Source organism: Streptomyces sp. NPDC051211 (assembly GCF_040689505.1).
Classification (GTDB): Bacteria; Actinomycetota; Actinomycetes; order Streptomycetales; family Streptomycetaceae; genus Streptomyces.
This window is the reverse complement of sequence record NZ_JBFBAV010000025.1, coordinates 55,658-101,698: the sequence shown is the minus strand read 5'-3', so window position 1 is coordinate 101,698 and position 46,041 is coordinate 55,658. Positions and strand designations below refer to the sequence as shown.

The 46,041-nt window shown below is 71.8% G+C and carries 48 protein-coding genes, 1 tRNA gene and 1 pseudogene (1 of these 50 running past the window's edge); 20 read left to right on the top strand and 30 right to left on the bottom strand.

Annotation, left to right across the window (positions count from 1 at the left end; translation table 11 throughout):
- Nucleotides 1-147: 147 nt before the first annotated feature.
- The gene (locus AB0447_RS23475) at nucleotides 148-537 is read left to right on the top strand and encodes an IS5 family transposase (RefSeq protein WP_366478681.1); all 390 of its coding nucleotides are present in this window, start codon (nucleotides 148-150) and stop codon (nucleotides 535-537) included.
- A complete protein-coding gene (locus AB0447_RS23470; RefSeq protein ID WP_366478685.1) occupies nucleotides 534-1,109 on the top strand; it encodes a transposase in 576 nt (191 codons plus the stop codon). The genes AB0447_RS23475 and AB0447_RS23470 overlap by 4 nt, the downstream gene beginning before the upstream one ends.
- Before the next feature lie 117 nt (nucleotides 1,110-1,226).
- Here AB0447_RS23470 and AB0447_RS23465 read toward each other — a convergent pair whose 3' ends face one another.
- The 3 genes from AB0447_RS23465 to AB0447_RS23455 all read right to left on the bottom strand — a co-directional run bounded on the left by AB0447_RS23465 (nucleotide 1,227) and on the right by AB0447_RS23455 (nucleotide 4,132).
- Nucleotides 1,227-1,754 carry a hypothetical protein gene (locus AB0447_RS23465; protein ID WP_366478680.1) on the bottom strand — a complete coding sequence of 176 codons (528 nt, stop codon included), beginning with the start codon at nucleotides 1,752-1,754 and terminating at the stop codon, nucleotides 1,227-1,229.
- A gap of 325 nt (nucleotides 1,755-2,079) precedes the next feature.
- Nucleotides 2,080-3,441: a M1 family metallopeptidase gene (locus tag AB0447_RS23460; protein ID WP_366478684.1), complete on the bottom strand. Its 1,362-nt coding sequence runs from the start codon at nucleotides 3,439-3,441 to the stop codon at nucleotides 2,080-2,082.
- 142 nt (nucleotides 3,442-3,583) lie between these two features.
- Nucleotides 3,584-4,132, bottom strand: a complete 549-nt coding sequence (locus AB0447_RS23455) for a heme-binding protein (RefSeq protein WP_366478679.1) — start codon at nucleotides 4,130-4,132, stop codon at nucleotides 3,584-3,586.
- Nucleotides 4,133-4,796: 664 nt separating this feature from the next.
- Between AB0447_RS23455 and AB0447_RS23450 the strand changes: the two genes are divergently transcribed.
- From AB0447_RS23450 to AB0447_RS23440, 3 genes are all read left to right on the top strand, one after another.
- Entirely contained in the window at nucleotides 4,797-5,930 is a 1,134-nt protein-coding gene (locus AB0447_RS23450; RefSeq protein ID WP_366478683.1) for a sensor histidine kinase, read from the top strand.
- Entirely contained in the window at nucleotides 5,927-6,547 is a 621-nt protein-coding gene (locus AB0447_RS23445) for a response regulator transcription factor (RefSeq protein WP_366478678.1), read from the top strand. Before AB0447_RS23450 ends, AB0447_RS23445 begins: the two co-directional genes overlap by 4 nt.
- 500 nt (nucleotides 6,548-7,047) lie before the next feature.
- On the top strand, nucleotides 7,048-7,551 hold the full coding sequence (locus tag AB0447_RS23440) for a hypothetical protein (protein ID WP_366478677.1): 504 nt from the start codon (nucleotides 7,048-7,050) through the stop codon (nucleotides 7,549-7,551).
- Between the two features lie 102 nt (nucleotides 7,552-7,653).
- On the opposite strand, the gene AB0447_RS23435 is transcribed toward AB0447_RS23440, so the two are convergent.
- A complete protein-coding gene (locus tag AB0447_RS23435) occupies nucleotides 7,654-8,334 on the bottom strand; it encodes a pentapeptide repeat-containing protein (RefSeq protein WP_366478676.1) in 681 nt (226 codons plus the stop codon).
- Between the two features lie 65 nt (nucleotides 8,335-8,399).
- The gene (locus AB0447_RS23430) at nucleotides 8,400-8,876 is read right to left on the bottom strand and encodes a GNAT family N-acetyltransferase (protein WP_366478675.1); all 477 of its coding nucleotides are present in this window, start codon (nucleotides 8,874-8,876) and stop codon (nucleotides 8,400-8,402) included.
- Nucleotides 8,877-9,013: 137 nt separating this feature from the next.
- Here AB0447_RS23430 and AB0447_RS23425 point away from each other — a divergent pair, with 137 nt between their 5' ends.
- Nucleotides 9,014-10,411: an FAD-dependent oxidoreductase gene (locus tag AB0447_RS23425; RefSeq protein ID WP_366478674.1), complete on the top strand. Its 1,398-nt coding sequence runs from the start codon at nucleotides 9,014-9,016 to the stop codon at nucleotides 10,409-10,411.
- Nucleotides 10,412-10,451: 40 nt separating this feature from the next.
- Here AB0447_RS23425 and AB0447_RS23420 read toward each other — a convergent pair whose 3' ends face one another.
- Together AB0447_RS23420 and AB0447_RS23415 are read right to left on the bottom strand one after the other, a co-directional pair.
- Nucleotides 10,452-11,909 carry a multicopper oxidase domain-containing protein gene (locus AB0447_RS23420; RefSeq protein WP_366478673.1) on the bottom strand — a complete coding sequence of 486 codons (1,458 nt, stop codon included), beginning with the start codon at nucleotides 11,907-11,909 and terminating at the stop codon, nucleotides 10,452-10,454.
- A 231-nt stretch (nucleotides 11,910-12,140) separates the two neighbouring features.
- Nucleotides 12,141-12,213, bottom strand: a tRNA-Thr gene (locus AB0447_RS23415).
- A 283-nt stretch (nucleotides 12,214-12,496) separates the two neighbouring features.
- Between AB0447_RS23415 and AB0447_RS23410 the strand changes: the two genes are divergently transcribed.
- The 5 genes from AB0447_RS23410 (at nucleotide 12,497) to AB0447_RS23390 (ending at nucleotide 17,045) form a co-directional block, all read left to right on the top strand.
- Complete coding sequence (locus AB0447_RS23410) at nucleotides 12,497-12,787, top strand: transposase (RefSeq protein ID WP_366478672.1); 291 nt, start codon at nucleotides 12,497-12,499, stop codon at nucleotides 12,785-12,787.
- Between the two features lie 210 nt (nucleotides 12,788-12,997).
- A complete protein-coding gene (ugpC, locus tag AB0447_RS23405) occupies nucleotides 12,998-14,086 on the top strand; it encodes a sn-glycerol-3-phosphate ABC transporter ATP-binding protein UgpC (protein ID WP_366478671.1) in 1,089 nt (362 codons plus the stop codon).
- Between the two features lie 139 nt (nucleotides 14,087-14,225).
- Nucleotides 14,226-15,725 (top strand): hypothetical protein, encoded by a 1,500-nt coding sequence (locus tag AB0447_RS23400; protein ID WP_366478670.1) that lies wholly within the window; start codon nucleotides 14,226-14,228, stop codon nucleotides 15,723-15,725.
- 42 nt (nucleotides 15,726-15,767) lie between these two features.
- Nucleotides 15,768-16,181, top strand: coding sequence for a hypothetical protein (locus AB0447_RS23395; protein ID WP_366478669.1), 414 nt, complete (start codon nucleotides 15,768-15,770; stop codon nucleotides 16,179-16,181).
- A gap of 72 nt (nucleotides 16,182-16,253) precedes the next feature.
- A complete protein-coding gene (locus AB0447_RS23390) occupies nucleotides 16,254-17,045 on the top strand; it encodes a nucleotidyltransferase family protein (RefSeq protein WP_366478668.1) in 792 nt (263 codons plus the stop codon).
- 171 nt (nucleotides 17,046-17,216) lie between these two features.
- On the opposite strand, the gene AB0447_RS23385 is transcribed toward AB0447_RS23390, so the two are convergent.
- From AB0447_RS23385 to AB0447_RS23360, 6 genes are all read right to left on the bottom strand, one after another.
- Nucleotides 17,217-18,812, bottom strand: a complete 1,596-nt coding sequence (locus AB0447_RS23385) for a DoxX family protein (protein WP_366478667.1) — start codon at nucleotides 18,810-18,812, stop codon at nucleotides 17,217-17,219.
- 127 nt (nucleotides 18,813-18,939) lie between these two features.
- Nucleotides 18,940-19,896: a 23S rRNA (guanosine(2251)-2'-O)-methyltransferase RlmB gene (gene rlmB / locus AB0447_RS23380; RefSeq protein WP_366478666.1), complete on the bottom strand. Its 957-nt coding sequence runs from the start codon at nucleotides 19,894-19,896 to the stop codon at nucleotides 18,940-18,942.
- 98 nt (nucleotides 19,897-19,994) lie between these two features.
- On the bottom strand, nucleotides 19,995-21,395 hold the full coding sequence (cysS, locus tag AB0447_RS23375) for a cysteine--tRNA ligase (protein WP_366478665.1): 1,401 nt from the start codon (nucleotides 21,393-21,395) through the stop codon (nucleotides 19,995-19,997).
- Nucleotides 21,396-21,514: 119 nt separating this feature from the next.
- Entirely contained in the window at nucleotides 21,515-22,012 is a 498-nt protein-coding gene (ispF, locus tag AB0447_RS23370) for a 2-C-methyl-D-erythritol 2,4-cyclodiphosphate synthase (RefSeq protein ID WP_366478664.1), read from the bottom strand.
- Complete coding sequence (gene ispD / locus AB0447_RS23365; protein ID WP_366478663.1) at nucleotides 22,002-22,760, bottom strand: 2-C-methyl-D-erythritol 4-phosphate cytidylyltransferase; 759 nt, start codon at nucleotides 22,758-22,760, stop codon at nucleotides 22,002-22,004. The genes ispF and ispD overlap by 11 nt, the downstream gene beginning before the upstream one ends.
- Before the next feature lie 316 nt (nucleotides 22,761-23,076).
- The gene (locus AB0447_RS23360) at nucleotides 23,077-23,559 is read right to left on the bottom strand and encodes a CarD family transcriptional regulator (protein ID WP_003953493.1); all 483 of its coding nucleotides are present in this window, start codon (nucleotides 23,557-23,559) and stop codon (nucleotides 23,077-23,079) included.
- Nucleotides 23,560-24,185: 626 nt separating this feature from the next.
- On the opposite strand from AB0447_RS23360, the gene AB0447_RS23355 reads away from it, so the two are divergent.
- Nucleotides 24,186-24,890, top strand: coding sequence for a DUF461 domain-containing protein (locus tag AB0447_RS23355; RefSeq protein WP_366478662.1), 705 nt, complete (start codon nucleotides 24,186-24,188; stop codon nucleotides 24,888-24,890).
- An 83-nt stretch (nucleotides 24,891-24,973) separates the two neighbouring features.
- Here the strand turns inward: AB0447_RS23355 and AB0447_RS23350 are convergent.
- The 3 genes and pseudogenes from AB0447_RS23350 to AB0447_RS23340 all read right to left on the bottom strand — a co-directional run.
- Nucleotides 24,974-25,045, bottom strand: a pseudogene (locus AB0447_RS23350) (DNA-binding response regulator); the annotation flags it as partial.
- 102 nt (nucleotides 25,046-25,147) lie between these two features.
- Nucleotides 25,148-25,828 (bottom strand): response regulator transcription factor, encoded by a 681-nt coding sequence (locus AB0447_RS23345; RefSeq protein ID WP_030387286.1) that lies wholly within the window; start codon nucleotides 25,826-25,828, stop codon nucleotides 25,148-25,150.
- Entirely contained in the window at nucleotides 25,825-27,039 is a 1,215-nt protein-coding gene (locus tag AB0447_RS23340; RefSeq protein ID WP_366478661.1) for an ATP-binding protein, read from the bottom strand. Before AB0447_RS23340 ends, AB0447_RS23345 begins: the two co-directional genes overlap by 4 nt.
- A gap of 208 nt (nucleotides 27,040-27,247) precedes the next feature.
- Here AB0447_RS23340 and phoU point away from each other — a divergent pair, with 208 nt between their 5' ends.
- Nucleotides 27,248-27,925, top strand: a complete 678-nt coding sequence (phoU, locus tag AB0447_RS23335; RefSeq protein ID WP_366478660.1) for a phosphate signaling complex protein PhoU — start codon at nucleotides 27,248-27,250, stop codon at nucleotides 27,923-27,925.
- A gap of 193 nt (nucleotides 27,926-28,118) precedes the next feature.
- Complete coding sequence (locus AB0447_RS23330; RefSeq protein WP_366478659.1) at nucleotides 28,119-28,268, top strand: hypothetical protein; 150 nt, start codon at nucleotides 28,119-28,121, stop codon at nucleotides 28,266-28,268.
- Nucleotides 28,269-28,395: 127 nt separating this feature from the next.
- Here AB0447_RS23330 and AB0447_RS23325 read toward each other — a convergent pair whose 3' ends face one another.
- From AB0447_RS23325 to AB0447_RS23315, 3 genes are all read right to left on the bottom strand, one after another.
- The gene (locus AB0447_RS23325; protein ID WP_366478658.1) at nucleotides 28,396-28,818 is read right to left on the bottom strand and encodes a hypothetical protein; all 423 of its coding nucleotides are present in this window, start codon (nucleotides 28,816-28,818) and stop codon (nucleotides 28,396-28,398) included.
- Nucleotides 28,811-29,278, bottom strand: coding sequence for a GNAT family N-acetyltransferase (locus tag AB0447_RS23320; protein ID WP_366478657.1), 468 nt, complete (start codon nucleotides 29,276-29,278; stop codon nucleotides 28,811-28,813). The genes AB0447_RS23325 and AB0447_RS23320 overlap by 8 nt, the downstream gene beginning before the upstream one ends.
- A gap of 141 nt (nucleotides 29,279-29,419) precedes the next feature.
- A complete protein-coding gene (locus AB0447_RS23315; RefSeq protein WP_366478656.1) occupies nucleotides 29,420-30,178 on the bottom strand; it encodes a phosphoglyceromutase in 759 nt (252 codons plus the stop codon).
- Nucleotides 30,179-30,330: 152 nt separating this feature from the next.
- On the opposite strand from AB0447_RS23315, the gene AB0447_RS23310 reads away from it, so the two are divergent.
- Nucleotides 30,331-31,602, top strand: coding sequence for an MFS transporter (locus AB0447_RS23310; protein WP_366478655.1), 1,272 nt, complete (start codon nucleotides 30,331-30,333; stop codon nucleotides 31,600-31,602).
- A 280-nt stretch (nucleotides 31,603-31,882) separates the two neighbouring features.
- Here the strand turns inward: AB0447_RS23310 and AB0447_RS23305 are convergent, their stop codons facing one another.
- Both AB0447_RS23305 and mshA read right to left on the bottom strand, forming a co-directional pair.
- Entirely contained in the window at nucleotides 31,883-32,374 is a 492-nt protein-coding gene (locus tag AB0447_RS23305) for a YbjN domain-containing protein (RefSeq protein WP_366478654.1), read from the bottom strand.
- On the bottom strand, nucleotides 32,367-33,737 hold the full coding sequence (mshA, locus tag AB0447_RS23300) for a D-inositol-3-phosphate glycosyltransferase (protein ID WP_366478653.1): 1,371 nt from the start codon (nucleotides 33,735-33,737) through the stop codon (nucleotides 32,367-32,369). Before mshA ends, AB0447_RS23305 begins: the two co-directional genes overlap by 8 nt.
- A 310-nt stretch (nucleotides 33,738-34,047) precedes the next feature.
- Between mshA and AB0447_RS23295 the strand changes: the two genes are divergently transcribed.
- The 3 genes from AB0447_RS23295 (at nucleotide 34,048) to AB0447_RS23285 (ending at nucleotide 37,752) form a co-directional block, all read left to right on the top strand.
- On the top strand, nucleotides 34,048-34,869 hold the full coding sequence (locus AB0447_RS23295) for a class I SAM-dependent methyltransferase (RefSeq protein ID WP_366478652.1): 822 nt from the start codon (nucleotides 34,048-34,050) through the stop codon (nucleotides 34,867-34,869).
- A gap of 273 nt (nucleotides 34,870-35,142) precedes the next feature.
- Entirely contained in the window at nucleotides 35,143-36,192 is a 1,050-nt protein-coding gene (locus AB0447_RS23290) for an NlpC/P60 family protein (protein ID WP_366478651.1), read from the top strand.
- A 246-nt stretch (nucleotides 36,193-36,438) separates the two neighbouring features.
- The gene (locus AB0447_RS23285) at nucleotides 36,439-37,752 is read left to right on the top strand and encodes a fused response regulator/phosphatase (protein WP_366478650.1); all 1,314 of its coding nucleotides are present in this window, start codon (nucleotides 36,439-36,441) and stop codon (nucleotides 37,750-37,752) included.
- Nucleotides 37,753-37,756: 4 nt separating this feature from the next.
- On the opposite strand, the gene AB0447_RS23280 is transcribed toward AB0447_RS23285, so the two are convergent.
- The 3 genes from AB0447_RS23280 to AB0447_RS23270 form a co-directional block, all read right to left on the bottom strand.
- Nucleotides 37,757-38,086 (bottom strand): DUF2516 family protein, encoded by a 330-nt coding sequence (locus AB0447_RS23280; RefSeq protein ID WP_366478649.1) that lies wholly within the window; start codon nucleotides 38,084-38,086, stop codon nucleotides 37,757-37,759.
- 190 nt (nucleotides 38,087-38,276) lie between these two features.
- The gene (locus AB0447_RS23275) at nucleotides 38,277-38,846 is read right to left on the bottom strand and encodes a hypothetical protein (RefSeq protein WP_366478648.1); all 570 of its coding nucleotides are present in this window, start codon (nucleotides 38,844-38,846) and stop codon (nucleotides 38,277-38,279) included.
- 34 nt (nucleotides 38,847-38,880) lie between these two features.
- On the bottom strand, nucleotides 38,881-39,270 hold the full coding sequence (locus tag AB0447_RS23270; protein WP_366478647.1) for a helix-turn-helix transcriptional regulator: 390 nt from the start codon (nucleotides 39,268-39,270) through the stop codon (nucleotides 38,881-38,883).
- Nucleotides 39,271-39,579: 309 nt separating this feature from the next.
- Between AB0447_RS23270 and AB0447_RS23265 the strand changes: the two genes are divergently transcribed.
- Entirely contained in the window at nucleotides 39,580-40,104 is a 525-nt protein-coding gene (locus AB0447_RS23265; RefSeq protein ID WP_366478646.1) for a hypothetical protein, read from the top strand.
- 17 nt (nucleotides 40,105-40,121) lie between these two features.
- On the opposite strand, the gene AB0447_RS23260 is transcribed toward AB0447_RS23265, so the two are convergent.
- From AB0447_RS23260 to AB0447_RS23240, 5 genes are all read right to left on the bottom strand, one after another.
- Entirely contained in the window at nucleotides 40,122-41,003 is an 882-nt protein-coding gene (locus AB0447_RS23260; RefSeq protein ID WP_366478645.1) for a sigma-70 family RNA polymerase sigma factor, read from the bottom strand.
- A 139-nt stretch (nucleotides 41,004-41,142) separates the two neighbouring features.
- Entirely contained in the window at nucleotides 41,143-41,931 is a 789-nt protein-coding gene (locus AB0447_RS23255; RefSeq protein WP_366478644.1) for a putative protein N(5)-glutamine methyltransferase, read from the bottom strand.
- On the bottom strand, nucleotides 41,932-42,849 hold the full coding sequence (gene sigJ / locus AB0447_RS23250; RefSeq protein WP_366478643.1) for an RNA polymerase sigma factor SigJ: 918 nt from the start codon (nucleotides 42,847-42,849) through the stop codon (nucleotides 41,932-41,934).
- Nucleotides 42,850-42,942: 93 nt separating this feature from the next.
- Nucleotides 42,943-44,187 (bottom strand): GNAT family N-acetyltransferase, encoded by a 1,245-nt coding sequence (locus AB0447_RS23245; RefSeq protein ID WP_366478642.1) that lies wholly within the window; start codon nucleotides 44,185-44,187, stop codon nucleotides 42,943-42,945.
- Between the two features lie 74 nt (nucleotides 44,188-44,261).
- Nucleotides 44,262-44,843 (bottom strand): AmfC protein, encoded by a 582-nt coding sequence (locus tag AB0447_RS23240; protein ID WP_366478641.1) that lies wholly within the window; start codon nucleotides 44,841-44,843, stop codon nucleotides 44,262-44,264.
- A 132-nt stretch (nucleotides 44,844-44,975) separates the two neighbouring features.
- Here AB0447_RS23240 and dtd point away from each other — a divergent pair, with 132 nt between their 5' ends.
- Complete coding sequence (dtd, locus tag AB0447_RS23235) at nucleotides 44,976-45,401, top strand: D-aminoacyl-tRNA deacylase (RefSeq protein ID WP_366478640.1); 426 nt, start codon at nucleotides 44,976-44,978, stop codon at nucleotides 45,399-45,401.
- A 43-nt stretch (nucleotides 45,402-45,444) separates the two neighbouring features.
- Here dtd and AB0447_RS23230 read toward each other — a convergent pair whose 3' ends face one another.
- Nucleotides 45,445-46,041 carry the 3' portion of a folate-binding protein gene (locus tag AB0447_RS23230; protein ID WP_366478639.1) on the bottom strand. Its footprint extends 369 nt past the window's final position, so the window shows 597 of its 966 coding nt (coding positions 370-966); the start codon falls outside the window, past its right edge; the stop codon is at nucleotides 45,445-45,447.

Genomic DNA, 46,041 nt, shown 5'->3' with positions numbered 1-46,041 from the left:
CCGACCCGAAGCCCTACGTCTGGACCAAGACCGCCGACGAGATCCTCGAACGCCTCGCCTCATATCTGAACAGAATTCCTGACTCAGAAGACTAGCGCGTGTCTCTTTGGTGGGTTGGTCAGTTGATCGGATGTGTCTGTCCGATGGGTGATCACTGATGCGATGTGGGCTCGGATCGAGCCGCTGATGCCGCCCGATCCGGTTCGCGGGCGGCGGTGGGCTGATCACCGCCGCACCCTTGAGGCCATCGCGTGGAAGTACCGCACCAACTCGCCCTGGCGGGATCTGCCCGCAGAGCTCGGCCCGTTTCAGACCGCGCACAAGCGGCTGGTCGGATGGGCTGTCGACGGGACTTGGCAGAAGGTCCTGACCGCCGTTCTGGCGGCGGCGGACGCCGATGACGACATCGGCTGGACGGTCTCGGTCGATTCCACCGTCATCAGGGCCCATCAGCATGCTGCCGGAGCACGCAAAAGGGGGCCGAAGGCCGCAACGAGCCCGCCGATCACGCCCTCGGACGCTCACGCGGCGGCCTGAGCACCAAGGTCCACCTGGCCGCCGACGGTCGTGCACGGCCTCTGGCTCTGACGGTCACCGCGGGCCAGGCCGGCGACGCACCCGCCTTCGAGGCCGTCATGGCCGGCATCCGCGTGCCACGAGGCGGGCCCGGCAGGCCGCGCACCCGGCCGTTGGCCGTGCTCGCGGACCGGGCCTATTCCTCCCGCGCCATCCGGTCCCACCTGCGACGACGTGGGATCCGCGCGGTCATCCCGCAGCCGTCCGACCAGGTTGGCAACCGCCTGCGGCGAGGCCACCGAGGCGGCAGCGCAAGCTGGCTGATCGCCCAGTGGCCCGAAGGCCACGACGAGCCGGTGAGGTACTGGATTTCGAACCTGCCCGCCGACATCCCCACCAAGGACCTGGTCCGACTGGCCAAGGCCCGCTGGCGGATCGAGCACGACTACCGGGAGCTGAAGGCCGCCCTGGGGCTGGACCACTTCGAAGGCCGTTCGTTCACCGGCTGGCACCGGCACGTCACCCTCGTCACCGCCGCCCACCTGTTCCTGACCGAACAGCGGAGGAACCCAAAAGCCCCTGCCAGGGCCTGACCCTCTACCAGGCCCTGGACCTCCTCCAACACCTCCTGGCCACCCTCATCGGCACCTGCCCTACCTGCCGGCAGACCATCCCATGGCAGCCCTACGACACCACCTAACAAAGCACTACTAGCTGTCGACATTGACGCAAATGACCGACGCCCACCAATCGATGGAGCCATCGGGTGAGGGGTTGTTGACGCTGAGCACCCACCTGACCGGGTCGTCCGTCCCCTGCGGGAAGGGACCGTTCGCCCTCGTCGACGGTGGGGGAGTCGAGATGTTGTCGTACGTGATGCCTCCGCCGGTGGCCTTCTTACCCGGTGGGCATTCCAGGATGACAAAGCACTCACCGGTTGTGTTCGGCCCGCAGTTGTGCCTCTCCGTGATGACCTCGTATCCCGGCACACCGGAAGAGGGCGTCGTGCCCGTACTGGTGGACGTGGCACTCTGACTGCAGTTGACGTTCTGGGTTCCGGTGAAGGTGTTGCCTTGCCCCACCTGCCCGGAAGGGAAGCAGGCAAGGGTGATTGACGGCGTGCCGAGGAGCGACAGGAGAGAGCCCTCAGTATCGGCGTGGGCACCACCGGCGCCGAAGACAAGCGCTGCCGCCGCGACGGCCGTACAAGCCGCGGTCATCCTCTTAGTGAGCTTCACCGGCTGCCTTTCCATGTAGGCGTTCTCGAACGTGACATCACGTCGTAGAGGATGCCGCAGAAAACACGCCACGGAAGGACGTGATCTTTCCAACATGAAGGTATTCCCTCAGACAGCCGAGTTCGCCTGCGTATACCCACCAATTCTCATGACTGCCGAGGGATCGCCGACCCTTTGGCGAGATTGTTCCAGAGGCGCCACACGTCTGCGATCTGGACTTGGCTCTATTACGGGTTGTGGCTCTGGTCCACTCCCACATCGCATCAGTGATCACTAATCGGACAGTCGTATCCGATCAACTGACCAGCCCATCAAGGAGACACGCTCAGGTGGAGGGACGCCCCTTCCCGTACAGCCACACCTCCCAGACCTCGTCCAGGTCGTGACCGGTCTTCGCCTGCGCGTAGGCGGTGAAGTCGGCGGTGTTCGCATTCCCGTGCCGGTGCTCGGCGGCCCAGCCCCGGACCAGGGCGAAGAACTTCTCGTCCCCGACCTCCTGCCGGATCCGGTGCAGCACCATCGCACCCCGGTAGTAGACCGGATCGGCCGAAATCCGCTCGGGGCCGGGCGGGGAGGCCGGCGGGAACTCGGCCCAGTCGGAGTCGGCCGCCGGGTCCACGTCCGTGTCCCCCTCCTCGAACGCGGTGAACCGCTCCTGGGCGGTGGGCCCGCCGTGGTCCTCGGACCACAGCCACTCGGCGTAGGTCGCGAAGCCCTCGTTGAGCCACATGTCCTTCCAGGACTTCGGCGACACCGAGTTGCCGAACCACTGGTGCGCCATCTCGTGCAGCACCAGGTCCACCGTCGGCGCCCCCGGATAGACCGGGCGGGTCTGGGTCTCCAGCGCGTACCCGAGCGTCCCCTCGTCCTCCACGATCGCGCCCGCCGCGGCGAACGGGTACGGCCCGAACCGGCCGCTGCCCCACTCCACGATCTCCGGGATCCGGGCGAGCGCGTCCGCGCTCTTCGCCGCCTGCCCCGGCACCACCGCGTTGTACACGGGGATCCCGGAGGCGGTGGTCCCGGTCGAGATCTTGTACGGGCCGACGGCCGCGGTCGCCAGATAACTGGCCATCGGCTCGGCCGAGTGCCACCGGAACACGGTCTGCCCGTCCCGGTCGGCACGCGAGGCCAACAGCCCGTTGGAGACGGCCTCGTACCCCTTCGGAACGCTCAGGGTGATGTCGTAGGCGGCCTTGTCACTGGGGTGGTGGTTGCCGGGGAACCAGGCCATCGACCCGGTCGGCTCGCCGACCCCGACCGCCCCGTCCCCGGTCCGGATCCACCCCTCCTCGGACCCGTCCGGATCCTCCACGGCCTTGGGCTTCCCGGAATACCGCACGACCGTACGGAACTCCTCGCCCTTCTTAAGGTCTTCGGCCGGACGGACCGTCAACTCCTGCCCGGTCCGGTTGTACCGGGCTCCCTCGCCCTGCACCGTCACGTCCTCGACGTCGAGCCCGACGAGATCGAGGTTGAAGGAACTCAGGCCCTGCCCGGCCCGGGCGGTGATCACGGCGGTGCCGTCCAGCCGCCCGCTGTCCGGCCGGTAGACCAGGTCCAGGCCGTAGTGCCGGACGTCGTAACCCGCATTGCCGGCCTTGGGGAAGAAGGGATCACGCAGCCCGGACGCACCGGGCCGCCCCTGCACCGTGCCACCCGTACACGCCGTGGTGAAGGCGAGCAGGGCGGCAGCGGAGGGGGCGGCGAACCGGAAGAGCGCACGGTGATCCACACGCCGATCCTAGATCCTGCGGGCACTCACTCCCCGCGAGCACTCACTCCCCGCGGGCACTCACTCCCTGCGGGCACTCACTCCCTGCGGATACTCACTCCCCCAGGGCGTCGACACCGGCCTTGGCGTACTTCTCGTCCAGGTCACCGCTCGGCGCACCGGCCACACCGATGCCCGCGACCGGAGCGCCCTTGGCCTGGACGGGCGTGCCGCCGCCGAGGAAGAGGGTGCCGGGGATGTCCTTCAGGTTCGGCGCCTGGGCGAGGCGGCCGACGAGCACGGAGGTCGGGGCGTTCCAGGACACGGCGGTGTACGCCTTGCGCTGGGCCGACTCGTAGGACTGCGGGCCGGCGCCGTCGCCGCGCAGGGTCACGATGGTGTTGCCGTTGCGGTCGACGACGGCGACCGTCACCCGCTGGTTCTCCTTCTCGGCGGCGTGCAGCGCGGCCTGGGCGGCGCGGGTCGCGGCGTCGACGGTGAGGTGGGTGGTGGTGGTGAAGTTCTCGTCGTTGTCCTTCTTCGCGACGGCGGCGGGCGCGGCCGCCGGGGCCGCGGTGGCGCTGGCGCTGACCGCGCCGAAGGTTCCGGCGCCGAGCGCGACGGCGAGGGCGGCACCGGTGAGGACACGGGTACGGGTGTTCATGCTGCTGCTCCCTGGCTGGGTGTGGACTCCGTTGCTGCACCTCCGATCCTGCTGCCACCCCCACCCCGACCCGGTCCCCGTACCGGCTCCGCCTGACCTGCGTACCGGTCGACCCCCCTGTCATCCAATCGGCTGATGCGCCCCGCCTCCCGTCCCGAGTTCCCTGGTCAGAGACCACCCACCCCTACGGCCAAACCCCGAGGCACGGAGCCACCCCCAGCCCCGCCAGGCTCCGCGACCCGGGCCTGACCGGAGCCACCCCCAGCCCCGCCAGGCTCCGCGGCAGGGGCCGGACCGGAGCCATCCCAGCCCCGCCGGCGTTTGAGGCGCGGGGTCCGGGGCGGAGTCCCGGGGGCGGGGCGGAGCCACCGCTCGGCACCCGGCCCCGCCCAGCCGGACCCCACCCCCACACCGCGGCACGATGGACGTACGTACGCGACACCACCGCAGCAAGGAGAGGACCGGCGTGACCACAGGCCAGCAACCCCCAGCAGCCGGCACCGGCCAGGCGGCCAAGCCAGGCCAGGCAGCCAAGCCAGGCCGCACGGCCGGCGCGGGCCGGGCAGCCGGCGGCAGCCGGGGGGCCGGCGGCAGCCGGGGGGCCGGCGGCAGCTGGGCAGCCGGGGCAGGCCGGGCACAGCGGACCCGCGCCCTCGCCGCCGTCATGCACACCGCCTTCTTCCTCCTGCTCGGCGCCTCAGTGGCCCGCTTCCTGCTCCGCCACCCCGGCGAACCCCGCACCCCCTGGGTCCTCGCCCTCAGCATCGCCCTGGCCCTGCTCTACGTCCTCGGCCCCGCCCTCGGCGCCCGCCCCACCGCCCGCCGCCTCTTCTGGCTCGGCCTGGTCGTCGCCACCTGGGTGGTCCTCGTCCTCCTCGCCCCGAGCTTCGCCTGGTGCGCCGTGCCGCTCTTCTACACCGCCCTGCGCACCCTCCCCCCACGCGCCGCCATCGCCCTCGTCGCCCTCCTCACCGTCTTCGTCGTGATCGCCCAGCTGAAGCTGGCCCGCCAGTTCGACCCCAATCTGCTGCTCGCCCCGCCGGCCGTCGCCGCCCTCGCCACCGCCGTCTTCATCCACATGGAGCGGCAGGCCACCGCCCAGCGCGCACTGATCGACGACCTGATCCGGACCCGCCGGGAGCTCGCCGCCACCGAGCGGCGCGAAGGCACGCTCGCCGAGCGGCAGCGGCTGTCCATGGAGATCCACGACACCCTGGCCCAGCACCTGTCCAGCCAGCAGATGCTGCTCCAGGCCGCCGACCGCACCTGGGACGCCGACCCGGCAACCGCCCGCGCGCACGTGCGGACCGCCACCGAGATCGCCGCCCGCGGTCTCGCCGAAGCCCGCCGCCTCGTCCACGATCTGGCCCCGCGCGAACTCGACAACGGCGCCGGACTCACCGAGGCGCTGCGTGCCCTGGACGCCGGACCGGACATCACCGTCCGGTTCCACCTCGAAGGCACCCCGGTACCGCTCCCGGACCGCACCCAGTCCGCCCTGCTGCGGATCGCCCAGGGCGCGCTGGCGAACGTACGGGAACACTCCGGCGCCGGGGCGGCCGCACTGACCCTGAGCTACCTCGGCGACCAGGTGGTGCTGGACATCGCGGACGACGGCCGCGGCTTCGCCGAACCGCGCCCCGCCGGAACCGGGCGCGGCGACCGCACCGACCGCGGCCACGGCCTGCCCGCGATGCGCGCCCGCGTACGGCAGCTGGGTGGCACGCTGACCATCGAATCCGCCCCCGGCGAGGGCACCGTCCTCTCCGCCGCACTGCCCCTGGAGCCGACTCCATGACCACGATCCTGCTCTGCGACGACCACGTGGTGGTCCGGGCCGGCCTGCTGGCACTGCTCGGCAGCGAGCCCGACATCGAGGTGGTGGGCGAGGCCGGCAGCGGCGAGGAGGCGGTCGCGCTGGCCACCAAACTGCAGCCGGACGTCGTCCTGATGGACCTCCAGCTCGGGGAGGGGATCGACGGGGTCGAAGCGACCCGTCGCCTCACCGCCCTGCCCCGCCCGCCGCACGTCCTGGTCCTCACCACGTACGACACGGACGCCGACATCACCCGGGCGATCGGAGCGGGCGCCACCGGCTACCTGCTGAAAGCCGAACGCCCCGAGGAACTCTTCGCGGCGATCCACTCGGCGGCGCAGGGGCGCACCACCCTCTCACCGCCGGTGGCGAGCCGCGTGATGGCCCACATGCGCGGCTCCCGGCCGACCCTGACGGAGCGTGAGCTGGACATCCTGGGGCAGCTCGCACACGGCCTGGGCAACCGGGAGATCGCCCGCGCCCTGTTCATCAGCGAGGCCACGGTCAAGACGCACCTGGGGCGGATCTACGACAAGCTCGGCGTCGACACCCGCGCGGGCGCAGTGGCAGTGGCCAAGGAACAACGCCTGCTCCCATAACACCGCCCCGACGGCCCGTGCCCAGGCCCCGGCTCAGGCCCATGCCCCGGCCCAAGTCCCGGCCCCGCCCCAGCGCAGGTCCCGGCCCAGGCCCAGGCCCAGACTCAGGCCCCAGCCCAGATCCCAGCCCGGGTCGGGGCTGAGACCCAGACCCCGGACCATGCCCAGGCCCCGGCCCAAATCCCGGCCCCGGCCCAACGCAGGTCCCAGCGCAGGTCCCGGCTCAGGCCCAAGGACAGAGCCAGGCCCCGGCCCAAGTCCTGGCCCCGCCCCGCCCCAGGCCCAGGCCCAGGCACAGACCCAGGTCCCGGCCCAGGTCCCAGCCCGGGTCGGGGCTGAGGCCCAGGTTCCGGCACGCGGCCTCCGGCCCCGCCCCGGCCCAGGCCTGGGCTCAGAGCCAGGCCCCGGCCCAGGACCCGGCCCAGGTCCAGGCCCTGGCAAGGCCCCCCGCCGACGGCCGGCGGCCGCCGCCCCGCCCCGGGCGTGACACCATCGGATACGTGCTCGACATCGGCTACTCCCTCTCCCGGCGCTTCCCCGACCCCCCGCAGACCGACTACCGGTCCGCGGACGTCCACGCGCTGCGCCACGACCTGTTCTGCGGGGACGTCTACCTCGCCGACACAAAGGAGGACCGGGAAGTATCCACAGCCTGGGGATGGGTGCCGGTCCTCGACTTCGCCTGGGCGCTCTGCGACATCGTCGAGCAGCTCGACCAGGACCCGCGCGGCAGCCGCTCGGCGAACCGGCAGTACGCCGAGCTGGACTTCACCGAGTCCACCGACCGCATGCTGTTCGAGCGCCGGTTCGGCTGGGTGGACATCGAGGCCGACTGGATGCCGGCCGAGGAGCCCCCGCTGACCTTCAGCCACCGCCTGCTCCGCCGCGAGGCCCGCGACTTCCTCCACGACCTGATCGCCGACCTGACCGACATGCACGACGGCCTGGCCGACAACCCCGTCATCTGGACCCTTCAGTCCCGCTTCCCCCGCGTCCCGGCGTAAAAGGGCCCCAGGCGCGAGGCGCGGCACCGGACACCGCAAGCCCGCAAGCCCGCGAGGCGCGGCACCGGACACCGCAAGCCCGGCCCGATCGACAAGACACCCCTAGGGCTCGACGCGTACCCCCAGGTGCGCGGCGAAGGCCGGAGCCAGGTCCAGCAGCTGCGCCGGGCTGATCACCGCCCCGGCCAGCCGGTCCAGGCCCCGCGCGATGTCCAGCTCGGCGGCCGCCCGCAAGTCCACGTCCGTCATCCGGACCCCGCTGAAGTCCGCCCGCCGCACCACGCACTCACGGAACTCGACCCGCTCCAGCACCGCGTTCCCGAAGTCCGGCTCGACCAGCACCACCCCTTCGAACACCACGTCCTTCAGCCGGGCCCCCCGCAGATTCAGATAATCGATCTTCCCGCCCCGGACCAGCACCCGCTCCAGCACCGCCCCCTGCAACTGCACCCCGCCCAGCCGGGCATCGGCCAGCTCCACGTCCCGGAACCCCGCATCGGACAGGTCCGCCCCCACCCCCCGGACCCCCTCCAGTACGCAGTCCAGGAACCGCACCCTGGCCAGCCGCGCCTCGTCCAGCCCGCAGCCGCTCAGCCGGCAGTCCAAGAACCGCGCACCCGCCCCCTCCTGCCCGGCGAGGTCCAGCCCGTCGAAGAGCAGCCCGTCGTAGTCCCCGTCCGGCTCCAGCCCGCCGCCGCCGAACCCCACCAGCTCCGGCAGCCGCACCTCCGGCCGCCGCACCGCCTTCGGCCCCGGCCTCCGCCCCGCCTTCGCCGCCGACACCGCCCCCGCCCCCGCCCCCGCCCCCGCCCTCGACCCCGGCCTCGGCCCCGGCTCACCCGCCGCCGTCACCGGCCCGCCCCGAGCTCCGCCAGCTCCCCGTCCGTCAGCCGGTACCGCAGCCACTCGTCCTGCGACCGGGCACCCAGCGACTCGTAGAACCGGACCGCCGGCTCGTTCCAGTCCAGCACCGACCACTCCAGCCGCTGATAGCCCCGCTCCACACACGTCCGCGCAAGCTCGACGAGCAGCGCCTTGCCGTACCCGCCACCACGGACCTCCGGCCGCACATACAGGTCCTCCAGATAGATCCCGTGCACGCCGCGCCAGGTGGAGAAGGTGAGGAACCACATCGAATAGCCCACGACCTCACCCTCCCCGGACTCCGCGACATGCGCGAACACCCCCGGCCGCTCCCCGAACAGCGCCTCGCGCAGCTGGTCTTCCGTGGACCGGACCTCGTGCGGCGCCTTCTCGTACTCCGCAAGCTCACGGATCAGGGCATGGATGACGGGCACATCGGCAACGGTGGCGTTTCGAATCATGCACGCACCCTAAAACGCACTCCTCTCCAAGCCCCCGCGGTTTCTCCCTCCGGCAGCCCGGATCACCAACCAGAACGCATCCGAACGCAGTCCTCAACCCTGGACACACATACGGAACCCGGTGTACCAACTCCCCCATGACACGCGCGACGATCAACGGCGGCATCTCCTTCTGGTACGCGACCGACGGCACCCCGCCGCCCCGCGCACCCCTCACCGGAGACGCGACCGCCGACGTCGTCATCGTCGGCGGCGGCTACACCGGCCTCTGGACCGCCTACTACCTCAAACAGGCCGCCCCCTTCCTCCGGATCACCATCCTCGAACAGAAGTTCTGCGGCTACGGCGCCTCCGGCCGCAACGGCGGCTGGCTCTACAACGGCATCGCCGGACGCGACCGCTACGCCAAACTCCACGGCCACGACGCCGCCCAACGCCTCCAACAGGCCATGAACGACACCGTCACCGAAGTCATCGACACCGCTGGCAAAGAATCCATCGACGCCGACATCCACCGCGGCGGCGTACTCGAAGTCGCCCGCACCCCCGCCCAGCTGACCCGCCTCAAAGCCTTCCACGACACCGAAACCGCCTACGGCGAAACCGACCGCATCCTCCTCGACGCCACCGACACCCGCGCCCGCATCAACATCGCCGACGCCGTCGGCTCCTCCTGGACCCCCCACGGCGCCCGCATCCACCCCGCCAAACTCGCCACCGGCCTCGCCGACACCTGCGAACGCCTCGGCGTCACCATCCACGAATCCACCCCGGTCACCGAGATCGCCCCCAAACGCGCCATCACCCCCTACGGCACCGTCCGGGCCCCCTACGTCCTCCGCTGCACCGAAGGCTTCACCGCCGCCCTCAAAGGCCACAAACGCGCCTGGCTCCCCATGAACTCCTCGATGATCGTCACCGCACCCCTCCCCCCGGAGACCTGGGAACAGCTCGGCTGGACCGACCGCGCCACCCTCGGCGACATGGCCCACGCCTACATGTACGCCCAACGCACCGCCGACGACCGCATCGCCATCGGCGGCCGCGGCGTCCCCTACCGCTACGGCTCCCGCACCGACAACGACGGCCGCACCCAGCCCGCCACCATCACCGCCCTCACCGAACTCCTGACGGCCTTCTTCCCCCAGCTCACCGGCGTCGACATCACCCACGCCTGGTCAGGCGTCCTCGGCGTCCCCCGCGACTGGTGCGCCACCGTCACCCTCGACCGCGCCACCGGCCTCGGCTGGGCCGGCGGCTACGTCGGCTCCGGCGTCGCCACCGCCAACCTCGCCGCCCGCACCCTCCGCGACCTCGTCCAGCAGGACTCCGGCCAGGCCGGCCCCACCGAACTCACCACCCTGCCCTGGGTCAACCACCGCGTCCGCCGCTGGGAACCCGAACCCCTCCGCTGGCTCGGCGTCCACGCCCTCTACGCCGCCTACCGCGAGGCCGACCGCCGCGAAACCGCCACCCACACCCCCGACACCACCCCGCTCGCCCGCCTGGCCGACCGCCTCTCCGGCCGCCACTGAAGGACAGCCGGACGCGGCACGACGCGACCCGACCCGACACCTAGCGGACGATGTCCAAGTTGGCCATCATCCCCATCGCCGAGTGGTCGATCAGGTGGCAGTGGTAGTAGTACCGCCCGGCATACGGCGTCTTGAAGGACACCAGGATCCGCACCGTCTGACCGGGCATCACCCGCACCGTGTCCTTCAGACCCGCCTCACCCGGAACCGGCGGCACACCGTTGATGTCCAGCACCCGGAAGTCCACCAGGTGGATGTGGAAGTTGTGCGGGATCTGCGCATCCAGGTTCTTGATCTCCCAGATCTCCGTGTCACCCCACCGCACGGTGGTGTCGACCCGGTTCGCGTCCCACACCTTCCCGTTCATGAACCCGGTACCCGCCGCATCCATCGACATCGCGAAGGTCCGCGTGTTCACCGGCTCCTCGGTCGCCGGCAGCTCCGCCAGCCGCGCCGGAACGGAACTGAAGTCGGCCACCTTGCGCACCACGTCGAACCGCATGATCTCCTTCGTCGACGGCGAGGCGAGCATGGTGTTCTCCAGCACCACGCTGGTGCCCAGCGCGTACCGGGAGAAGTCGACGATGATGTCGGCCCGCTCACCCGGCGACAACGGCAGCCGCGTCGTCGTGTACGGAGCGGGCAACAGCCCCCGGTCGGAGGCTATCTGCACGAACTCCCCGCCGTCCGACAGCTTCAGGTCCAGCGGCCGCAGGTTCGACCCGTTGATGACGCGCAGCCGGTACTTGCGGGCGTCCACCTTGAAGTACGGCTGCGGCTTGCCGTTCACCAGGATCTGCTTCCGGGTGAAGAAGTCGTGGCTGAAGAACAGACTGCCGTCCTCGTTGAGCGCGATGTCCCGGATCACGATCGGCACGTCGTACGCGCCCCTCGGCAGCGGCAGCGACTCCTCGTTGGCATCGGTCAGCTGGTAGACCCCTGCCATGCCCCGGTAGACGTGCTCCGCCTCCAGGTGGTGGGCGTGATCGTGGTACCAGAGCGTCGCCGCCACCTGCGGGTTGAGATAGGTGTACTTCCGCTCGCCGCCCGTCGCGATCAGATCCATCGGCCCGCCGTCGTTCTCCGGGTCCGTCACGGCCCCGTGCAGGTGCATCGAGGTCCCGCTCGGCGTCTCGTTGCGCTGGCTGACGACGGTACGGCGCCGGGAACGGGCCTTGATCGTCGGCCCGGGGAAGATCCCGCCGTAGGTCAGCACGGGGGTGGAGAGCCCGGGAAGGATCTCCACCGAGGCCGGCTTGACCGGCAGGCTGTAGTAGTCGGTGGTCCCGCTGATCCACTGCGGCCGCAGCACGGGAGGCACCGGCATCGCCACCTGGAACGGCGCGGCCACGGGCGCCAGCCCGACGGCCGCCGCCGCGGGCACCTGACCACCACCGTCGGAGGCCACCGAGGTCCGGTGGACGAGCAGCCCACTGACGGTGAGCGCGCCGCCGGTGGCCACTGCAAGCTTGAGCAGCTCACGCCGCGAGGTGGACATGCCGGTCTCCTTCTGCCAAGAAGCATGGGGGTGGTGGCGATTCACGCTAGGCACCCCTCGGACAGACCGGTGTCCGGCAATTGACAAGAACTGTCAGATCTCCGCCAAGGACTGTCCCCTTCCGCCAGAGCCGCAGGGCGGGGAGGAACGCGAAGAGGGCTCCGGGTGACCACCCGGAGCCCTCTTCGCTGTACGAATCCCCTCGGCCAGCAGTGCGCTGACCTGGGACGGAGCCGCCTGTCGGAATCGAACCGACGACCTTCGCATTACAAGGGCGGCGCTCTACCAACTGAGCTAAGGCGGCACGACACACACGCACGAACGCTCGCGCGCGGAGCCGCCATCACTCTACACAGCAGCCGATTCCCGAGGCCATCAAGTTCCACCGAGGACCGTAACCACTCATCCACCTGTTCGCTGAACGGACTGATGTGCCGTTCCGAAGATCGGATCAGCAGGGGGAGGCGATGGCGCGCATCACGGGCGAGGAGGCCCGGCGGATCTGGCAATCCGCTGGTCGCGCCCGCTATCGGCCGGCGTGATGCCGGTGAAGGTGACTGTGACCCGCGATCGCGGGCCGTTTCTTCTTGTCCGTCCTGGTAGAAGAGCGGATCGCGCAGCTGCCCGTCGCATTCGTCCCCGGCACGAGTGCTCCGAAGGCCGTCGGCCTCGACCTCGGGCTGGCCGCCCTGGTAACGCTGGACGACGGCAACACAGTGGATCACCCGCGGCTGCTGAAGAAGTACGAAGCAAGACTGGCACGGCTTCAGAAGGAACTGCACCGCAAGCAGAAGGGGTTCAGCAACCGCAATCTGTGGAGCCTGCGTCAGTCCGCCTGGTGCGCCCTCAGGGCGTCGCCTGGCGGCAGCGGGCTGTGAAGCAGGAAGCACCGCTCGCGAGGGCGGCGCCGGGGTCAATCGGATCGTCCGCACGTCTCTTCACGGCAGCAAAAGCGGGCGCTCTGGCCTACTGACAGAACGGCCAGAGCCAGGTAGCGTCACCGGCAGGTCCATTTCACTGGACTAGACCCATCTTCCTTCCAATCGGATCGTCCGGCACGTTCCTGCCGGTAGAAGGGATTCATCACCATGGCTTCTGTCACCTTCGACAAGGCGACCCGCCTCTACCCCGGCGGCGACAAGCCCGCCGTCGACCAGCTCGACCTGCAGATCGAGGACGGCGAGTTCCTCGTGCTCGTCGGGCCCTCCGGCTGTGGCAAGTCGACCTCGCTCCGCATGCTCGCGGGGCTCGAGGACGTCAACGGCGGGTCCATTCGGATCGGGGAGCGGGACGTCACGCACCTGCCGCCCAAGGACCGGGACATCGCGATGGTGTTCCAGAACTACGCGCTGTACCCGCACATGACCGTCGCCGACAACATGGGCTTCGCGCTCAAGATCGCCGGTGTGGACAAGGCCACCATCCGCCGGAAGGTGGAGGACGCGGCGAAGATGCTGGACCTCACCCAGTACCTCGACCGCAAGCCCAAGGCGCTCTCGGGTGGTCAGCGGCAGCGTGTGGCGATGGGCCGGGCGATCGTCCGGAAGCCGCAGGTGTTCCTGATGGACGAGCCGCTGTCCAACCTGGACGCGAAGCTGCGCGTGTCCACCCGTACCCAGATCGCCGCGCTCCAGCGCGACCTGGCGATCACCACCGTGTACGTCACCCACGACCAGGTCGAGGCCATGACGATGGGCGACCGGGTGGCGGTGCTGAAGGACGGTCTGCTGCAGCAGGTCGACACCCCGCGGAACATGTACGACCGGCCGGCGAACCTGTTCGTCGCCGGGTTCATCGGCTCGCCCGCCATGAACCTGGTCGAGGTGCCGATCGCCGACGGCGGTGTGAAGTTCGGTGACAGCGTGGTGCCTGTGTCCCGGGAGGCGCTGTCGGCCGCGGCCGACGCGGGCGACCGTACGGTCACCGTGGGCGTCCGTCCCGAGCACTTCGACATCGGTGACGAGGGCGGTCTGAGCATCACGGTGAACGTGGTCGAGGAGCTCGGCGCCGACGGTTACGTGTACGGCACCGCGCAGCTCGGCGAGAAGTCGCAGGACCTGGTGGTGCGGGTGCACGGCCGGCAGGTTCCGGAGAAGGGTTCGACGCTGCACGTGGTGCCGCGCGGTGGCGAGACCCACGTGTTCTCCACGTCGAGCGGCGAGCGCCTCTCCGACTGACGGTAGGGCGCAGGGCGTACGGCGGACCGCCGTACGGACCGTTCCGGTGGCCGTGCCCCCGCGCTGCGTGCAGCGTGGGGGCATGGCCTTCGTTCCGCGCGGGCTCCGCGGCCTGCGCGGTCCCGCCGCCGTCGCCCTCGTGTACACCTTGGTCCAGTGGGCCGTGGTCGTCCCCGGCACGGGTCTGGGCTGGGACGAGACCGTGTACGTGAGCCAGGTCAGCCCGCATGCGCCGGCTGCGTTCTTCAGTGCGCCGCGGGCCCGCGGCATCACCTATCTGGTCGCGCCGGCCGTACTGGTGAGCTCCGATCCGGCGGTCCTCCGCGGCTATCTGGCCGTGTTGTCCGGGGCCGCGCTCTTCCTGTCCCTGGCCGTGTGGCGGCCGCTGCTGCCGGCCCGGGTGCTGACGGTGGCCGGTGCGCTGTTCGCCGGGTTGTGGGTGACGGTGCTGTACGGGCCGCAGGCGATGCCGAACCTGTGGGTGGCGTACGGCGCGCTGATCGCGGTGGGGTGTTTCCTGCGGGCCGCGGCGACCGGTTCGCGGGGGGCGCTGGCCGGGTTGGCGGCCGCCGTGTGCGGGGTGGCCCTGATGCGGCCGCCGGATGCCTTGTGGCTGGTGCTCGCGTTGGCGGGCTCGGCCTTGGTGGTGCGTCGTTGGCGGCGGCCGGCGCTGTTGGTTGCGCTCGCTGCGGGGGCGTTGCTCGGGGCTGCGGAGTGGTTGGTGGAGGCCCAGCTGCGGTACGGGGGTGTGGTTCCGCGGTTGCGCCGGGCCAGTGAGATCCAGGGGCATCTGGGGTGGCATCCGGCTGCTCTGCTCGATCAGTTGCATGCGTTGGACGGTCGTACGTTGTGCCGCCCGTGTGGGCCGGAGTGGCGGTGGCCGGCGACGGGGTTCTGGTGGTTCCTGGTGCCGGTGGCCGTGGCGGCCGGCCTGGTGGTGGCCGTTCGCCGTGCGGCTCCGGCCGGCCGGGAGGCTCTGCTGTTGGCGGCGGTCTCGGGTGGGGTGCTCGCGGTTCCGTACCTGGTGCTGATCGGGTATGCGGCGCCGCGGTTCCTGTTGCCCGCGTACGTTCTGCTGGCGCTGCCCGCGGCAGCCGGGGTGACGGCGCTGGCTGCCCGGGGCCCCGTGCCGCTCGCTGCGGTGGCGTGTGTGGCGTTGGGGCATCTTGCGGTGCAGTACTCCGTGCTGGATGCGGCGGTGGCCCGGAGTCGGGCCAATGGTGTGGCGTTCACGCGGGTGGCGGAGCAGTTGCGTGCGCAGGGGGTCCGGCCGCCGTGCGTGATCAGCGGGCACGAGGCGATTCGGGTCGCGTACCGGCTGGGGTGTTCTTCGCGGCAGGTGGGCGGGCACGATCACAGTCTCACGGGGCGGGGGCTGCGGGCGGCGGCGCGGCAGTGGCCGGTGGCGGTCCTGGTGGCGGAGGGCCGTCCGGTGCCGGCGTACGCGCGGGACTGGCGGCGGGTGCCGCTGTTCCCGTTGCCGGGCCTGACGGCGTACCGGGCTCATCTGGCGCCGTTTCCGGGGGTGGAGCGGGGAGGGGACAGGTCGTCGGAGTCCCCGGCAGAACCGGCCGTTTCGAGCACCGTTCGTCAACACGGCATTCGAAAGACCGCATCGAACCATCCCTCGACAGGGTGACTAAATGTCGCCAAATCTTCACCGAGCGCTACTCTCGCCCTCGTGACCCACACTGCCCGCCGTATCGGCCGTTCCCTCGCCCTGGTCCTGCCCGTCGTCATGGTCCTGTCCGGGACCCTCGCGGTCACCATGGTCCCCTGGGCGGACCACTCCCCGTCCCAGATCCTGACCGCCTCCGCCGAGGAGGTGTCCGTCCCCGCGAAGCCGCGTGCCGCGCAGGACGTGCTGCGCGAGAAGCTCCTCGGTGAGCTGCAGCAGGGCCAGACTCCGGGTGTCGTTCTCACCCACCTCCAGCAGGAGGTGAACAAGCGCCCCTCGCTGGCCGTGCACTGTGCCGGGATCGCGCGGGCGCTGGGCCAGGCGGCCGTGGAGGCCCTCGGTCCGACCCGGGCCCAGGCGCATGCCCGGCCGGTCTGTGACACCTCGTACGCGGCCGGAGTGGCCTCCGTCGGCTGACGGCAGGGGTGCCGGCTCCGGGTTTTCCGGGGCGGCTCCCCCGCGGCGGCCCGGGCTGCATAGGCTGCCGCCATGACGGAACCTTCCGAGGCCGCGCACCACGCCACGAGCGCGCGCACCTCTTCCACCGATTCCGCGGCCGCGTACCCGGCCACGCCCACCCAGGCGGTCGTCCTGGCGGGCGGCCAGGGTTCGCGGCTGCGGCCGTACACGGACGACCGGCCGAAGCCGATGGTCGAGATCCCGGGTACGGGTGTGCCGATCATCGGGCACCAGCTGGCCTGGCTGGCTTCCGAGGGGGTGACCGACGTCGTGGTGTCCTGCGGGCATCTCGCGGAGGTGCTGCAGGAGTGGCTGGAGCAGGCGGACCTGCCGCTGCGGGTGACGACGGTGGTGGAGAAGGAGCCGCTGGGCCGGGGTGGCGGGCTCAAGTACGCGGCGGCCCATCTGCCGCATCCGGACCGGCCGTGGTACGCGACGAACGGGGACATCTGGACGCGGTTCTCGCTGCGGGAGATGGCGGAGTTCCATGCGGCGCGGGCGGCCACCGCGACCTTGGCGCTGGCGCGGCCGCGGATCCCGTGGGGGGTCGTGGAAACCAATGAGTTCGGGCAGATCCTGGACTTCATCGAGGCGCCGCCGTCGCCTTATCTGATCAATGCCGGGGTGTACGTGTTCTCCGGTGAATTCGCTTCGCTGCTGCCGGACTTGGGCGACCACGAGCGGACCACGTTCCCGCGGCTGGCGCGTGAGCGGCGGCTGGCGGGCTTCCCGCTGCCGCAGGGGGCCTACTGGCGGGCGATCGACACGGCGAAGGACCTGACCGAGGCGGCCAAGGAGTTGGCGGCGCAGAGCGCCTCCTGAGGCCTTTCGTCACGCCCTTCCGTCACGCCCTTCCGTCCGGCACTGCCCGTGCGGCCCGTAGTGCCCGCTCGTACGGACACACACCGGGGCCCGGTGCGCTTCTCGCGCGCCGGGCCCCGGGTGTTCGTGTCCGTACGTGATCGGGTGCGGGTGTGGGTGGTTGTGGCCGGGTCAGCCGCCGAGGAGGCCGCCCACCAGTCCGGGCTTGCGGGTCGGGGTGTCCGAGCCGCCGCCGCTGCTGCCCGAGGACGAGGAGGACGGCGGCTGCTGGGGGGCCGACTGGCGGGGGGTCTGGCTGCGCGGGGTCTGCCGGCCGGTGGTTCCGCGGGTCGCGGTAGGCGATTCGGAGCCCGAGCCGGAACCGGTGCCGGCGGTGGCCTTGGAGGTGGCTCCCGGGGCGGTGCGGGTGGACTTGGCGGGCTGGGAGGGCTTCGCGGAGGGGGTGGTCTGCTTGGGCGTGGTCCGCCGGTCGGGGGTTCCGGTGCGGCTGGGTTCCTGCGGCAGCGGGGAGCCGGGGAGGTAGTTGCTGGGCGCCTCGCCCGGTCCGGGGACGGTGACCACGGTGGTGGAGCGGACGGCTCCGCCGAGCAGCGAGCCGATCAGCAGGGTGAGGCCGACGACGACGGTGGCCATGATGGTGCCGCGGCGCAGGACCCGTCGGCGGAGCTGCCAGATCTCGGAGCGGGGGCCGAGGGTGCGCCAGGCTTCGCCGGCGAGGCGGGCGTCGAGGGAGTAGACGGGGGCGCCGGCGATGATCAGCGGGCTCCAGGCGGCCAGGTAGATGATGTCGGGGGCGTCGTAGGCGGGGACGGTCTTCCAGCTGACGGTCATCAGCAGAGCGGCCGACAGAAGTGCCCCGAAGCAGGCCGCGAAGCGCTGCCAGAGCCCGAAGACGGTCAGCACTCCGACGATGACCTGCATGAAGGCGACGGTGAGGCCGGCTCCGACGGGGTGGGAGAGGGCGAAGTCGCGGAGGGGTTCGGCGAGTGCCCAGGGGTGGAGGGTGTGCAGCCAGGTGACCATGGAGCCGCGCTCGCCGCCGTCGAAGTAGACGGGGTCGCAGAGCTTGCCCATGCCGGCGTAGATGGAGATGAAGCCGAGGAAGACGCGCAGCGGGAGCAGGACGACGCCGAGGTTCATCCGGCGGTCGGGGTAGTAGGAGGAGTGGCCGGGCCGGGTTTCGGCCCGGTCCCGCCGGAGTTCGGTGAGGGGCTCGTCGGATCCCTGGTGTCCGGGGTGTCCCGTGTGTCCGGGCCGGCCGGGGTATCCGGGGTGTCCGGGGCGCTGGGGCAGTTCGCGTACGGCGGCCAGCGGGCGGGTTTCTTCGTTGTCGGGGTGGCTGCGCTGGCCGATGACGGTCGGCGTGCGCAGGGTGTCGTCGGCGAGGTCCTGGGCGAGGTCGAGGCGCGGGATGACCTGGGTGGCGCCGCCGTCGAACTCGTCGTGGCCGCGGCCGGATTCGCGTACGGCCTGGAGCAGGCCGCCGGTGGCGGCTGCGGCGTCGCCGCCCGGGCCGGCCTTGCCGCTCCAGACGACGGGGGCGCGGCGGCGGGTCGCTCCGGCGGCCGCCACGGCGGCGCCGCTGAGGGCGGGGACGCGGGCAGGACCGGGGACGGGCGCGGGCTGGGGACGCGCGCTCGGGCTCGGTGCGAGCCGCACACGGAAGCTGGCGTGGTTGACGATGACCTGTGCGGGATCGCACGGCACCTTGACCATGCTCAGCGCGGGCTGGTCGTCGAACCTGGGCGTTCTTGTGTCCACACTCATCTAACCGAGTGATCAATGTTTAGGACACTGCCTTGACAGCACGGAACTGTCCGAGGCCCGTCAAACGGTGTTTTCCGGCCACCTCGCCCGTGGGGGCGGGGCGGCCGGAAGCGGCGTGCGGCGGGTGTTACGCGCGGCGGCGGGCCGCCTCGTAGAGGACGACGCCGGCCGCGACACCGGCGTTCAGCGATTCGGCGCCGCCCGGCATCGGGATGCGGACCAGGAGGTCGCAGGTCTCGCCGACCAGCCGGCCCAGGCCCTTGCCCTCGGAGCCGATCACGATGACGACCGGGCCGCCGAGCGCCTCCAGGTCCTGCACGTCGTGCGCGCCTTCGGCGGCGAGGCCGACGACGGTGATGCCGGCCTTCTTGTAGTCCTGGAGGGCGCGGGTCAGGTTGGTGACGCGGGCGACGGGGGTGCGGGCGGCGGTGCCGGCCGAGGTCTTCCAGGCGCCGGCCGTCATACCGGCGGCGCGGCGCTCGGGGATGACCACGCCGTGGCCGCCGAACGCGGAGACGGAGCGGATGATCGCGCCGAGGTTGCGCGGGTCGGTGACCCCGTCGAGGGCGACGATCAGGGGGTCCTTGCCCTCGTCGTACGCCTCGGCGGTGAGGTCCTCGGGGTGCGCGTACTCGTACGGCGGGACCTGGAGGACGAGGCCCTGGTGGTTGAGGCCGTTCGTCAGCCGGTCGAGCTCGGGGCGCGGCGCTTCCATCAGGTTGATGTTGCCGCGTTCGGCGGCGAGCTGGAGGGCCTCGCGGACCCGCTCGTCGTTGTCGATGAACTGCTGGACGTAGAGGGTGGTGGCGGGCACGCCGTCGCGGAGCGCCTCGAAGACCGGGTTGCGGCCGACGACCATCTCGCTGGTGCCCTTGGGGCCGCCGCGGCGCGGGGCGGGGCGGCGCTTGGCGGCCTGCCGGGCCATGGCGTTGGAGACGCGGAACGCCTTGTGGCCCTTGCGGTCCTCGGCCTTGGGCGTGGGGCCCCTGCCTTCCAGGGCCTTGCGCCGCTGGCCACCGCTGCCGACCGTGGCGCCCTTCTTGTTGGACGTGCGGCGGTTCCTGCGCTGGCTGTTCCCGGCCATGACCTCTACCTGTTTTCGTTGGTGCTGCGATATGTACGTATGAAGAGTGTGCCGCCCAGAGTGCCGGGCGGCCACCATGCTCGGCCGGCCGGCCGGGCTCAGCGGGGGCCGAGCGTCCAGCGGGGGCCGGTCGGGCTGTCCTCGATGGCCAGCCCGGACTGCGTCAGCCGGTCGCGGATGGCGTCGGCGGTGGCCCAGTCCTTGCGGGCCCGGGCGGACTCGCGCTGCTCCAGGACGATCCGGACGAGGGCGTCGACGGCGTCGTGCAGGTCCTCACCGCGGTCGGCTTCGCCGGCCCAGTGCGGGTCGAGCGGGTCCAGGCCGAGGACGCCGAGCATGGCCCGGACCTCGGACAGGCGGGCGATGGCGCCTTCCTTGTCGTCGGCGGCGAGGGCGCTGTTGCCCTGCCGGACGGTGGTGTGGACGACGGCGAGGGCCTGCGGGACGCCCAGGTCGTCGTCCATGGCCTCCGCGAAGGTCGGCGGGACCTCGGCGGCGGGGTCGACGGTCTTGCCGGCCATCTCGGTGACCCGCTGGGCGAAGCCCTCGATGCGGGCGAACGCGGACTCTGCCTCGCGGAGGGCTTCCTCGCTGTACTCGATCATCGACCGGTAGTGCGGGGTGCCGAGGTAGTAGCGGAGGACGATCGGGCGCCAGGTCTTGACCATCTCGGAGACCAGCACCGAGTTGCCGAGGGACTTGGACATCTTCTCGCCGGACATGGTGACCCAGGCGTTGTGCACCCAGAAGGCGGCGAAGTCGTCGCCGAAGGCCTTGGCCTGGGCGATCTCGTTCTCGTGGTGCGGGAAGATCAGGTCCAGGCCGCCGCCGTGGATGTCGAAGGCGCTGCCGAGGTACTTGTGCGCCATGGCCGAGCACTCCAGGTGCCAGCCGGGGCGGCCGCGGCCCCAGGGGGTCTCCCAGTCGGGCTCGCCGGGCTTGCCGGCCTTCCACATGGCGAAGTCGCGGGGGTCGCGCTTGCCGCTGATGCCTTCTTCGGCGGGCTGCTGGAGGTTGTCGAGTTCCTGGTTGGACAGGGCCAGGTAGCCGGGGAAGGAGCGCACGTCGAAGTAGACGCTGCCGTCGGCCTCGTAGGCGTGGCCGCGCTCGATGAGGCCGCGCATCATCTCGATCATCTCGGGGATGTGGCCGGTGGCGCGGGGCTCGTAGGTGGGCGGCAGGCAGCCGAGGGCGTCGTAGCCGCTGTTGAAGGCGCGCTCGTTCTCGTAGCCGATGGACCACCAGGGGCGGTTCTGTTCGCCGCCCTTCCAGATGATCTTGTCGTCGATGTCGGTGACGTTCCGGATGAACGTGACGTCGTAGCCGCGGTATTCGAACCAGCGGCGCATGATGTCGAAGTTCAGGCCGGAGCGGATGTGCCCGATGTGCGGGGCCGCCTGGACGGTGGCGCCACAGAGGTAGATCGAGACACAGCCCGGCACGAGCGGGGTGAAATCGCGGATCTGCCGGGCGCTGGTGTCGTACAGGCGAATAGTCACGGCATCAAGGGTAGTGCTCCCGGGGCAGTGCCCCGCGACCCTTTCGCGGACCCGGAGGGCGTGTGTCCGGGGCGGAGGGGCGGGGCGCTGCCCGTGTGCGGGCCGGGCGCGGGCGGCGGTCAGGCGCCGGCCGTCCGGTACACCAGGGCGGTGGCGATGGCGGCGAGGCCTTCGGCGCGGCCGGTGAGGCCGAGGCCGTCGGTGGTGGTGCCGGAGACGGAGACGGGCGCGCCGGCCGCTGCGCTGAGCGCCTTCTGTGCTTCCTCGCGCCGCTTGCCGATCTTCGGGCGTACGCCGATGACCTGCACGGACACGTTGCCGATGGTGAAGCCTTCGGCGCGGACGATGCGGGCGGCCTCGGCCAGCAGGGTGACCCCGGAGGCGCCGGACCACTCGGGGCGGGAGGTGCCGAAGTGCGCGCCGAGGTCGCCGACCCCGGCGGCGGAGAAGAGGGCGTCACAGGCGGCGTGGGCGGCTACGTCGCCGTCGGAGTGCCCGGCGAGGCCGTACTCCTCGCCTTCCCAGAGGAGGCCGGCGCACCACAGTTCGCGGCCCTTCTCGAAGGCGTGCACATCGGTGCCGATGCCGACGAGGGGGATCACGGGCTCAGTAGGCATCGGTGGCCCTCCGGCGGGCGAGTACGGCCTCGGCGAGGACCAGGTCGAGCGGGCGGGTCACCTTGAAGGCCTCTTCGTGGCCGGGGACCAGGACGACGGGGACACCGAGCTTTTCCACCATTCCGGCGTCGTCGGTGGCTCCCTCGCCGTTGACGGCGATGGTGTCGTGGGCTCTGACCAGGGTGGCCCGGTCGAAGCCCTGCGGGGTCTGTACGGCGCGCAGCCGGGCCCGCTCGGGGGTGGCGACGACCGGCTCGGCCTCGCCCGGACGGCCGGGTTCGACCTCCTTGACGGTGTCGGCGAGCGGCATGGCGGGCACCACGGCGGGGGCTCCGTCGCGGATGGCCTCGACGACGGCGTCGACGGTGTCGACGGGGACGAGCGGGCGGGCCGCGTCGTGGATGAGGACGGCGGTGATGTCCGCGGGGAGGGCGTTCAGGCCGGCCCGTACGGATTCCTGGCGGGTGTCGCCGCCGGGCACGACGAGGATGTCGGTGCGTTCGGGGAGGGCGTGCTCGTCGAGGAGGTTGCGGACCTCGGCGGCGCCGTCGGGCGGCGCGACGACGACCACGAGGGAGACCGCGCGGGAGCGGGCCATCGCGCGGACGGCGTGGATCAGCATGGGGGTGCCGCCGAGCGAGCGCAGGGCTTTGGGTGCACCGGGGCCCAGCCGGACGCCGCGGCCCGCGGCGGGGATCACGGCAGCGGTGCGGTGCGTGGGGCGCTCGGGGCGCGGTTCGTCGTACATCTACTAGCTCCGGTCGGCTCCGGGAACTCGGCCAGGTTTGTGACTTCGGCCGACATGGGTATGGCCTGAAGCGTGCCGGGTGCGATGCCCTCGCCCCTTCCGTGACGACCGGTCGAGCCGGCTGCCCGGACCCGGCACGCCAAAGGTGCAAGGTGCGTATGCGTGTGTGTTGCCTGCTGTGCGCGTGCGTTGCTTGCACAGTGTGCAAGGTGGAGAGCCAGACATGCCGCAGCGCCCGGCAACAGGCCTCTCAGAAAATGAGAGGCACGGTCATCGGGCACCGCGGCACACTGTGTGAGACGGTCCGTCCGTCGCGTCAGGACGCGAGGACCTCGTCGAGGAGGGCCTCGGCCTTGTCCTCGTTGGTGTTCTCAGCGAGCGCGAGCTCGCTCACCAGGATCTGCCGTGCCTTCGCGAGCATGCGCTTCTCACCCGCGGACAGTCCGCGCTCGCGCTCACGACGCCACAGGTCGCGCACCACTTCGGCGACCTTGATGACATCGCCAGAAGCGAGCTTTTCCAGATTTGCCTTGTAGCGACGGGACCAGTTCGTCGGCTCCTCGGCGTACGGTGCACGCAGCACCTCGAAGACCCGGTCCAGCCCGTCCTGCCCGACCACATCGCGAACGCCGACGAACTCCGCATTGTCCGCAGGCACACGAACCGTCAGGTCGCCCTGGGCGACCTTGAGCACCAAGTAGGTCTTGTCCACGCCTTTGATCTGGCGAGTTTCGATGGCCTCGATCAGCGCGGCCCCGTGATGGGGATAGACCACGGTGTCGCCAACCTTGAACGTCATGTGACAGGTACCCCTTCCGTGGCTATCCAGGGTAACACGAGAACGGACCGTTATGAATGGCGTTTTCGCAGGTCAGGGCCTATCTCGGGGCTTGACAACAGCGGCGGGAACGTGCTGCGGAGGACCTGGGGAAGGGGGTATTCGCAGGTCGGAGGCGCTGTGGGGACAGGGCGAATCGACCACGTTACACCTGGCCGACGACCCGTACGACGTGATGTACGTCCCGTTTTGCCGGGTTCCAAGCCGTGAAACCGAACTACTCCGTTCGACTGGCGGACGGGTGCGTCGAGCGGCTTCCGGTCCAATCCGGAATTGATCACCGGGAATCCCGGAAATTTGATCACGGCCGATATCCGGGGAGTGTTGAACGCCCCGCGGAATAGCAAGATCACGGGAACCTGGCCGGGACCTGTACGGCAGCTGTACGGGAAGCCGTACGCGAAGCCGTACCGGGGCCGGGGCGGGGAGCGGGTGCGCCGCCGGAGGGTCGGGTGCGGGGGCGGGGCGGCGGCTCGGTAATCTAAGCGCGCTGACACACCCTTAGGGCGGCTTTACCTCCGCCCAGGGCGGAGGTACCTCCGCCGCCCGCCACCCTCCGTCCGTACGTCCAAGGAGTTGCCGCAGCCGTGAGCCGCAGCCTTCGACGCGGCGTCCTCGCCGCCGCCGCCATCGTTCTCCCGATCGGATCGCTCGCCGCCTGCGGTGCGGGCAACGACGCGCAGACGCTCCAGATCAAGCCGGACAACGCGGCCGTCACCAAGGGCGACATCGAGGTCCAGAACGCCCTGGTGATCACCCAGGGCGAGAAGGACAAGAAGGGCCCGGCCGTGGTCTCGGCGACGCTCTTCAACAACGGCGACACGGCGCAGACCCTGGACGGCATCACCCTCCCGGGTGGCACCGGCACGGTCGTGCTGAAGCCCGCCACGGGCTCCGGCAAGGTCACCGTCCCCGCGTTCGGCTCCGTCGTCCTCGGTGGCAAGAACAACGCCAGCGCGGTCATCGAGGGCGGCAGCGAGGCCGTCAAGAACGGCGACGCGCAGAAGGTCGTCTTCAAGCTGAGCGAGACCGGCGACGTCTCGCTGGACGCGTTCGTCATCCCGGGCACCGGCTACTTCGAGAGCTTCGGCCCGACCGCGGCCCCGCCGGCCGCCGGCTCCAAGCCCTCGGGCACCCCGTCCGGCTCCCCGGCGGCCACCCCGTCGGGCGCCGCCTCGGGCGCGGCCGGGACGACCCCCTCGGGCTCCCCGTCCGGCACCCCGTCGGGCGCCGCCTCCGGCGCCGCCGGGACCACCCCCTCGGGCTCCCCGTCGCACAGCGCCGGCCACTGAACGACCGGAAGGGCCCCCGTCCGCAGTGCGGACGGGGGCCCTTCCGTATACGACGGCTACACAGCCGCTCCAGCCCGGCCGGCCTACGGCTCGAACTTGTAGCCGAGGCCCCGCACCGTCACCAGATAGCGCGGCGCACCCGGGTCCGGCTCGAGCCCCATCCCGCGTGCGCCCCTCGCACGGCTCGGCCCCAGGGGGCCTCACCGGCTTCGAGACGCTGTGCCGGCCTCCGGCCGGCGGTGGTGCCCGGAGGCGGCCTACGGCTCGAACTTGTAGCCGAGGCCCCGCACCGTCACCAGGTAGCGCGGCGCACCCGGGTCCGGCTCGATCTTGGCGCGGAGGCGCTTCACGTGGACGTCGAGGGTCTTGGTGTCGCCGACGTAGTCGGCGCCCCAGACCCGGTCGATCAGCTGCATGCGGGTCAGGACGCGGCCCGCGTTGCGGAGCAGCATCTCCAGCAGGTCGAACTCCTTCAGCGGGAGGTCGACCTTGCCGCCCGCCACCGTCACCACGTGGCGGTCGACGTCCATCCGCACCGGCCCGGCCTCCAGGGCCGCCGGCGTGACCTCCTCCGGCTCACCGCGGCGGCGCAGCACCGCGCGGATGCGGGCGACCAGCTCCCGCGAGGAGAAGGGCTTCGTCACGTAGTCGTCGGCTCCTATTTCCAGCCCGACGACCTTGTCGATCTCGCTGTCCTTGGCAGTCACCATGATCACCGGGACGTTGGAGCGGCCGCGCAGCTGACGGCAGACCTCCGTGCCGGGCAGGCCGGGCAGCATCAGGTCGAGCAGGACGAGGTCGGCGCCGTTGCGCTCGAACTCGTCCAGCCCGTCGGGCCCGGTCGCGGCGATGGCGACCTCGAAGCCCTCCTTGCGGAGCATGTAGGACAGGGCGTCGCTGAAGGATTCCTCATCCTCTACGACGAGCACTCGGGTCACGGAAGGACCTCCGGGGCAGGGGTGGTGGCTGGTTCTCGGTCGGGCACGGTCCGGCTGGTGGCGGCCTCCGGAAGTCTGAGCGTGAACGTGGAGCCCTGGCCCTCCGAGCTCCACACCGTGACCTCCCCGCCGTGCGAGGCGGCCACGTGTTTAACGATGGCGAGGCCGAGACCGGTCCCGCCGGTGGCACGGGAGCGGGCCGGGTCGACGCGGTAGAACCGCTCGAAGATGCGCTCGCGGTCCTTCTCCGGGATGCCGATGCCCTGGTCGGTCACGGCGATCTCGATGAAGTCCCCGCCGGGTGCGGCGACCCGGCGCCCGGCTATGCCGACGCGGGTGCGGGCGGGACTGTAGTTGACGGCGTTCTCCACCAGGTTGCCGAGGGCCGCCGCGAGCTGGCCGCGGTTGCCCCAGACCCGCAGGTCGGCGGTGCCGCCCGCGGCCATGGTGATCTGCTTGCTGGACGCCGTATGGCGGCAGCGGTCTATGGCCTCGGCGACCAGCGTGTCGACCCGGACCGGCTCCGCGTCCTCCAGCGGGTCGTCGTTCTGGACCCGGGAGAGGTCGATGAGCTCCTGGACCAGGTTGGTGAGCCGGGTCGCCTCGATCTGCATGCGGCCGGCGAAGCGGGTGACCGCCTCGGGGTCGTCGGAGGCGTCCATGACGGCCTCCGACAGCAGCGAGAGCGCTCCGGTGGGCGTCTTCAGCTCGTGCGACACGTTCGCGACGAAGTCGCGGCGCACCGCCTCGATCCGCCGGGCCTCGGTCAGGTCCTCGACCAGCAGGAGGACGAGCCGGGAGCCCAGCGGGGCGACCCGCGCCGAGACCGCGAGGGCCTCACCGCGGCCGGTGCCGCGCCGGGGCAGGTCCAGTTCGACCTGGCGTATCTCTCCGTCGCGGCGGGTGTCGCGGGCCATGTGCAGCATCGGCTCCACGGCGAGTTTGCCGCCGCGGACCAGCCCCAGGGCGTAAGCCGCCGAACTGGCCTTGACGACCGCGTCGCCCTCGTCCAGTACGACGGCCGAGGAGCGCAGCACGGAAAGGACGGTGTCCACGCCGGGCGGGAGCACCGCATTGATGTCCGGGCGCATGGAGCTCCGGGTGGGGCGGGCCTGGTCGCGCTCGCTCCAGCGGAACGCCAGCATCGCGATCACGCCGGTGCACAACCCGGCGATCGCTGCAGCTGCGGCGACCGCCGCGTTCACGTCCATGCATCCAGGTTAAGCAGGCACGACGACAGTTCCACAGCCGTTCGGGTGGCACCTCGAACAGTCGTCGCCCAGAGTTCACCGTGACGATGGGGTTGATTCACTTGCGGTGCCGGAGTCCGACGCGTACGCAGCGCACCGTGAGAGCGTGGGGGCCGGAACCGAACGGATCCCCCCGGCTCCCCGGCAGAACGTAAGAGAGGGAACATCCATGCGGGACGCGTACCACGAGGAACTGGACTCGATCGGGGAAGGCCTGGTCGAGATGGCCCGGCTGGTCGGTTCCGCGATCGGGCGGGCCACGACGGCCATGCTCGACGCCGACCTGAAGCTCGCCGAGAGCGTCATCGCCGCCGACCAGAAGGTCGACGACCTCCAGCACGACCTGGAGGCGCGGGCCATCGCGCTGCTGGCCCGCCAGCAGCCGGTCGCCACGGACCTCCGGATCGTCGTCACCTCGCTGCGGATGAGCGCCGACCTGGAGCGCTCCGGCGACCTGGCCCAGCACGTGGCCAAGCTGGCCCGGCTGCGGTTCCCGGACACGGCGGTCCCCCGGGACCTGCACGCGACCATCCTGGAGATGGGCCAGCTGGCGCAGCGCCTGATGGCCAAGGCCGCCGAGGTGATCATCACCAAGGACGTCGACCTCGCGCTCCAGCTGGAGACGGACGACGACGAGATGGACCAGCTGCACCGCACGCTGTTCCAGCACCTGATGGACGACCGCTGGAAGCACGGCATCGAGACCGCCGTGGACGTGACCCTGCTGGGCCGCTACTACGAGCGGTTCGCCGACCACGCGGTGTCGGTGGCCAAGCGGGTGGTCTACCTGGTGACCGGCGAGCACGCCGACGAACTCCAGCCGCCCACGGTGGTGGAGGGCGCCTGAGCCCGGGGGCCTGAACGCGGGGCCTGAGCCCGGGGGTGAAGCTGCGGACGAAGCTGCGGCTCTGACCCGGCTCTGACCCGGCTCTGCGCCAATGCGCCGTTGACGCGCCTTCCGCGCTGGGCATGAATGAGGCGAAAGGCAGTACGACCGAGTACGACCCGACCCGTACGACGTACGCCTGCGAGGAGGAACCATGCCCGATTCCCCCGTCCCCATCACCCCGGAGCAGGAGCAGCCGCAGCAGCCCGAGGTCCTGCGCCTTCCGCTGCTGGCCGCCTGCGGCTGCGGCTCCGGCTGCGGCTGCGGCTGCCAGTCCGGTGCCCCGTGCCAGTGCGGCGGCTGAGCGCCGCGCTTCACCCCGAAGGGCCCTGTCCACACCCGGCCGGGGCCCTTCGCGTACGCAGTCCGTCTCGGCCGCGTGCGTCTCGACCGGAGCTCTCGAGCGGTACCTCTCAACCGGTAGGTCTCGGCTAGTACGTCTCGACGGCCGGGGACGGCGACCAGTGCGGCGGCAGCTCCTGCCCCTCCCCCCGGAAGCAGCGGGCCGGGAACCTCCGGTGCCACCAGGCGCCGTCCCGCTCGCCCGTGCCGGCGTCGGGCTCGGCCATCGGCAGGGTCGCGGCGAAGAACCGCTCGTCCCACCGGTCGAGTTCGGCCTGCCGGATCCGCCGCACGTTCTCGCTGAGCAGCGGCCAGGCGGCCCGCAGCCAGTCCCGGCAGGCCAGCTCGTTGCCGTACTCCCAGGCCCAGGCCAGGTCGAAGCCGGCCTCGATGTCGACGACCACCAGCCGCCAGCGGGCCAGCGCCTCGTTCAGACTCCCGAATCCACCACCGGCCGCCGCGGCGGCCGCGCGTACGGAGGTGTGGTCCTCCGCGGTCAGCTCCTCACCCATCGAGGTCGAGCACGCCGACCGTCTGACCGCCGCTGGTCTCGCCGGTGAGACGGAAGCCCAGCTTCAGATAGAACTGCTCGGGCCCGTCCTCCCCCGGCTCCCAGGTGGTGAACAGCTGATTCCCGCCCCGCCGCCGGATCTCCGCGGCCACCGCCTCCACCGCGTACCGCCCGTACCCGCGGCCCTGCGCGTCCGCGGCGATGTTCAGCCGCCACAGGCCGCTGCGCCGGTCCTCGGGGTCCTTCTCCGGATTCCACTGGATGTCGAGGAAGGCCATCAGGAACCCGACCAGCTCCTCCCCGTCGAAGACCAGCCGCGGCCAGGCGGTCTCGCCCCACGCGTACGCCTCGGCGAGCGAGTGCGCGACGGGCTCGACGTTCTTCTCCTGCTCGGGCCGTATCCGAAGCTCGATCCCGGCTTCCACGTTGGCAGGGCTGATCTTCTCTATGCGCAAGGTCATCCGCGCACGGTAACAACGCCGAAGCCCCCTGCCCACGGAATATCCACAGGCCGGTCCGCGCAGCGAAAAGCCCCCTGCCGCGGGAGAACGCGGTAGGGGGCTGTTTCGCGCGTGGGGCTACTTCTTGCCCTACTTCCTGCCCTACTTCTTGCCCTGGTTCTTGACGGCCTCGATGGCGGCGGCCGCGGCCTCCGGGTCGAGGTAGGTGCCGCCCGGGATCAGGGGCTTGAACTCGGCGTCGAGCTCGTAGGCGAGCGGGATGCCGGTCGGGATGTTGAGGCCCGCGATGTCGGCGTCGGAGATGCCGTCCAGGTGCTTGACCAGGGCGCGCAGCGAGTTGCCGTGGGCGGCGACCAGGACGGTGCGGCCGGCCAGCAGGTCCGGGACGATGCCGTCGTACCAGTACGGCAGCATGCGGACGACGACGTCCTTCAGGCACTCCGTCTTCGGGCGGAGCTCCGGCGGGATGGTGGCGTAACGCGGGTCCTCGGACTGCGAGAACTCGGTGCCGTCCTCGAGCGCCGGCGGCGGGGTGTCGTACGAGCGGCGCCACAGCATGAACTGCTCCTCGCCGAACTCGGCGAGGGTCTGGGCCTTGTCCTTGCCCTGGAGGGCGCCGTAGTGGCGCTCGTTCAGACGCCAGGAGCGGTGGACCGGGATCCAGTGCCGGTCGGCGGACTCCAGGGCGAGCTGCGCGGTGCGGATGGCGCGCTTCTGGAGGGACGTGTGGACCACGTCGGGCAGCAGGCCGGCGTCCTTGAGCAGCTCACCGCCGCGGACCGCCTCCTTCTCGCCCTTCTCGTTGAGATTGACGTCCACCCAGCCGGTGAACAGGTTCTTCGCGTTCCACTCGCTCTCGCCGTGGCGGAGGAGGATCAGCTTGTACGGTGCGTCGGCCATGCGTACGAGCCTAATGGACGCCGGAGGGGGTCGCGTGCGTCCCCCGGGCCCCCTCCGATTGACACACCCCGTCAATCGAGTGGCGCCGGAGAACCCCTGGACGTAACGTCCGGATCAGCGCCGCACCACTTACATCGCCGGGGGGAATCCGTATGTCCGTTGCCACGATGAGACAGGCCGCGCGCGAGAGCGTGTCGGGCCTGCCGCGGGCGTTCTGGTGGCTCTGGGCGAGCACCCTGGTGAACCGGCTCGGGGCCTTCGTCGCCACCTTCATGGTCTTGTACCTGACCCTGGACCGGGGCTATTCGGCCTCCTTCGCGGGTCTCGTGGCGGCGCTGCACGGGCTGGGCGGGGTCATCTCCTCGCTGGTGGCCGGGGTGATGACGGACCGGCTGGGGCGCCGGCCCACGCTGCTGGCGGCGCAGGCCTCGACCGCCTTCTCGGTGGCGCTGCTCGGCTTCATGGAGCATCCGGCGGCGATCGCGGCGGTGGCGCTGCTGGTCGGCATGACCTCGAACGCGTCCCGCCCGGCGGTCCAGGCGATGATGGCGGACATCGTCCGCCCGGAGGACCGGGTCCGGGCCTTCGCGCTGAACTACTGGGCCATCAACCTGGGCTTCGCGGTCAGCGCGGTGGCGGCCGGGTTCGTGGCGGAGTACAGCTACCTGGCCGGATTCCTCGGCGAGGCGGCGCTGACGCTGGTCTGCGCGGTCCTGGTCTTCATCAAGCTGCCGGAGTCGCGGCCGGAGCGGGAGTCCTCGGCGGGGGCCGCGGTGGAACCGGAGGTGCGGCTGGGGACCGTGCTGCGGGACGGGCGCTTCATGAGCGTGGTCGGGCTGTCCTTCCTGATCTCGATGATCTTCACGCAGGGGTCGGTGGGGCTGCCGGTCGCGATGGGCGCGGCCGGGTTCTCGCCGGGGGACTACGGGCTGGTCATCATGGTGAACGGGGTGCTGATCGTGCTCCTGCAGATCCCGGTGACCCGCTTCATCGAGCACCGCGATCCGCAGAGGCTGCTGGTGATCTCGGCGCTGCTGGCCGGCTACGGCTTCGCGATGACGGCCTTCGCCGGGTCGATCGCGGCGTACGCGCTGACGGTGTGCGTGTGGACGCTGGCGGAGATCGTGAACTCGCCGACCCAGATGAGCCTGGTCGTCCGGCTCTCGCCGGTGCACGGGCGGGGGCGCTACCAGGGGATGTACACGATGTCGTGGTCGGTGGCGGCGTTGGTGGCGCCGCTGATGGCGGGGTATGTGGTCGATGCGTACGGGGCGGGGTGGCTGTGGGGCGCCACCGGCCTTCTGGGCACGGCGGCCGCCCTGGGCTACTGGCTCCTGCTGCGCACCCTCCCCACGGATCCCCCGCCCCCGCCCAAGACCACTATCCGGGCCCCGGCCGAGACGACCGCCCCGGCGACGGCGTAACCCCCGCCGGGCACATCCAGCCTCGCCGGCGTTTGAGGCGCGGGGTCTGGGGCGGCGCCCCAGTTCGGGAAGGGGCGGGTAGGGGAAAGGCTCCGCGCAGCGGCCCCGCCTGTCTGGTGCGGCGCCGTTGCCGGGGGCCAGCCCCCGGACCCCCGCGCCTCAAACGCCGGCGGGGCTGGAAGTGCTGCTGCGCGGCAAGCCGGCCGGAAGCGTTGCCCGGCGGGGCTGAGGCGCCGGAACGGCGTCGGGTCGCAGGTCGGGACGGGTGGCCCGGCGGGTGTCAGGATTCCGGCTGGGTGAGGTGGCGGAAGGCGTCCAGGTTGTACGTGGGTTCGCCGCGCGAGACGCGCCAGTCGTACTCCCGCCGGATCGCGCCCGCGAACCCGAGCTCCAGCAGCGTGTTGAAGGAGCCGTCCGCCGCCTCCAGCACCGTCCCCAGGATCCGGTCCAGCTCCTCCGGCGTGATCACCGTCAGCGGGAGCCGGCCCGCCAGGTAGATGTCGCCGAGCGCGTCCACCGCGTAGGACAGACCGCCGTACAGCTTGAGGTTCCGCTCCAGCAGCCAGCGATGCACCCCGGCCTCGTTCTCGTCCGGGTGACGGATGACGAAGGCGTTGACGGACAGCGAGTGGCGGCCGACCCGCAGGGAGCAGGTGGTCGACAGCTTGCGGGTGCCGGGCAGTTTGACCACGTACGAGCCGGGCTCGGGGGATTCCCACTCCAGCTCGGCCCCGGTCAGGGTGTGCTCGATGATCGCCGCGTGATCAGCCATGGTGGGAGCGTACGCGACGGCGGTGATCGTGCATGGCTGCGGTGTACACGTCCGCCGTGCCGCTGGCCGCCGTGTCCCAGCCGAAGAACTGCGCGTGCCGGGCCGCCTCCCGGCCCATCCGCTCGGTCAGGCCGGGGTCGTCGGCGAAGCGCCGCAGCTGGTCCGCCCAGTCCGCCGGATCGTGGCCGGGTACGAGGATACCCGTGGCCCCGTCGTTGACGGCGACCGGCAGCCCGCCGACCTCCGCGGCCAGCACCGGCGTGCCCGTCGCCTGCGCCTCGAGCGCCACCAGCCCGAAGGACTCGTTGTACGAGGGCATGACCAGCACCGATGCGGCCCGGAACCAGTCCGCCAGCCGGTCCTGGCCGACCGGCGGGTGGAAGTGCACCACGTCGGCGATGCCCAGCTTGGCGGCGAGCTTCTGCAGGCCCTCCGGCTTCGCCAGCCCGCTGCCGCTGGGGCCGCCGACCACGGGCACGAAGAGCCGACGGCGCAGCGAGGGGTCCCGGTCGACCAGGACGGCGACGGCGCGGAGCAGGACGTCGGGGGCCTTCAGGGGCTGGATCCGGCCGGCGAAGAGGGGGATCAGCGCGTCCTGGGGCAGGCCGAGGCGGGCGCGGGCGGCGGCCCGGCCGTCGCCGACGGTGAAGCGGTCCAGGTTCACCCCGGGGTGGACGACGGCCACCTTGCCGGGGTCGGCGTCGTAGTGGCGTACCAGCTCGTCGGCCTCCTCCGCCGTGTTGGCGATGAGGCGGTCGGCGGCGGCCACGATCTGGGTCTCGCCGATCACCCGGGCGGCGGGCTCCGGGGTGTCGCCCTCCGCCAGCGCCGCGTTCTTGACCTTGGCCATGGTGTGCATGGCGTGCACCAGCGGTACGCCCCACCGCTCGGCGGCGAGCCAGCCCACGTGCCCGGAGAGCCAGTAGTGGGAGTGGACGAGGTCGTAGTAGCCGGGGCGGTGCCCGGCCCAGGCCTGCATCACGCCGTGGGTGAAGGCGCAGAGCTGGGCGGGCAGCTCCTCCTTGGCCAGGCCTTCGTACGGGCCGGCGTCGACGTGCCGGACGAGTACGCCCGGGGAGAGTTCCACGGTGGGCGGCAGGCCGCCCTCGGTGGCCCGGGTGAAGATCTCGACCTCGATGTTGATGGCGGCGAGCCGCTTGGCCAGCTCCACGATGTACACGTTCATGCCGCCGGCGTCGCCGGTGCCCGGCTGGTGCAGCGGGGAGGTGTGGACGCTGAGCATGGCCACCCGGCGCGGCTTGCGGTGCTGGCCGAACTCGGGGAGGCGCAGCCGCGGCGGATCGTGGCGGGTGATGCGGCCGGCGGCACGCCTGCCTCCGAGCCGGGATACGTACTGGCTCAAGGGAGCAGTCCTCTCGGTCGGTGGCGCTCACAGTCGGTGCCATGGCGGGGCACGGCATGGCGGGGCGAGGGCGCGGAGCACGCCCTTCAAGGGGTGCAACCAGTCGGGGCGTGCCCGGCATTCCGTGCGGGAGGGTATTGCTCCGGTTTTCTCGCCCGGTTTCTCTGCGGGCTTGGCTGCGGGCTCGGGGTGGCCTTGTCTGTGGGCCCGTCTGTGGTCTTCTCTGCGGGTCTCCTCTGCCGGCTTCTCTCGGTTTTTCGGCGAGCCGGGGGTTTTCTTGCCGGAAGGGCGTTCCGCTTACGCTCGGCACATGACCCCCCGCCCCTCTTCGCCGAGCCGCCCCGGCCCCGGTCGGCCGGTCGGTACGGTGACCCGCGGGACGACCAATCCGAACCGGCTGCGCCGGATGGACCGCTGGATCGCGGCCGTGCACGGGCCCGCGCTGCACCGGGCGGACGCTCCGGTCGCGGTGGACCTGGGGTACGGGGCCGCGCCGTGGACGGCGGTGGAGCTGCTGGCGCGGCTGCGGACGGCCGCGCCGCGGGTCCGGGTGGTGGGCATCGAGATCGAGCCGGCCCGGGTGGCGGGCGCGAAGCCGTACGAGCGGGAGGGCCTGAGCTTCCGGCACGGCGGTTTCGAGGTGCCGCTGGAGGGTGGGGAGCGGCCGGCGCTGATCCGGGCCGCGAACGTGTTGCGGCAGTACGACGAGGAGCAGGTCGCCGAGGTGTGGGCGCGGCTGTGCGGGCGGCTGGCGCCGGGCGGGCTGCTGGTGGAGGGGACCTGTGACGAGATCGGGCGGCGCCATGTGTGGGTGGCATTGGGGCCCGAGGGGGCGCGCACGGTGACGTTCGCGACCCGGCTGGGCTCCCTGGAGCGCCCCTCGGACCTGGCGGAGCGGCTGCCGAAGGCGCTGATCCACCGCAATGTGCCGGGCGAGCCGGTGCACGCGTTCCTGCGGGACTTCGACCGGGCGTGGGCGGCGGCCGCGCCGTACGCCTCGTACGGTGCCCGGCAGCGGTGGATCCGCACGGCGCGGGCCCTCTCCGTGGACTGGCCGCTGGCGGACGGGCCGCGGCGGTGGCGGCAGGGCGAACTGACGGTGCGCTGGGACGCGTTGCGTCCGGCGGGGTGACCCTGCACCGGGATGCGCTGCGTCCGGCGGGGTGACGCCGCACCGGGATGCGCTGCGTCCGGTGGGTGAATTCGGGCCCGTGGGGAACCGGTTACGGCCGGGGTCCGTTGTGCCGTCGGGGGATGGGCGGGGTCAGGGGTCATGATCGGCAGGGTGTCCACAAGGGTGTCGGAATCCGCCGAGTCGTGGCACCATCCCGAAGGCAGTGAGAAGTTACTGATGAATAGTCAGATCTGACCGAGGGGCAGATCTGCCGGTGTGTCTGGGGGGACCATGAACCGACGGCGACGCGGCGGAATCGCGCTCACGCTGCTGTGCGCGATGGCCATACTCTCCGGTCCCGGGCTGACCGGCACCTCCTTCGCAGCCCCGCTGCCCGAGCCCGGCGCCAAGTCCCTGGAACAGGTGCGCAAGGAGATCGAGGGCCTGTACCGCCAGGCCGGCACGGCCACCGACGCGTACAACCAGGCCGAGACGGAGACCAAGCGGCAGTCCGACCAGATCGTCTCGCTCGCCAAGCAGATCGCCGCGGGCCAGGAGCGCATCACCGTCCTCAAGAACCGTGCGGGCGCCGCCGCCCGCGCCCAGTACCGGTCGGGCGGCCTGCCGCCGGGCGCCCAACTGGCCATGAGCAACGACCCGGGCCAGTTCCTGGACGGGGCGGACCGGCTGCGCCAGGGCGAGAAGGCGACCGCGGGCGTGCTCTCCGAACTGAACCGCACCCAGAGCGACTTGCAGCAGTACGCCAAGGATGCGACGGCGCACTGGCAGACCCTGGAGGCCAACCGGGTCAAGCAGGAGGCGGCGAAGAAGCAGATCGAGGCCAAGATCAAGGCCGCCGAGGAGCTGGAGAGCAAGCTGGAGGCCGAGGAGAAGGCCCGGCTGCTGCAGCTGGAGCAGGAAGCCCAGTACCAGGCGCAGAAGGCCTGGCTGAACACGGGCGCGCTGAAGGACGTCAAGGGCGCGGCCACGAACGCCGGCAAGCAGGCGGTCCGTTTCGCCTCCGCGCAGATCGGCAAGCCGTACGTGTGGGGTGCCGAGGGCCCGGACTCCTTCGACTGCTCGGGCCTGACCTCCAAGGCCTGGCTGGCGGCCGGCAAGAACATCCCGCGCACCTCCCAGGAGCAGCTGCGGCTGCTGCCGAAGGTCGCCCTCAAGGACATGCGGCCCGGCGATCTGATCATCTACTTCGACGACGCGAGCCATGTGGGGATGTACGTGGGGGACGGCGCGATGGTGCACGCCCCCCGCCCGGGGCGGAACGTGACGATGGCGGGAGCCGGCTCCATGCCGATCAAGGCGGTGGTCCGCCCGGACGCGTAGCGGGTGCCGGGCCGGTCACGCGGGGTGAGCCCGGCGTGACTGGCAGGACACCCTCCGTGCGTCCCGGACAGCGAGACGAGGAGACGGGCCGGCGTGACATACGTCATCCCGCGACCTGGGACTTCGCCCGCGATGAGCGCATATGCCGGAGGCCCGCGCACGCAGTGCCATTCCGTCGGCCCGGCCCGGCCGCTAGGGTCGGCACGCAGCGCGCGCAGCCTCGGGGGGAGGGAAGGAACCGAGACGATGACCGTACCCGTACCGCGGCAGAGGGACACCCCGGCCGCGGAGAGCGGTCAGCCCGGCGCACCTCCGCAGCCGCTGACACTCCTCGTGATCGAGGACGACCCGGCCGGCGGCCTCACGGTCCCCGAGATCCTCGATGCCGACGGCCAGCGCATCCGCATCCGCACCGCCCGCAACCTCACCGAGGCGGCCCGGCTGCTCACCCAGGACGTGCACTGCATCCTGCTCGACCTGAGCCTGCCCGGCACCCACGGCCGGGCCGGCACCGGAAACGGCGCAGGCGTCCCGGGCGGTGCGGCCGCCGCCGCCCGCACCGCCGCCCCGGCCGGGTCCGACACGGACGAGCTGGCCATCCTCCGCCAGGTGCTCCGGATCGCCCCGCGGCACGCCGTCCTCGTCCTCACCGCCGAGGCCGACGCGGACCGCGCCGCCGAGGCCGTCCGGGTCGGCGCCCAGGACTTCCTGTTCCGCGACGAACTCGACGGCCGGCTGCTGAGCCGGGCCATCCGGTACGCGGTGGAACGCAAACGGGCCGACATCGCCCAGTACAAGCTGGCGGAGTCCCGGCTGCGCGCCCAGGAGAACGCCCGCCTCGAACGCGGCCTCCTCCCCACCCCGCTGCTCGAGGGCTCCGACCTCCGCTTCGCCGCCCGCTACCGCCCCGGCCGCAGCCGCGCCCTGCTGGGCGGGGACTTCTACGACGCCGTACGCACCCCCGACGGCACGGTCCACGCGATGATCGGCGACGTCTGCGGCCACGGCCCGGACGAGGCGGCCCTCGGGGTCGAGCTGCGCATCGCCTGGCGGGCCCTGACGCTGGCCGGGCTGTGCGGGGACGACCTGCTCTCCACCCTCCAGGAGGTGCTGGAGGTGGAGCGCCCCTGCGAGGAGATCTTCGCGACGCTGTGCACGGTGGACATCTCCCCCGACGGCCGCCGCGCCGGCCTCTGCCTGGCCGGCCACCCGGCCCCGCTGATAACCCGGCCGGGCCTCCCCGCCCGGCTCCTCCCGTACGAGGACAGCGGCCCGGCACTGGGCCTGCTGCCGCGCGCCCGCTGGCCCCGCCGCCAGGTGGAGCTGGGCGGCACCTGGAGTCTGATGCTCTACACGGACGGCCTGATCGAGGGCCGGATCGGCACCGGCCGGGAGCGCCTCGGGCAGGACGGCATGGTCGAGATGATCAACCGGCACCTGGAGCGGGGCCTGAGCGGCGAGGGGCTGCTGGAGGCGGCCGTCACCGAAGCCCGCCGCCTGAACGGCGGCGAGCTGACCGACGACGTCGCCGTGGTCCTCCTCGACCGCGCGGCGGGCTGACCGCCTACCGGTTGCCGTTGTAGGGCCCGTACGGCCCGTCGCTGCTGCTGCCGCGCCGCCCGCCGCCGGACACGCGCTTCAGCGCGGGCTTCACGTCGACCATGAACACGATCGTGGCGATGAGCCCGGCGATCTGCAGGAACAGCATCCCCAGGAACAGGTTGACCAGCACTGCGATCCCGAGGATCACCAGCCAGAACGTCTTGGTCTGCTTGTCGGCGGCCCGGTACGCGTCCTCCCGCGCCAGCAGCGCGATGACGAACGCGACCACGGCGAGCACGAGCATGGCGAGCCCGAGCAGCCCCACGAAGGAATCGAACCCCTGAATCAACATGCCCCTCTACCGCCTCACGACGTCCTTGGCTTCTGTCCCTTCCACGCTACAGACAGAACGGGCCGGGCACTCTGAAGGTGCCCGGCCCGTCCCGCTGCTACTCCCCGCGCCCGCTCACCGCTCGGCGCTCAGAGCTCGGCACCGAGCAGCAAGCACCAAGCACCAAGCACCAAGCACTCGGCCCGAGCGCTCAGTTCGACGCCTCGCCGGCCTCGGCGGGAGCGGCCTTCTTCGCGGCGCTCTTCCGCGCCGTGGTCTTCCTGGCGGCCGGCTTGGCCTCCGCGGCCGTGGGCTCGGCCTCGGGCTCCGCCTCCGGCTCGATCACCACGGCGACCTCGACGATCTCCTCGGCGACCTCGCCGCGCCAGTTCCGCACGGCCTGCTCGCCGTGCTCGGCGACCTTGTCGTACGTCTCCTTGGCCCGCACCGCGTACTCGGCGGCGACACCGACCCCGCGCAGCGCCAGGTCCTGGGCGGTCTCCCCGAGCTTCTTCGGGTCGATCTTCTTCGGGTCGATGGACCCGAGCACCTCGGCGACCTTGGCGGCGACCGCCTCCAGGTCCTCCTTGGCCCGCTCCTGCACGGCCTTCGGGTCGGTGTTCTTCACGGCCTCGATCCGCGCCGGCGCCTCGGCCCGCAGCTGATCGATCAGCCCCGGCACCTTCTTGGCCTGCTGCACGGCCAGGTCGGCCGTACCGGCGGCGAAGTAGAGCGGAGTCGGGTCGGTCAGTGTCTTCTTCAGGTCATCGGCGATGGCCATCTTCCGGTCCTCCCGGATCGCGTTTCACTTGGTGTCACTTCGTGGACTGCGCCTCGTCAGCGGGGGGCTCGCCCTCGCTGAGCGCGTTCTCCTTGCGGAACGACTCGTAGATCTGGAGCAGCACCTGCTTCTGCCGCTCGTTGATGGAGGGGTCGCCGAGAATGACGGCCCGCGTCTCCACCTCGTCCCGATCCCGCTCGTCGAGAATCCCGGCCTGCACGTACAGCGTCTCCGCGGAGATCCGCAGGGCCTTGGCCAGCTGCTGAAGGATGTCCGCACTCGGCTTCCGCAGCCCGCGCTCGATCTGACTGAGATACGGATTCGACACCCCCGCGGCCTCGGCCAGCTGCCGCAACGAGAGCTGCGCCTGCCGGCGCTGCTCACGCAGGTACTCGCCGAGATTCCCGACGTTCAGGGATGCCATGCCCCGATCCTCCCGCACCTTGCTAACTTTTGCAAGCAAGCCGCTTGCAGTATCTCCCACCGCCCGCCCCGCCCCGTGGAGTTGACAAACAATTTGGGCGCATCGGCGCCACGGGGAGAGGGCTTCCGACCTGCGAATTCATGGACCAAGGGCAGGCCGCGGGGCCTCCGGCGCCACACATGGCGCCAATAATGGCTCGCCATGGCGCCACGAGTGCGCCATGATGGCACCACGGGCGGCGCTCCCCTCTGCCTCACAGGCCGGGGGGAGCGCGTTTCACGGGGTGAGCCATCAAACGGGGGTCGGATCATGGAGACAGCGCAGAGCAAGCAGCAGGCGGCACCGGGCGCCTTCACCGCCTTCGCCCGCTTCGTCCTCTGCGGCGGCGGGGTGGGGCTCGCCTCCAGCTTCGCCGTGGCGGCCCTGGCCTCCTGGATCCCCTGGGTCCTGGCCAACGCCCTGATCACCGTGGTCTCCACGCTCCTCGCCACCGAGCTGCACGCCCGCTTCACCTTCGGCGCGGGCGGGCGCGCGACCTGGCGCCAGCATGCGCAGTCGGCCGGGTCGGCGGCGGCCGCGTACGCGGTGACCTGCGTGGCGATGTTCGCCCTGCAGCAGCTGGTGGCGGCACCCGGTGCGGTGCTCGAGCAGGTCGTCTACCTGTCGGCGTCCGCACTCGCCGGTGTCGCTCGGTTCGCGGTGCTGCGCCTCGTCGTCTTCGCCCGGACCCGCTCGCAGGCCGCGGCCACCGTCCGTACCGCCCGTCCGGTGCCCGCGACCGTGGCCCGCGCCGCGGCCCCGACCGGCCCCGCAGCGCTCTGCCGCGCCGCCTGACCGTTCCGCCCGCGCGCTCAGTCAGCTCCGACCAGATCGAGGCTGAGCAGCCGCACCGGGTCGGCCAGGACCTCGATCGTGACGATCCTGCCGTCCCGCACGGTGAACGCCATGACCGACAGCGGCTTGCCGTGCGCGACCACCGTGACTCCGGCCGCGCCGTTGATCAGGGCCGGGCGGGCGAACGGCGAGAGCGAGCCGAAGGTGACCGCCTGGCCGGCCACCGTACGGGCGCCGCGGTGGGCGACCGTCAGGCGGGAGCGGGCGATGCCGCCGTCCGAGCGCAGGACGACGTCGGGGTCGAGTACGGCGACCAGCGCATCGAAGTCCCCGTCGCGCGCGGCGGCGAAGAAGGCGTCGACGGCCGCCCGCTGGCGGGCCAGGTCCGGGTCCGGAGCCGGGGCCTGCCCCTGCACCCGCCGGCGGGCCCGGCTCGCGAGCTGCCGGGCCGCGGCCGGGGTCCGGTCGACCAGCGGGGCGATGTCCTCGAAGGGCACGGCGAACATGTCGTGCAGGACGAACGCCAGCCGCTCGGCCGGCGCGAGCGATTCGAGGACGACCATCAGCGCCAGCCCGACCGAGTCGGCGAGCAGCACCTCCTGCTCCGGGTCGACCACGTGCCCGTGGCTGATGACCGGGTCGGGCATGCCCGTCTCCAGCGGGTCCTCGCGCCGCTGCTCGCGCGAGCGCAGCATGTTCAGACACACCCGCGCCACCACCGTGGTCAGCCATCCGCCGAGGTTCTCGACCTCGCTGGTGTCGGTGCGCTCGAACCGCAGCCACCCCTCCTGAACCGCATCCTCGGCCTCGCTGAGCGAGCCGAGCATCCGGTAGGCCACGGCCCGCAGATGTGCCCGGTGCTCCTCGAACCGCTCCGTCGGAAACGAAGTCCCGTCCACCCGTCACGTCCTTCCTCGCGGCAGGTCCGAGCAGTGGACCCGACCCCCAGCCCCCAGTTGTAGCCGGAAAGATCAACTCCCGCTCGAACAAACGGAACTCAGCGCAAGGGAAGCCAGTGCAAGGAAGCCAGCAAGGGAGTCAGCGCAGCGGGAGGTGGCCCGTCACCACCGTGGCCGACCATTCCTCCGATGAGGCCGCGTGGACCGTGAGGCCCGCCGAGGTCATGGCCGAGGCCGTCGAGGGGGACTGACGGGTGCTCGTCTCGATCAGCAGGTGGCCGCCCTCGGCCAGCCACGAGGGGGCCTCCGCCGCAACCCGGCGCTGGATCGCCAGGCCGTCCGGGCCGCCGTCCAGGGCGGTGCGGGGTTCGTGGTCGCGGGCTTCCGGGGGGAGGAGCGGGATGGAGTCGGTGGGGACGTAGGGGGCGTTGACCACCAGGAGGGTGATCCGGCCGCGCAGCCCGGCCGGCAGGGCCGCGTAGAGGTCGCCCTCGTGGACCCGGCCGCCGTACGGGGCGACGTTGCGGCGGGCATGGCCGAGCGCCACCGGGTCGATGTCCGCCGCGTGCAGCTCCATGCCGGGCACGGCCGCGGCCACCGCCGCGCCGACCGCGCCGACGCCGCAGCACAGGTCGACGACCACCGCGCCGGGCCGGGCCAGTGCCGCCGCCTGCTGCACCAGGAACTCGGTGCGCCGGCGCGGCACGAAGGCGCCCTCGCCGACCGCCATCCGCAGTCCGCAGAACTCGGCCCAGCCGATGACGTGTTCCAGCGGCCGGCCGGCCGTCCGGAGTTCCACCATCCGCGCCAGGTCCGCGCCTTCCGCGGCCGCGGCCAGCAGCAGCTCCGCCTCCTCCTCCGCGAAGACGCAGCCCGCCGCGCGGAGCGCCTCCACCACCCGTTCCGTCTCTGCCTTGCCCGTACTCACTCAGTCCTCCAAGACCGTCACATCGAGCCGTTCCAGTCGCTCCGGGTCCGCCAGGATGTCGATGGCGACAATCCTGCCTCCGCTGACCGTGAAGCCCATCAGTGCCACCGGCTTGCCCTCCGGCATGGTCACCACCCCCGGCGCGCCGTTGACCAGCGCCGGCCGCGCGTACGGCGACAGCCGCTGGAAGGTGAGGGCCTGCCGGGCCACCGCCTCCGCGCCGCGCACCAGGCGCGAGGCGCCGCCGCCCGCCTCCCCCAGGTCGACCCGCAGGACCACCTGCGGGTCCAGCACGGTCAGCAGTTCTTCGAAGTTGCCGTTGCGGGACGCCGCCAGGAAGGCGCCCACCACCTCCCGCTGCCGGTTCAGGTCCCGGTCCGGCGCCGGGGCCTGGCCCTGCACCCGGCGGCGGGCCCGGCTGGCGAGCTGCCGGGCCGCCGCCGGGGTCCGCTCCACGATGGGCGCGATCTCGTCGAAGGGCACCCCGAACATGTCGTGCAGCACGAATGACAGCCGTTCGGCGGGCGCGAGCTGTTCCAGGACGACGAGCAGCGCCAGCCCCACCGAGTCGGCCAGCAGCACTTCCTGTTCCGGGTCCAGCCCCTCGGGCGGGCTCAGGATCGGTTCCGGCACCCGCACCCCGAAAGGCTCCTCGCGCCGGGCGCGCCGGACGCGGAGCTGGTCCAGGCAGACCCGGGCGACGACCGTGGTCAGCCAGCCGCCCAGGTTCTCCACCTCGCGGGTCGAGGTCCGGTCGAGGCGGAACCAGGCCTCCTGGACCGCGTCCTCCGCCTCGGTCAGCGAGCCGAGCATCCGGTAGGCGACCGCCCGCAGGTGGGGCCGCTTCTCGTCGAACCGGGCCGCCAGGAAGTCCTTGTCCGCGTGCTCCGGCTGTGCGTCGTCCGTCTTCTTGGTCATGCCCGGGTGACGGATGGGCCGCTCCGGATGTGACCGCCCGGACGGACCGCCGGACCGGCCCTCGGACCCTCGGATCCTCGGACCGTCGGGCGGTCAGAAGATGTCCGGGCACCACGGGCGGCGGGCCGTCCGGAACACCGCGTCGGCGAGTGCCACCGCCCCCGGCCGCAGTTCCCGCACCCGGCCGAGCGCCGCCAGCCGGGACACCGACTCGTCGCCCAGGTAGAGGCTGCCGAGCTCGGAAACCCCGAGGACCAGGTCCGGTGCGTCCTCCGTGCGCGCGCAGGCGCGGGCGCCCGCGTCCAGCCGGTAGCGTCCCCCGGCCAGGCCGGCCGGGTCCTCGACCTCCAGCACGAGCTGCCCCGGCACCGCGTACGTCCGCGCCTCCAGCGCCCGTACGACGTCCAGCAGCCGCACCCACAGGAAGTCGGCGGCCGTCACGGTGCGGGCGGCGCGCGGGTCGGGCAGCAGCAGCGGAAGCAGATCGTCGGGGGCGCGGTGGCCGGTGCGGACCTTCAGCACCCAGTCGATGGAGCAGAGGAACTCCCACAGCGCCCGCTCCGCCTGCGGCGTGACGGCCAGCAGGTCCTTCACGTGCACCGTGTTCAGCGGGACCTTCGCGTCCGTCCAGTGGTCGTCCGACTGGTAGGCGGCCAGGCCCTGCACCTCGCCGGCCGCCGACCGGTACACGGCGAAGAAGCGTTCCGCGTACGGCCGGGAGTCGAGGGTCTCCAGGCCGGTGGCCAGGTTCCACCACCGCTCGGTGCGGTCGACCGCGCCGGGCGTGCCGGCCCGCAGCCGATCGTGCAGGTCGGGTCCCACCCGCCGGGCCTCGGCGGCGTCCACCAGGTCGATCCGGCCGCCGTCCGCGGGCCGCGACCAGCGCCGGTCCAGGCCGGTGCGGGGTACGTCGATCTCCCATTCCGCGGCCGTGGTGGCGGGCCCGTAGCCGTACCGGCCGTAGATCGGGTACTCGGCGGCGATCAGCGTGGACAGCACCTCGCCCCGCTCCTTGGCGGCCGCCAGCTCCTCCGTCATCATCCGGGTCAGCAGACCGCGGCGGCGGTGCGTGGGCAGCACGGTGACGTTGGTGACCGCATCGGCCGGGACCGCCGCGCCGCCGGGCACGGTCAGCTGCTGCGGGAAGGTCCGGAAGGTGGCCACGCACCCGCCGGTGTCCGGGTCGAAGGCGCCGATGGTCCGGCTGATGTCGTTGTACTTGGCGCGCTGGGCGAGATCGCCGTCCGTGACCACGGTCGACGTGAGGAAGCCGGTCTGCACGGTGCGCAGCCACTCGGCCAGTTCGGATTCTGCGACGGGACGAATGTCAGCGGTCATGGCAGGCCACGCTAGCCGCCGGGCTGCCGCCCGTCGCCCGAATTTCCGTGCGGTCCTGCGCCGGCAGGCCGGCGCTACACCAGCAGGTCGTCCACCTGCGCCTCGCCCTCCCGGTACCGCCGGGTGATCTCCGCGCTGCAGTCGTCGGCGGTGCGCTGGAGCTGCTGCCGGCGCCGGGACACCTGCTGCTCGTACCGGACGAGCCGGCCCATCGCGTCGTGCAGTTCGGCGTCGGTCCGGGCGGCCAGGTCGGACAGCTCCACGTCGGAGAGCATCTCGGCCGCCAGCCGCCGGTACTCCTCGCTCTGCGGGGTGCCGAGCGTGACGTGGCGGGCCGAGGCGCTGCGGCTGGAGGGGGCGTCGGCGAGGATCTCGGACAGCCGGTCCACGACCACCGCCGACCCTGCCGGCCCCGCGGGTCCGCCCTGGTCGGTCCGCCGGGCCAGTTCGGCCCGCAGGATGTCGATCCGGCCCTGCAGGAGTCTGCGTACGTAGCTCAGATCGGCTTCGTCGCGCTGCGCGTCCCGGCGCAGGGCCCGCAGTTCGGGCAGTCCGAGCCCGGGTGCGCCGGGTGCTTGCGCATCCGCGTTGCGCTGCGCGGGCGGCCGTACCGGCGACACCGGGCCTGCGGCTGCAGAGGTACCAGAAGTATTCATACGAACGTGTCCGTCCCCTCGACCGGTGCTTGGCGCACCGCCTTCGTGCATCGTGCCACTGACGGTGGGCCCGGTGCAGGCCCACACCACCCGATCGGCCCCGGACGGGTGCACGCCTGGTACACAGGTGGTATGCGAGCAGTGGTGCAGAGGGTGGACGGGGCGAGCGTCGTCGTCGCCGGTGAGACCGTGGGTGAGATCGTCGGCGAGGGGCTGTGCGTCCTGGTGGGGGTGACCCACGAGGACACTCCGGAGAAGGCGGCGCAGCTGGCGCGCAAGCTGTGGTCCCTGCGGGTCCTGGAGGGTGAGAAGTCCTGCAGCGACAACGGTGCGCCGCTGCTGGTGATCTCCCAGTTCACGCTGTACGGGGACGCCCGCAAGGGGCGCCGGCCGACCTGGAACGCGGCCGCGCCCGGGGATGTGGCGGAGCCGCTGGTCGACGAGGTGGTGGCGCGGCTGCGGGAGCTGGGTGCGACGGTGGAGACGGGCCGGTTCGGCGCGGACATGCGGGTCTCGCTGACGAACCACGGCCCGTTCACCGTGCTCCTCGACATGTAGCTGCATGCGGCGTGCGGTGCTGCTACGGGGCCGTGCGGTGCTGCTACGGGGCTACGACGATCTCCTGCGCGGCGGCCGTCCCGCCGGCCAGCAGCGCCGCGTCCACCGGAACGTTCCGCTTGACCAGGGCGAGCGCGATCGGGCCGAGCTCGTGGTGGCGCACCGAGGTGGTGATGAAGCCCAGCTGCCGGCCCTCGGGGCCGTCGGCGGCCAGCCGTACGGGGGTGCCGTGCGGCGGCAGCAGCACCTCGGAGCCGTCCAGGTGCAGGAAGACCAGGCGGCGCGGCGGCTTCCCCAGGTTGTGGACGCGGGCGACCGTCTCCTGGCCGCGGTAGCAGCCCTTCTGCAGGTGGACGGCGCTGCCGATCCAGCCCAGCTCGTGCGGGATGGTCCGGTGGTCGGTCTCCAGGCCGACGCGCGGGCGGTGCGCCTCGACGCGCAGCGCCTCGTAGGCGAGGAGCCCGGCGGCGGGGCCGTGCTCGGCGGCGAAGGCGGTCAGCTGCTTGCGCGGCAGGAACACGTCGCGGCCGGCCGGGGTCTCCCGTACGACGTACTCCTCGGGGAGTTCGGCGATGGAGCCGGCCGGCAGGTGGACCACCGCGAAGTCGGCGGTGCGGTCGGCGACTTCCACCCGGTAGAA

Bases quoted from the DNA above. Each gene is read 5' to 3' on its own strand.
- AB0447_RS23295 (WP_366478652.1), top strand. From the start codon at position 34,048: ATGACCCCCCGCCCCTCTTCGCCGAGCCGCCCCGGCCCCGGTCGGCCG.
- AB0447_RS23420 (WP_366478673.1), bottom strand. From the start codon at position 11,909: ATGTCCACCTCGCGGCGTGAGCTGCTCAAGCTTGCAGTGGCCACCGGC.
- AB0447_RS23325 (WP_366478658.1), bottom strand. From the start codon at position 28,818: ATGGGTGAGGAGCTGACCGCGGAGGACCACACCTCCGTACGCGCGGCC.
- sigJ (WP_366478643.1), bottom strand. From the start codon at position 42,849: ATGACCAAGAAGACGGACGACGCACAGCCGGAGCACGCGGACAAGGAC.
- AB0447_RS23265 (WP_366478646.1), top strand. From the start codon at position 39,580: ATGGAGACAGCGCAGAGCAAGCAGCAGGCGGCACCGGGCGCCTTCACC.
- AB0447_RS23315 (WP_366478656.1), bottom strand. From the start codon at position 30,178: ATGGCCGACGCACCGTACAAGCTGATCCTCCTCCGCCACGGCGAGAGC.
- AB0447_RS23290 (WP_366478651.1), top strand. From the start codon at position 35,143: ATGAACCGACGGCGACGCGGCGGAATCGCGCTCACGCTGCTGTGCGCG.
- dtd (WP_366478640.1), top strand. From the start codon at position 44,976: ATGCGAGCAGTGGTGCAGAGGGTGGACGGGGCGAGCGTCGTCGTCGCC.
- AB0447_RS23430 (WP_366478675.1), bottom strand. From the start codon at position 8,876: ATGATTCGAAACGCCACCGTTGCCGATGTGCCCGTCATCCATGCCCTG.
- AB0447_RS23285 (WP_366478650.1), top strand. From the start codon at position 36,439: ATGACCGTACCCGTACCGCGGCAGAGGGACACCCCGGCCGCGGAGAGC.
- ugpC (WP_366478671.1), top strand. From the start codon at position 12,998: ATGGCTTCTGTCACCTTCGACAAGGCGACCCGCCTCTACCCCGGCGGC.
- AB0447_RS23450 (WP_366478683.1), top strand. From the start codon at position 4,797: ATGCACACCGCCTTCTTCCTCCTGCTCGGCGCCTCAGTGGCCCGCTTC.
- AB0447_RS23280 (WP_366478649.1), bottom strand. From the start codon at position 38,086: ATGTTGATTCAGGGGTTCGATTCCTTCGTGGGGCTGCTCGGGCTCGCC.
- AB0447_RS23305 (WP_366478654.1), bottom strand. From the start codon at position 32,374: ATGGCTGATCACGCGGCGATCATCGAGCACACCCTGACCGGGGCCGAG.
- AB0447_RS23390 (WP_366478668.1), top strand. From the start codon at position 16,254: ATGACGGAACCTTCCGAGGCCGCGCACCACGCCACGAGCGCGCGCACC.
- phoU (WP_366478660.1), top strand. From the start codon at position 27,248: ATGCGGGACGCGTACCACGAGGAACTGGACTCGATCGGGGAAGGCCTG.
- AB0447_RS23330 (WP_366478659.1), top strand. From the start codon at position 28,119: ATGCCCGATTCCCCCGTCCCCATCACCCCGGAGCAGGAGCAGCCGCAG.
- AB0447_RS23385 (WP_366478667.1), bottom strand. From the start codon at position 18,812: ATGAGTGTGGACACAAGAACGCCCAGGTTCGACGACCAGCCCGCGCTG.
- AB0447_RS23240 (WP_366478641.1), bottom strand. From the start codon at position 44,843: ATGAATACTTCTGGTACCTCTGCAGCCGCAGGCCCGGTGTCGCCGGTA.
- rlmB (WP_366478666.1), bottom strand. From the start codon at position 19,896: ATGGCCGGGAACAGCCAGCGCAGGAACCGCCGCACGTCCAACAAGAAG.
- AB0447_RS23270 (WP_366478647.1), bottom strand. From the start codon at position 39,270: ATGGCATCCCTGAACGTCGGGAATCTCGGCGAGTACCTGCGTGAGCAG.
- AB0447_RS23245 (WP_366478642.1), bottom strand. From the start codon at position 44,187: ATGACCGCTGACATTCGTCCCGTCGCAGAATCCGAACTGGCCGAGTGG.
- AB0447_RS23340 (WP_366478661.1), bottom strand. From the start codon at position 27,039: ATGGACGTGAACGCGGCGGTCGCCGCAGCTGCAGCGATCGCCGGGTTG.
- AB0447_RS23275 (WP_366478648.1), bottom strand. From the start codon at position 38,846: ATGGCCATCGCCGATGACCTGAAGAAGACACTGACCGACCCGACTCCG.
- AB0447_RS23310 (WP_366478655.1), top strand. From the start codon at position 30,331: ATGTCCGTTGCCACGATGAGACAGGCCGCGCGCGAGAGCGTGTCGGGC.
- AB0447_RS23320 (WP_366478657.1), bottom strand. From the start codon at position 29,278: ATGACCTTGCGCATAGAGAAGATCAGCCCTGCCAACGTGGAAGCCGGG.
- ispD (WP_366478663.1), bottom strand. From the start codon at position 22,760: ATGTACGACGAACCGCGCCCCGAGCGCCCCACGCACCGCACCGCTGCC.
- AB0447_RS23455 (WP_366478679.1), bottom strand. From the start codon at position 4,132: ATGAACACCCGTACCCGTGTCCTCACCGGTGCCGCCCTCGCCGTCGCG.
- ispF (WP_366478664.1), bottom strand. From the start codon at position 22,012: ATGCCTACTGAGCCCGTGATCCCCCTCGTCGGCATCGGCACCGATGTG.
- AB0447_RS23425 (WP_366478674.1), top strand. From the start codon at position 9,014: ATGACACGCGCGACGATCAACGGCGGCATCTCCTTCTGGTACGCGACC.
- AB0447_RS23360 (WP_003953493.1), bottom strand. From the start codon at position 23,559: ATGACGTTCAAGGTTGGCGACACCGTGGTCTATCCCCATCACGGGGCC.
- AB0447_RS23445 (WP_366478678.1), top strand. From the start codon at position 5,927: ATGACCACGATCCTGCTCTGCGACGACCACGTGGTGGTCCGGGCCGGC.